Annotated in this window: 41 protein-coding genes and 1 rRNA gene (1 of these 42 running past the window's edge); 21 read left to right on the top strand and 21 right to left on the bottom strand. The window is 67.8% G+C overall.

The genetic code is table 11. The annotated features are described in order from the left end of the window. Positions 1-546 carry the start of a tetratricopeptide repeat protein gene (locus tag GBZ48_RS09135; protein ID WP_174470754.1) on the bottom strand. The gene continues 720 nt to the left of window position 1, outside the view, so the window shows 546 of its 1,266 coding nt (coding positions 1-546); the start codon lies at positions 544-546; its stop codon lies off the left edge, out of view. A gap of 146 nt (positions 547-692) precedes the next feature. Between GBZ48_RS09135 and GBZ48_RS09130 the strand changes: the two genes are divergently transcribed. From GBZ48_RS09130 to GBZ48_RS09120, 3 genes are all read left to right on the top strand, one after another. Then, positions 693-4,244 carry a tetratricopeptide repeat protein gene (locus GBZ48_RS09130; RefSeq protein WP_174470753.1) on the top strand — a complete coding sequence of 1,184 codons (3,552 nt, stop codon included), beginning with the start codon at positions 693-695 and terminating at the stop codon, positions 4,242-4,244. Next, positions 4,241-4,924, top strand: coding sequence for a tetratricopeptide repeat protein (locus GBZ48_RS09125; protein WP_174470752.1), 684 nt, complete (start codon positions 4,241-4,243; stop codon positions 4,922-4,924). The genes GBZ48_RS09130 and GBZ48_RS09125 overlap by 4 nt, the downstream gene beginning before the upstream one ends. Before the next feature lie 233 nt (positions 4,925-5,157). Further along, positions 5,158-5,337, top strand: coding sequence for a YdcH family protein (locus tag GBZ48_RS09120; protein ID WP_174470751.1), 180 nt, complete (start codon positions 5,158-5,160; stop codon positions 5,335-5,337). Between the two features lie 117 nt (positions 5,338-5,454). On the opposite strand, the gene GBZ48_RS09115 is transcribed toward GBZ48_RS09120, so the two are convergent. The 12 genes from GBZ48_RS09115 to GBZ48_RS09060 all read right to left on the bottom strand — a co-directional run bounded on the left by GBZ48_RS09115 (position 5,455) and on the right by GBZ48_RS09060 (position 22,100). Continuing rightward, positions 5,455-11,451 (bottom strand): tetratricopeptide repeat protein, encoded by a 5,997-nt coding sequence (locus GBZ48_RS09115; RefSeq protein ID WP_174470750.1) that lies wholly within the window; start codon positions 11,449-11,451, stop codon positions 5,455-5,457. After that, positions 11,448-11,894, bottom strand: a complete 447-nt coding sequence (locus tag GBZ48_RS09110) for a flagellar biosynthesis repressor FlbT (protein ID WP_174470749.1) — start codon at positions 11,892-11,894, stop codon at positions 11,448-11,450. The genes GBZ48_RS09115 and GBZ48_RS09110 overlap by 4 nt, the downstream gene beginning before the upstream one ends. Before the next feature lie 142 nt (positions 11,895-12,036). Further along, positions 12,037-13,899, bottom strand: coding sequence for a flagellin N-terminal helical domain-containing protein (locus GBZ48_RS09105; RefSeq protein WP_174470748.1), 1,863 nt, complete (start codon positions 13,897-13,899; stop codon positions 12,037-12,039). A 200-nt stretch (positions 13,900-14,099) separates the two neighbouring features. Further along, positions 14,100-15,158 (bottom strand): 3-oxoacyl-ACP synthase III family protein, encoded by a 1,059-nt coding sequence (locus GBZ48_RS09100; RefSeq protein WP_174470747.1) that lies wholly within the window; start codon positions 15,156-15,158, stop codon positions 14,100-14,102. Between the two features lie 52 nt (positions 15,159-15,210). Then, positions 15,211-15,987, bottom strand: a complete 777-nt coding sequence (locus GBZ48_RS09095; RefSeq protein WP_174470746.1) for an SDR family NAD(P)-dependent oxidoreductase — start codon at positions 15,985-15,987, stop codon at positions 15,211-15,213. After that, complete coding sequence (locus tag GBZ48_RS09090) at positions 15,984-17,162, bottom strand: AMP-binding protein (protein WP_174470745.1); 1,179 nt, start codon at positions 17,160-17,162, stop codon at positions 15,984-15,986. Before GBZ48_RS09090 ends, GBZ48_RS09095 begins: the two co-directional genes overlap by 4 nt. Beyond that, positions 17,159-17,407, bottom strand: coding sequence for an acyl carrier protein (locus tag GBZ48_RS09085; protein WP_174470744.1), 249 nt, complete (start codon positions 17,405-17,407; stop codon positions 17,159-17,161). Before GBZ48_RS09085 ends, GBZ48_RS09090 begins: the two co-directional genes overlap by 4 nt. A 7-nt stretch (positions 17,408-17,414) precedes the next feature. Then, positions 17,415-18,170, bottom strand: coding sequence for an alpha/beta fold hydrolase (locus tag GBZ48_RS09080; RefSeq protein WP_343049480.1), 756 nt, complete (start codon positions 18,168-18,170; stop codon positions 17,415-17,417). Positions 18,171-18,305: 135 nt separating this feature from the next. Then, the gene (locus tag GBZ48_RS09075; protein ID WP_098737721.1) at positions 18,306-18,539 is read right to left on the bottom strand and encodes an acyl carrier protein; all 234 of its coding nucleotides are present in this window, start codon (positions 18,537-18,539) and stop codon (positions 18,306-18,308) included. A gap of 32 nt (positions 18,540-18,571) precedes the next feature. Next, positions 18,572-19,336 (bottom strand): cytidylyltransferase domain-containing protein, encoded by a 765-nt coding sequence (locus GBZ48_RS09070; RefSeq protein ID WP_174470742.1) that lies wholly within the window; start codon positions 19,334-19,336, stop codon positions 18,572-18,574. Next, positions 19,329-20,384 (bottom strand): pseudaminic acid synthase, encoded by a 1,056-nt coding sequence (gene pseI / locus GBZ48_RS09065; RefSeq protein ID WP_174470741.1) that lies wholly within the window; start codon positions 20,382-20,384, stop codon positions 19,329-19,331. The genes GBZ48_RS09070 and pseI overlap by 8 nt, the downstream gene beginning before the upstream one ends. A gap of 117 nt (positions 20,385-20,501) precedes the next feature. Beyond that, a complete protein-coding gene (locus GBZ48_RS09060; RefSeq protein ID WP_211105690.1) occupies positions 20,502-22,100 on the bottom strand; it encodes a glycosyltransferase in 1,599 nt (532 codons plus the stop codon). 180 nt (positions 22,101-22,280) lie between these two features. Between GBZ48_RS09060 and GBZ48_RS09055 the strand changes: the two genes are divergently transcribed. Then, entirely contained in the window at positions 22,281-22,499 is a 219-nt protein-coding gene (locus GBZ48_RS09055; RefSeq protein WP_174470739.1) for a hypothetical protein, read from the top strand. Here the strand turns inward: GBZ48_RS09055 and GBZ48_RS09050 are convergent. From GBZ48_RS09050 to GBZ48_RS09035, 4 genes are all read right to left on the bottom strand, one after another. After that, positions 22,496-23,791: a pentapeptide repeat-containing protein gene (locus GBZ48_RS09050; RefSeq protein WP_174470738.1), complete on the bottom strand. Its 1,296-nt coding sequence runs from the start codon at positions 23,789-23,791 to the stop codon at positions 22,496-22,498. The two genes, GBZ48_RS09055 and GBZ48_RS09050, sit on opposite strands and share 4 nt — an antisense overlap. 62 nt (positions 23,792-23,853) lie before the next feature. Further along, the gene (locus GBZ48_RS09045) at positions 23,854-26,142 is read right to left on the bottom strand and encodes an ATP-binding response regulator (RefSeq protein WP_246307088.1); all 2,289 of its coding nucleotides are present in this window, start codon (positions 26,140-26,142) and stop codon (positions 23,854-23,856) included. 549 nt (positions 26,143-26,691) lie between these two features. Continuing rightward, a complete protein-coding gene (locus GBZ48_RS09040) occupies positions 26,692-27,036 on the bottom strand; it encodes a hypothetical protein (protein ID WP_174470736.1) in 345 nt (114 codons plus the stop codon). Between the two features lie 19 nt (positions 27,037-27,055). Next, complete coding sequence (locus GBZ48_RS09035) at positions 27,056-27,457, bottom strand: cyclic nucleotide-binding domain-containing protein (protein ID WP_109050486.1); 402 nt, start codon at positions 27,455-27,457, stop codon at positions 27,056-27,058. A 282-nt stretch (positions 27,458-27,739) separates the two neighbouring features. On the opposite strand from GBZ48_RS09035, the gene gpmA reads away from it, so the two are divergent. Continuing rightward, entirely contained in the window at positions 27,740-28,501 is a 762-nt protein-coding gene (gene gpmA, locus GBZ48_RS09030) for a 2,3-diphosphoglycerate-dependent phosphoglycerate mutase (RefSeq protein WP_174470735.1), read from the top strand. 33 nt (positions 28,502-28,534) lie between these two features. Here the strand turns inward: gpmA and GBZ48_RS09025 are convergent, their stop codons facing one another. Beyond that, the gene (locus GBZ48_RS09025) at positions 28,535-30,832 is read right to left on the bottom strand and encodes a helicase-related protein (protein WP_174470734.1); all 2,298 of its coding nucleotides are present in this window, start codon (positions 30,830-30,832) and stop codon (positions 28,535-28,537) included. A gap of 422 nt (positions 30,833-31,254) precedes the next feature. Here GBZ48_RS09025 and GBZ48_RS09020 point away from each other — a divergent pair, with 422 nt between their 5' ends. The 5 genes from GBZ48_RS09020 to GBZ48_RS09000 all read left to right on the top strand — a co-directional run bounded on the left by GBZ48_RS09020 (position 31,255) and on the right by GBZ48_RS09000 (position 39,753). Beyond that, positions 31,255-32,079 (top strand): WecB/TagA/CpsF family glycosyltransferase, encoded by an 825-nt coding sequence (locus tag GBZ48_RS09020; RefSeq protein WP_246307087.1) that lies wholly within the window; start codon positions 31,255-31,257, stop codon positions 32,077-32,079. 3 nt (positions 32,080-32,082) lie between these two features. Continuing rightward, complete coding sequence (locus GBZ48_RS09015) at positions 32,083-34,425, top strand: Wzz/FepE/Etk N-terminal domain-containing protein (RefSeq protein ID WP_174470732.1); 2,343 nt, start codon at positions 32,083-32,085, stop codon at positions 34,423-34,425. A gap of 150 nt (positions 34,426-34,575) precedes the next feature. Next, positions 34,576-35,871, top strand: a complete 1,296-nt coding sequence (locus GBZ48_RS09010) for an endo-1,4-beta-xylanase (RefSeq protein ID WP_174470731.1) — start codon at positions 34,576-34,578, stop codon at positions 35,869-35,871. Positions 35,872-36,027: 156 nt separating this feature from the next. Then, the gene (locus GBZ48_RS09005; protein ID WP_174470730.1) at positions 36,028-36,993 is read left to right on the top strand and encodes a methyltransferase domain-containing protein; all 966 of its coding nucleotides are present in this window, start codon (positions 36,028-36,030) and stop codon (positions 36,991-36,993) included. A gap of 222 nt (positions 36,994-37,215) precedes the next feature. Continuing rightward, positions 37,216-39,753, top strand: coding sequence for a cellulase family glycosylhydrolase (locus GBZ48_RS09000; RefSeq protein WP_174470729.1), 2,538 nt, complete (start codon positions 37,216-37,218; stop codon positions 39,751-39,753). A gap of 101 nt (positions 39,754-39,854) precedes the next feature. Here GBZ48_RS09000 and GBZ48_RS08995 read toward each other — a convergent pair whose 3' ends face one another. Together GBZ48_RS08995 and GBZ48_RS08990 are read right to left on the bottom strand one after the other, a co-directional pair. Further along, entirely contained in the window at positions 39,855-40,502 is a 648-nt protein-coding gene (locus GBZ48_RS08995; protein ID WP_174470728.1) for a serine acetyltransferase, read from the bottom strand. Positions 40,503-40,580: 78 nt separating this feature from the next. Further along, positions 40,581-42,059, bottom strand: a complete 1,479-nt coding sequence (locus GBZ48_RS08990) for a lipopolysaccharide biosynthesis protein (protein WP_174470727.1) — start codon at positions 42,057-42,059, stop codon at positions 40,581-40,583. A gap of 852 nt (positions 42,060-42,911) precedes the next feature. Between GBZ48_RS08990 and GBZ48_RS08985 the strand changes: the two genes are divergently transcribed. The 11 genes from GBZ48_RS08985 to GBZ48_RS08935 all read left to right on the top strand — a co-directional run bounded on the left by GBZ48_RS08985 (position 42,912) and on the right by GBZ48_RS08935 (position 57,394). Continuing rightward, complete coding sequence (locus GBZ48_RS08985; RefSeq protein ID WP_098737738.1) at positions 42,912-44,363, top strand: exopolysaccharide biosynthesis polyprenyl glycosylphosphotransferase; 1,452 nt, start codon at positions 42,912-42,914, stop codon at positions 44,361-44,363. 250 nt (positions 44,364-44,613) lie between these two features. Then, positions 44,614-45,957, top strand: a complete 1,344-nt coding sequence (locus GBZ48_RS08980) for an O-antigen ligase family protein (RefSeq protein WP_246307086.1) — start codon at positions 44,614-44,616, stop codon at positions 45,955-45,957. A 67-nt stretch (positions 45,958-46,024) separates the two neighbouring features. Further along, the gene (locus GBZ48_RS08975; RefSeq protein WP_109050495.1) at positions 46,025-47,008 is read left to right on the top strand and encodes a glycosyltransferase family 2 protein; all 984 of its coding nucleotides are present in this window, start codon (positions 46,025-46,027) and stop codon (positions 47,006-47,008) included. Positions 47,009-47,031: 23 nt separating this feature from the next. Then, positions 47,032-48,234, top strand: a complete 1,203-nt coding sequence (locus tag GBZ48_RS08970) for a glycosyltransferase family 4 protein (RefSeq protein ID WP_174470726.1) — start codon at positions 47,032-47,034, stop codon at positions 48,232-48,234. 375 nt (positions 48,235-48,609) lie between these two features. Continuing rightward, the gene (locus GBZ48_RS08965) at positions 48,610-49,779 is read left to right on the top strand and encodes a glycosyltransferase family 4 protein (protein ID WP_246307085.1); all 1,170 of its coding nucleotides are present in this window, start codon (positions 48,610-48,612) and stop codon (positions 49,777-49,779) included. Between the two features lie 114 nt (positions 49,780-49,893). Continuing rightward, complete coding sequence (locus tag GBZ48_RS08960) at positions 49,894-50,826, top strand: polysaccharide deacetylase family protein (RefSeq protein ID WP_174470725.1); 933 nt, start codon at positions 49,894-49,896, stop codon at positions 50,824-50,826. 342 nt (positions 50,827-51,168) lie between these two features. Then, entirely contained in the window at positions 51,169-51,462 is a 294-nt protein-coding gene (locus tag GBZ48_RS08955) for a phosphopantetheine-binding protein (RefSeq protein ID WP_098737743.1), read from the top strand. Between the two features lie 56 nt (positions 51,463-51,518). Then, positions 51,519-53,105: a class I adenylate-forming enzyme family protein gene (locus GBZ48_RS08950; protein WP_174470724.1), complete on the top strand. Its 1,587-nt coding sequence runs from the start codon at positions 51,519-51,521 to the stop codon at positions 53,103-53,105. 86 nt (positions 53,106-53,191) lie between these two features. Continuing rightward, positions 53,192-55,231 (top strand): asparagine synthase (glutamine-hydrolyzing), encoded by a 2,040-nt coding sequence (asnB, locus tag GBZ48_RS08945; protein WP_174470723.1) that lies wholly within the window; start codon positions 53,192-53,194, stop codon positions 55,229-55,231. A 55-nt stretch (positions 55,232-55,286) separates the two neighbouring features. Beyond that, positions 55,287-56,291: an NAD(+) synthase gene (gene nadE, locus GBZ48_RS08940; protein WP_098737746.1), complete on the top strand. Its 1,005-nt coding sequence runs from the start codon at positions 55,287-55,289 to the stop codon at positions 56,289-56,291. After that, positions 56,288-57,394 carry a GNAT family N-acetyltransferase gene (locus tag GBZ48_RS08935; protein WP_174470722.1) on the top strand — a complete coding sequence of 369 codons (1,107 nt, stop codon included), beginning with the start codon at positions 56,288-56,290 and terminating at the stop codon, positions 57,392-57,394. The genes nadE and GBZ48_RS08935 overlap by 4 nt, the downstream gene beginning before the upstream one ends. A gap of 151 nt (positions 57,395-57,545) precedes the next feature. Here the strand turns inward: GBZ48_RS08935 and GBZ48_RS08930 are convergent. Next, positions 57,546-57,671: ribosomal RNA gene (locus tag GBZ48_RS08930) — 23S ribosomal RNA — on the bottom strand; the annotation flags it as partial.

Below are 57,671 nucleotides of genomic sequence, written 5' to 3'. Positions count from 1 at the left end.
CGCGTCCTCCTCCCCACCCTGTTCGTGCAGCAGATAGAGCACGGCCCCGAGGTTATCATGGGCATCGGCCCAGTCCGGCCGAAGGGCCAAAGCCCGCCGGTAATCGACCGCCGCCCTGCCGAAGCGGCCGAGGTCGCGCAGCAGGTTGCCGCAGTTGTTCCAGGCCTCCGCATGGTCGGGGCGAAGCGCCAGCGCCTGACGGAAGGCGGCTTCCGCCTCATCCTGCCGCTCCGCCTGACGCAGGACGGAGCCGAGATTGTAGTGCGCCATCCCCTCATGCAGGCCATGGGAGACGGCGGCCCGGTAGGCGGCAGCGGCCTCGTCCAGACGGCCAAGCGCGCGCAGGGCGTTGCCGTGGTTGTTGTGGGTGCCCGCGAGGGTCGGATCGGCGGCCAGCGCCTGGGCATAGAGCGGCTCCGCCCCCGCCGCGTCGCCGGCGGCGGCCAGCACGTCCGCCTGCCGGCCGAGCTTCACCGCGGGCGCAAGGGCGGTTCCCGCCAGCCCCCTGCGCAACCCGCCCCGCAAGGACGAGCGTGACCCTGCCATCGCGTGTTCTCCCCTCTCCCGCCGGCCTTTTCTGCCGGCCTCTCCCGCCGGTCGATTCCCCGCCGATATCAATGGCATCTTTACCGTGATCCACCGATGATGGCACTCCCTTTGAGGGTGCGGGCAGTCAGGGACGGGGCCGGAACGTGGCTAAGCACACCAACATGCTGGCGCAGGCAGTGGCACACCATCAGGCCGGGCGTGCCGCCGAGGCGGAGCGCGGCTATCGCGACGTGCTGACCAAAGACCCGCGCAACGCCGACGCGATGCATCTGCTGGGGGTGCTGGCCCTGCAATCGGGCCATGCGGAAGAGGCGGTGACCCTGATCGGCAAGGCCCTGGCGCAGAGCAGGGGGGTCGCCGATTACTGGGACAATCTGGGCAGCGCGCTGTTCGCCGCCGGCCGGCCGGACGAGGCGGTGCAGGCCCACCGCAACGCCACCATCCTGGACCCGCAGGGGGCGCAGCGGCGGCACAATCTGGGCAATGCGCTGGCAGCCCTTGGCCGTCACGACGAGGCGCAGCGGGCCTTCGCCGCGGCGCTGGCGCTCAAACCGGATTATGCCAAGGCCTGGTACAATCTCGGCAACGGCCATGCCGCGCTGCACCGCTATGGCGGGGCGGTGACGGCGCTGGACCGCGCGGTGCGGCTGGCGCCGGGCATGGTGGAGGCGCACAACAATCTCGGCGACGCGCTGGCGATGGCCGGCCGGCTGGACGAGGCCATCGCACAGCACCGGCTGGTGACCCGGCACCGCCCCGACGATGCCACCGCCTTTTACAATCTTGGCGCCGTCCTGCAACAGAAGGGCGCTTTCGAGAGTGCCGAGATCGCCTATCGCCAGGCGCTGAAGCGCAACCCGCGCCACAGCGCCGCGCTGAACAATCTGGGCAGCGTCCTGAAGCGGCTTGGCCGTCCCGATCAGGCGGAGCTTTGCCACCGGCAGGCGCTGGACCTGCACCCGGAGTTCGTGGAGGCGCGCTACAATCTCGGCAACGCCTTGCAGGCGCAGGGGCGCTACGAGGAAGCGGCGGCCTGCTTCGAGGAGGCGCTGGCCCAGCAGCCCGACCTTGCCACCGCCACCTACAATCTGTCTCTGCTGGCGCTTCTTCACGGCGACATCGCGCGCGGCTGGGCCGGGTACGAGCGGCGCTTCGCCGCCGGCGAGGCGGTGCCGAACCGGCACTTCCCCATTCCGCGCTGGGGTGGAGAGGTGCTGCGCGGCAAGCGGCTGCTGATCTGGCGGGAACAGGGCGTGGGCGACGAGATGATGTTCGCCTCCTGCTATCCGGACGTCGTCGCCTGGGCGGGCGGACCGGTCACCATCGAATGCGATCCGCGTCTGGTGCCGCTGTTCCGCCGCTCCTTCCCGAAAGCCACGGTGCGAGCCGAAAGCTGCACCGGTGACGCTTTCGGCGAGCCCTTGCGGGAAAGCATCGATCCGCCCGACTGCGATCTTCAGGTTGCGGCGGGCGATCTGCCGGAACTGCTGCGCGCCAGCCTGTCCGCCTTCGAGCCGCAAGGCCCCTGGCTGGTGCCGGACCCGGCGCTGGTGGAGCGGTGGCGGGAGCGGCTGGCGGGGCTGGGGCCGGGCCTGCGGGTCGGCATCGGCTGGCGCAGCCAGCTGATGACCGTCGACCGCAAGGCCGCCTATGTGATGCTGGAGCATTGGGGACCGCTGTTCGCCGTGCCCGGACTGGTCTTCGTCAATTTGCAGTATGACGAGTGCGAGGCCGAGATTCGGGCGGCAGAGGAGCGCTTCGGTGTGACCATCCACCGCTGGGTGGACCTGAACCTGAAGGACGATTTCGATGGCGCGGCGGCGCTGACCGCCAACCTGGATCTGGTGATTTCGCCGGCGATGTCGGCGGGTGAACTGGCCGGGGGGCTGGGTGTTCCGGTCTGGCGCTTCGGCAGCCGTGACTGGACCCAACTGGGCACTGGAACCCGCCCCTGGTTCCCGACCATGCGGCTGTTCCAGCCGCGGCCGGGCGAAGCGCTGGACTCGATCATCGGAGCCATTGCCGAGGCACTGCGCGCCATGAAGCCGGAGCCCAAGCCTGCTCCCGGGGAAAAGGCGGTTCCCGAACCGGCAACGCCCGCCGATTTCGATGCGCTGCTGAACCATGCCGCCGACCTTCACCGCACCGGCCGGCCGGATGAGGCGGAAGCGGCCTACCGTGCCGCCATTGCCGCCGATCCCCGGCGCGAAGCCCCTGGATATCCCGATGCCCTGCATCTGCTAGGGTTGTTGATGCACCAGACCGGGCGGAACGACGATGCGCTCGCCCTGATCGGCGAAGCGCTGCGCATGGATCCGGCCTTTCCCCAGGCCTGGAACCATCTGGGGCTGGTGCATGAAATGGAAAAGCGCCACGCCGACTCATCCGTCGCCTTCGCCCGCGCGCTGGCCCTGCACCCGGCCTATCCGGAGGCGCTGACCCATCTGGGCCTTGTCCATCAAATCGGCGGACGGACGGCTGAGGGCATAAGGCTGCATCGCCGCGCCATCGCCATCCAGCCCGACCATATTCCAGCCCATGCCAATTTCGGCCATGCCTGCGAGCTGACCGGGCAGACGTTGGAGGCGACCGGCCATTATCGCCGTGCGCTGGCCCTGCAACCGGAGTCGGCCGAGGCCAACAACAACCTTGCCACGATGGCGACGCTGTCCAACCGGCTGGACGAGGCGAGGAGCCATCTGCGCCGCGCCCTGCGGGTCGATCCCGGCTTCGCGCTGGCGGCCTGGAACCTCGGGCTGATGGATCTCGCCGACGGGCGCATCGCCGAGGGCTGGGCCGGCTATTCGCGTCGCTTCTCCGCCCGGCAGTTGCAGCGGGCCCGCCGTATCGACCGGCCGGTCTGGATGGGCGAGGCGCTGCGGGGCCGGCGACTGCTGGTCTGGTCGGAACAGGGCGTCGGCGACGAGATTCTGTTCGCCTCCTGCTTCGACGCCTTGAACGGTCTGGATGGGCCGGTCACCGTCGAATGCGACCGGCGGCTGGTCAGCCTTTTCGCCCGCTCCTTTCCTTGGGTGGCGGTACGGGCGGAGACGGCGGACCCCGCCGGGCGGGAGACGATCGACCCGCCGGATTGCGAGCTGCAGATGCCGGCGGGGAACCTGCCCGCCCTGGTCCGCGACAGGGTGGCGCGTTATCCGGACCGTCCAGCATATCTGCGCCCCGATCCCGGCCTCGTCGCCCAGTGGCGCGACCGCCTTGCCGCCCTGCCCGGCCTGAAGGTGGGGCTGGCATGGCGCAGCCAGATCGTCACCGCGCAGCGTGCCGCCGCCTATACCGGCCTTGCCGACTGGGCGGCATTGCTCGACATGCCCGACGTCAGCGTGGTGATGCTGCAATATGGCGACTGCACCGCCGAACTGGCCCGGGTGGAGACGGCAACGCGACGGCTGCACCGGTGGGACGACCTGAACCTGAAGGATGATTTCGAAGGCGTTTCCGCCTTGATCGCCAACTTGGATCTGGTGATCTCGCCGGCCACCGCTGTCGGCGAACTGGCGGGTGCGCTGGGCACGCCGGTCTGGCGGCTCGGCACCCGCGACTGGACGCAAATCGGCACCGGGGTGCGGCCCTGGTTCCCGGCCATGCGCCTGATCCAGCCGCAGGAAGGCCAGGGGTTGGCCGACGCGGCGCGGCGGGCGGTTCATGCGCTGGCGGCGCTGGTTCAGACCGGATGAACGACAGCCATAGCCTGCTTGCCGAGGCGTTCGACCGTCACCAGTCCGGCGGCTTCGACGAGGCGGAGCGTCTTTACCGCCGCATCCTCGCCCGTGAACCAGCGGAGGCCGAAGCCCTGCACCGCTATGGCCTGCTGGTCGCGCAGCTTGGCCGGCTCGAAGAGGCCGACGGGCAGCTCGCCCACGCGCTAACCCTGGACTCGAGAGCGACCGAGGTGGCGGTCAATCGCGCGAAGATCCTGCGTGCCCTGCGCCGGCCGGAGGATGCCGCCCGCCGGTTCCGCCATGCCCTAATGTTGTCGCCAACCCTGCTGACGGCGCTGGAGGGGCTTGGCCATGCCGAACGAGAAGCCGGCCATACCGCGGGGGCGGCGGAAGCCTATGGCCGAGCGGCACGGCTCGGCACCGGTGCGGCGGTGCTGCATCAATGGGGCATCGCGCTGGACAGCCTCGGTCGGGCCGAGGCGGCGGCAGAAGCGTTGCGACGCTCCGCCCGCCTCGATCCGACGGTTCCCTCCGTCGCCGTCAGGCTCGCCTCGATCCTCGAACGGCTGGGATGCAAGGGCGAGGCTGCCGGCTGGTATCGCCAAGCGCTGGTGCTTCAGCCTGGCCGTGACGAAGTGCGCAGGGCGCTCTCCGACATCGTTGAATCGGCCGTTGGCTTGCCACAGGGGACATAACCCTTTGGTCCAAAGGGTCTGTTCGCCTCCGGATGGTGGTGCGCGAAGTGATTTCAAGATCCCACCCCTGCGACCCACTGTCATACGTCTGAACGGTTGAGGCATCTTTTCGCATGGTTTGACCGCATAAAACGCAAGATTAAGGTTGTTCGGCAGTTCGGATCGGTTAACACTGCTGTTACCGGACCGTCACATTGAGGCGGGACGCGGACTGATCACATGGAGAGCGACTCATGCACACTGAAGCTCGCCTTTCGTCTCTGCAGGAAAAGCACATGCGCCTGGACCGGGCGATCCTCGACGAGGAAAAGCGTTCATGGCCGGATGAGAGCGCAGTAAAGCGCCTCAAACTCGAAAAGCTGCACGTCAAGGAAGAGATCGATCGCCTGACGCGCCCCGACCAGATGAACTGATCCCCCCAATCACAGCAACGACCTTTGATCTTCACCCTTGAATAGGGTTTAAAGGCCGGGTTGAGGTGGACCGCCTCATCCCGGCCTTTTGGCGTCCGGATTCTCCGGAAACGGCCCTCAGCCGCCGACCCGGCGGAAGCGCTCAAGCTCCACCGCCACCTTGGGAAGGAGGTCGGCCACCCGTTCGCCGGGACCGGTCCAGAACAGCCGCATCGACGGAAACCAAGGCCGCACACCGGTGCCGAGCGCCGTCCAATCGCCCGTGCGTCCCAGTCGCCAGACCGGTACGCCGAGCGCTCCGGCCAGCTCGCCGGTGGAGGTCGCCGGGGCGATCACCAGATCCAGGGCCGACATCAGCGCCGCCGTGCCGTCGAGATCGTTGCGCAGGTCGAGGTCGGCAAAATCATGCGGCGCCCGGCCGAAAGCGGCGCGTGCCGCTGCCAGTTCCGCATCGCAGTCGCCATATTGCAGGTTGACCGGGATCAGGCCGGGCAAGGTCAGCACCGGCCGCCAATCCTCGATGCGCGTGTAATCGGGCATGCGGTCGGGATCGAGCTGGCTGCTGCGCCAGGCGATGCCGACCCGCAGGCCGTCTCCCAATCCGGACAGACATCGCCGCCAGGTCTCGATCGCCGCCGGGTCGGCGCGCAAGGCCGGTCCCACAGCGGCGAAATCCGGCAGGGAGCCGCCCAATCGGCGCGACAGCGATCCGATGGGGGCATGGGCGTCGATGTCGGACGACGGCTCGCCGGGCGTGGCGGGGGCCGGCCGCACCGTTGCCCGGGGGAAGGAACGGGCGAACAGCGGTACGAAGCGGGGATCGCATTCGACGACGACATGGCCCCCGTCATGGTCGGCCCGGGCGATCAGCTCCGGCAAACGCTGTGCAAACATCAACTCGTCGCCGATGCCCTGTTCGCGCCAGACCAGAAGGCGCTTCCCCGACAGAGGTCCGCCGTCCCAGAGAGGGGCACCGGGGCGCCGGAATGCCGCCGCCATGTCGCGCGTGTCGAAGCGGCGGTCATAGCCATCCCAGCCCCGTGCCAGTTGGCCGGCCGTCAGCTCCAGCAATCCGCTATTGAAGGCCGCCGCTGCATGGCCGGGCTCAACCGCCAGCGCGCGGGCGCACCACGGACCTGCCGCGGCGGGATCCCCCAGTTCGCGCAGCAGCCGGCCGCGGTTTGCCATTGCGTCGGCCAGGGCGGGGGCGAGCGCCAGGGCACGGCGCCCTGCCCGTTCCGCCGTATCCAGCCGGCCGAGGCGGCGCAGCGCCACCGACAGGTTGATCCACCCGGCTTCCAGACCCGGTGCCCGACGGAGCGCCTGTGCATGCGCCCGCTCGGCCTCGGCCCAGCGGCCCAGCCGGGCGAGGGCGACGCCGAGATTGTCGTGCGCCTCCGCCAGATCCGGGTCGGCCGCGACCGCCTTCCGATGGAGGTCGGCTGCGGCGGCGCTCCGCTCCAGCGCGTCGAGTGCATTGCCGAGGTTGGTCAACGCCGCCGCGCTGTCGGGCTGGATCGCCAGAGCGGTCCGGAAACTCGCCGCCGCCGGCCCCGCCAGCCCGAGCGCCAGACGGACATTCCCCAGGCTGATATGCGCCGTCGCATATTCCGGAGCCTCGGCGACCGCAGCGGCGATGCGCCCCTCCCCTCGCGCCGACGCGCCCGACTGGTGGGCGAGCAGGCCCGAGAGGTGCAAGGCCACCGGGTCGCGTGGGCGGCTTGCCAGCACCCGTTCATAGAGGGGAGCCGCCTCATCATGGGCACCGCTGCGGTGGGTGGCGACCGCAATTTCCAGAAGCCTGTCCGGGTCGGGGTCCGGATCTGCGGCGTCGGCAGTCCCGGACTCGCCACCCCCTGCCCAGTTCGCTGCCGGACTGGCCGCCCTGCCCCGCGGCGTCGCGCTGGCACGCACTGCATTCGCCATCCGGGCAATCGCGGCCTCAAGCCCTTCGCCGGGGTTCGGCTGGAACAGCCGCATGGTCGGGAACCAGGGGCGGACGCCGGTGGCAAGCTGCGTCCAGTCGCGACCGCCGAAGCGCCAGACCGGAACCCCCAGCGCACCGGCCAGTTCGCCCGCCGACATCGCCGGCGAGATCACCAGATCCAGGTTGGCGGTCAGTGCCGCCGCGCCATCGAAATCGTCCTTCAGGTTCAGATCGGCCCAACGGTGGATGGTCACGCCGAAGCGCTCCTCCGCCGCCCGAATCTCGGCCTCGCAGTCGCCATACTGCAAATTGACGAAGGTCAGGCCGGGCACGGCGAACAGCGGTCCCCAATGCTCCAGCATCACATAGGCGGCCTTGCGGTCGGCGGTCATCAGCTGGCTGCGCCAGCCGATGCCGACCCGCAGGCCCGGCCCCAGCGCCGCCAGCCGCTCCCGCCACCGCTCCACCAGTGCCGGGTCCGGCACCAGCCAGGATGATCGGGAGGGAAAGCGCTTCAGATCGGCACGGAGCAGGCGCGGCAGGCTGCCGGCGGCGATCTGGAGATCGGCGTCGCGCGGGTCGGGACTCTCCGGCCGGACGTCGGCGCCGGGGAAGGATCGCCTGAAAAGCGGCACCAGTCGGCGGTCGCATTCGATCACCAGGCGACCGGCGCGTCGCATCGCTTCCTCATAGCAGGAGGCGAACAGGATCTCGTCGCCCACCCCCTGCTCCCGCCACACCAGCAGCCGCCGCCCGGCAATGTTCTCGCCGCGCCATGCCCGCATGGTCAGTCGGCGCCGCTGATCCTGGAATTGCGGCGTGGCAAAGCGCCATTCATGGTCGGCCCAGCCGGCACGCAAGGCGCCCGTTTCCAGCAACAGAAGGGAGCGGTTGTATCGCGCCTGTGCGTGCTTGGGGTCGGCCGCCAGTGCCGCGTCGAAGGCGGCAAGTGCCTCCTCCTGCCGGCCGTGCCTTTTAAATAGATAGGCAAGGTTGCCGTGCGCATCGGCCAATGACGGCGCAAGCTCGATGGCGGTCCGGTGGCAGGTCTCCGCTTCCGCAATCCGGCCCATCGCTTCCAGCGCATTGCCGCGGTTGGTCCAGGCGACGGCAAGGCCGGGGTCGCAGCGGATCGCACGTTCCAGCAATCGCGCCGCCTCGTCGAAGCGGAGAAGCTTGTGGAGGGTACCGCCCAGATTGCTGAGGACATCGGCGGTTCCCGGCGTCAGGCTGACCGCAATGCGATGGACCCTCACCGCATCCCCGGGGGTGTCGGCCAGTTCGGCAAGGTGCCCCAGAGCGGGCGCCAGATCGGGGCGCAGGCGCAATGCGTGGATGATGGCGGACCGGGCGGTGGCCACTTGACCGGTGCGGCGGAGCAGCGCCGTCCGGTTTACCCAATGACCGACACCGTCCGGCTGTGCGGCGACGCAGGCGCGGGATGAACGGTCGGCGGCTTCGAACTGGCCCAGCCCCTGTCGGACTTCGCACAGGGCGGCATGGGCCGAGGCGTTGTGCGGGTCGGCAGCGGAGGCCCGGACCAGCAAGTCCTGCGCCTCCTCCAGCGAACCATGCCGCTTGGCCAGCACACCGCCCAGATGCAGGGCGACCGGATGGCCGGGCACCCTGTCGAGAAGTTGCCGCACCAGGGACTCCGCCAGCGCAAAGTCGCCGGTGCGGTAATGGGCGACGGCTTCGGCCATCTTCCGGTCGTCGTCGGGATCCGGCTTGGCGGGCGCAATTATGGCCGGTTGCTGGGCCGGTTGCTGCGCCTGCGGCCTGCCGGATGCCATGCGCTGCAACTCCTTCGCCATCCGGGCAATCGCTCCGTCCAGAGCTTCGCCGGGAGTAGGCTGGAACAGGCGCATCGTCGGGAACCAGGGGCGAACCCCGCTGCCCAGCTGGGTCCAGTCGCGGGCACCGAAGCGCCAGATCGGAACCCCCAGCGCACCGGCCAGTTCGCCCGCCGACATCGCCGGCGAGATCACCAGATCCAGGTTGGCGGTCAACGCCGCCGCGCCATCGAAATCGTCCTTCAGGTCCAGATCGGCCCAACGGTGGATGGTCACGCCGAAGCGCTCCTCCGCCGCCCGAAGCTCCGCTTCGCACTCGCCATACTGCAAATTGACGAAAACCAGTCCGGGCACGGCGAACAGCGGCCCCCAGTGGTCAAGCATCACATAGGCGGCCGTGCGCTCCGACGTCATCATCTGGCTGCGCCAGCCGATGCCGACCCGCAGGCCCGGCCCCAGCGCCGTCAGCCGCTTCCGCCACTGTTCCACCAGCGTCGGGTCCGGCACCAGCCAGGGCGCCTGCCCGTTGAAACCGGACAGGCTGGCGCGCAGATGACCCGGCAGGTCGCCAGCCGGGACATGGGCATCGACGTCCGGCGGCTGGATGGTTTCATCGCCCGCGCCATCGACCGACTCCGCCCTGACCGTCGCCTGAGGGAAGGAGCGCGCGAACAACGGCACCAGCCGGCGGTCGCATTCGATCACCACATGCCCGGCCTGCCCGATCAGCGACGGGTAGCAGGAGGCGAACATGATCTCATCGCCGACCCCCTGTTCCCGCCAGACGAGCAGGCGGCGCCCGGCGGGATTTTCCCCCTGCCACAGCGGGGCGGCGATCCGCCGGTTCACATAGCCCTTCGCCCAGAACCGCCGACGGTAGCCGTCCCAGCCACCGGGCAGATCGCCGCGGGAAAGCCGCAGCATGCCGCGGTTGAGATGCGCGGTGTTGAGCGACGGATTGACCGACAAGGCAAGGTCCATCCAGGGTTCGGCCGCGGTATCGTCCTGATGGCATTGCCAGAGCAGCATGCCGAGGTTGCCGGCCGCTTCCGCATGCCGGCCGTCGATCTCCAGCGCACGCCGATGCGCGGCCTCCGCCTCGCCGATGCGGCCGAGCCTTTGCAGGACCAGACCGTAACCAGTCAGCGCGGCAGGGCTGCCGGCGTCGATCGCCAGGGCTCGCCGGTACATCCGTCCCGCCCGGGAAAGGTCGTCACGGTCGAGCAGCAGACCGCCGAGATTGACAAAGGTCTCCACGCTGCGCGGGTCGGCCACCGCGGCGCTGCGATAAAGACGTTCGGCATGGTGGAGTTCGCGCCGCAGGATATGGATGCCGGCAAGATTGACCAGAGCCTTGCCATAATCGGGACGGAGCCGCAGGGCTCGCCGATACCAGCGCGCCGGCCTTTCGGAATCGGCTTCCAGGTCGTAGCGGTTTTCCAGCGACGTGCCGTGGTTGTTCACCACCATGGCATCGCCGGGACTGAGTGCCACCGCGCGGCTGAGCACCAGGGTCGCCGGGCCCAACTCTCCCAGTTCGAGCAAGGCCACGCCCAGATTGTTGCACGCCCCCTGCATCGTCGGTTCGCGGTCCAGCGCCAGACGGAACTGCACGACCGCTTCCCTCAGGCCCCGCGTGCCCTGAAGGGCGGTGCCGTAGCTGAAGTGCAACTGCGCAGTGCCGGGATGGGCCGCGACGGCCGCAGCCAGGACGCCGCAGGCCGCCTCGTGGTCACCTCGGCTGTTCAGCAGGGCGCCCAGTTCCAGCGACAGATCCTTATCGCCCGGCGCGTCTTGCAGTGCGCGGCGCAGACAGGCCTCCGCATCGGGATGGCCCAAGTTACGCAAACAGATCGCCAGGTGCCGCCATGCGGCGGAATGGGAAGGGTCGGCCTGCACCACCGCATAGAAGGCGTTGGCTGCTGGAGAAATCTGGCCCAATTCCCGTTGCAGCACGCCGTAATTGAAACGGGCCGTCAGGTTGTCCGGCCCCATGGTCAGCGCACGGGCGTAGGCCTCCGCCGCCTCATCCCGCCGGCCGAGGCGCTGAAGCACGGTGGCGCGATTGTTATAGGCCTCGACATAGCGGTCGTTCTGCCGGATTGCGACCACATAGGCGGCCAGCGCCTCCTCCAGCATGCCGAGATCGGCCAGGACGTTGCCGAGGCTGTTGTAGGCCGTGGCGAAGCCGGGCTGCACCGCCAGCGCGGCCCCCAGATTGGCCAGTGCCTCCGCGGTGCGGCCGGTCTGGTGCGCGATGATCGCCGACAGGTGCAGTGCGTCGGCATGCGCCGGATCATCGGACAGGATCCGGCGGTAAAGCACCAGCGCCTCGGCAAGGCGGCCGGCGCGATGCAGCGGTAATGCGGCGTCGAGCAGCTCGGCGACGGTCACGGCGTCCGATCGGTGCTCGGTGGGTCTTCGTCGTCGCCGGTGGCGCTATCGGCCATACCACCATCCAGCGATCCGCCATCCGCCGTCCTGAACAGCTTGCGGCAGAGCTTGAGCGCCCGATAATAATTGCGGCTTTCGACCAGACGCGCGATCTCGTCCAGCATCTTGGAAGCGTCCGGCCGCGCTTCGCGGGTTTCGTCCAATATCGAAGCGAAGCGTTGAAGATTCAGCGTCGAATCTTCCGGGAAGATGTAGACGAGCTGAATGACGAAATAGAGCTTCTTCTCGATGCAGTCGATCTGCTCTTCCTTCAGAACCTCGCGCCCGCGCAGGAAGTTGGCGGTGTTGTAGAGGAAGAACGAACCCGGACGGTCGCCGGCACCGATGACGGCACCGTTGATGATGACCTTCTCGTTGGGACGAAGCACGAACTTGAGTGGCATGAGTAGGGAACCCGGGGCTTGCGGGCCGTTGCCGTCCGGCCTTTGCCGGACCGGTCCGGCCCAAAAAAGAAACGGGCGGCGGCCTGATGCCGCCGCCCGCCGGGCGTGATCCTACCCGAACTCGCCGTCTGAACTCTACGCCTTAGAACAGGCGCAGGATCGACTGCTGCGACTGGTTGGCGAGCGAGAGGGCGATGGTGCCCAGCTGCTGCCGGGTCTGCAGCATCAGCAGGCTGGCGCCTTCCTCGTTCTGGTCGGCCAGCGTCAGCTTGCTAGCGCCTTCCGTCAGCACGTCGCTGAACTCCTTGGTGAAGTTCTCGCGGGTCGTGATGATGTTCAGGTTGGTCGACAGCGACTGCGAGGCGGAGCGGATCGTCGCCTTGGCGTTGTCGAGACCGGAGACCGCCTTGTCGATGTCGGCGCGGTCGGTCCAGTCGTTCTGCGCTTCGTCGAGCTTCAGGCCCTGACCGCTGGTGGTCAGGTTCACCGCGCTCACCGTGATCGAGTTCGTGTTCGTCTCGTTCAGCTGGACGGTGATGTCGTTCTTGGAGTTGGCGTCGGAAATCTGCTTGGTGACGATGTTGGCCGAGCAGTTGGCCGAGGCCGCCTTCTTGATCGTCTTCGCATCGACGTCCAGGTGCACGGTGCCGCTGTCGAAGGCGAAAGCCTGATCGCCGCCCGTCAGCTTGCCGTCGCCCTTGTCGTTCGTGGCGTCACGGGTGACCTGGGCGCCGTTGGAGTTGGTGACCTGGATTTGCAGGTCGACCTTCTTCTCGATGGTCGAGACGCCGTTGCCCTGGTTGTTGGCCGCTTCCAGCAGGCGGCGGTCGACCGTGAAGGACACGATGGTGCCCGACGCGAAGCTTTCCGAAATCTTCTTGGTCAGCGCGTTGGTGGCGCTGGAGGTCAGCGTGAAGTCGGTCACCGCGCCGGCCGTGGCGTTGCCGGTGAGGGTGATCGTGCCGGTTGCGGTGACGGTTGCGGTGGCGACGTCCTTGCCGACCAGGCGGCCGGTACCGGTGAGGGCCGTGCTGATCGAGGCCTTCAACTGAGCGGCCACCTGGGCCGAAGCGTTCTGGCCGACGGCGACGTCACCCTTCGTGGCGGTGTAGCTGAAGGACTGGCCTTCCACCGTGATGGTGAAGATGTCGCCTTCTTCGATGGTCCCGCCGATGTTCACCGTCGACACCTGGGCCGAACCGGTCTTGGCGGCCGTCTTCAGGGCGGTCGAGGTGGTCTGGGTGTTGTCGAAGTAGGAGATCGTGCGGCTCTCGGTGCCGTCCGTCACGATGAAGTCGCGGGAACGGCCGTTGGCGCCGCGCACCTCGATCTGGACGTCGGAGAAGCTGCCCGACGTGCCGGACATCGTGCCCGACAGCTTCAGGCCGGTGAAGCCGTGCGCATTTTCCGCGCTGGAAATGTCGGCGGTCTTGCCTTCGATCGAGCCGTCGCCCTTGACGCGGATCGAGTAGGTGTCGGCCGACTGCACGTTGGTGACGCGGGCATTGTCGACGCCAGTCATGCTGTTGACGGCGGCACGGGAGGCGCTGGTGCTCTCCATGCTCATGCCGTTGCCGGCGATCAGGTTCTTACCGCCGTAACCGCTGTCGGCGGCCAGCTTGTCGATCTGGCCGCGCAGCGTGTTGAACTGGGCGGCGAGCGACTTGCGGGTGGCGACGGAGGCGGCATCGTTGCCCAGAGCCGCATAGGCGGCGGTGGTCAGACCCTTCGCCTGGTCGACCATGGAGTCGATCGAGGTCAGGCCCTTGTCGGCGGCCTGGATGGTGCTGATCGACTGACCCATCGCGTCCTTCAGCGACGTCAGGTCGCCGGCGCGCTGGTTCAGACCCTTGGCCGAGAAGAAGGCGGTCGGGCCGTCGAGGGCGGTGTTGACCTTGTTGCCCGTCGACAGGATGTTCTGTTTCTTGTTGATCTGCTCCTGCGTGCTTTGCAGCTGCAGGAGGTTGGTCCGCATGGAAGAGGACAGGGTAACGTTGCCGGCCATGGTAGCCACTCCTTTGGAGGATCAATGTCCGGAAGCGCACTGCTTTCGAGGCGCTTGAACCGGAAGGGGACTAATTCCCCCGCCAAAGGGGTAGGCAAAAAGCGGGCCAGTTCAAATTTGCCGGGTTTCCTTGGTAATCCGTGCCGGTGGGCAGCAAACGGCTCGGCAAATTTTGCCTATCCGTCGGCAAATTCTGCCGATCAGGCGGCAGGGCTTGCCGGGGCGGCAGATTCTGCCGGGTATTTCCTGCCGGGGAGGACAACCGTTTCGCACACCGCCAGCGGCCCGGCGACGAGCGCCGCGCTGCCCCAGGACCAGCCGACGCCGAAGCCGGACAGCAAAAGCCGGCGAGGGCCTGCGGTCAGGCTGTCGGCCAGCGAAGCGGCAAGTGCCAGGGGAATTGAGGCGGAACTGGTGTTGCCGACGTCGCGCAGGGCGACGACGGTGCGGTCGGCAGCGACGCCAAGCTTCTGGCCCAGATGGCGGATCATCTGGGCATTGGCCTGATGCAGGACGAGGTGGTCGACCATGTCCGTGGTCCAGCCGGCGCCGTCGAGCGCGGCACGCACGCTTGCCGGCACTTCGCGCAGGGTGAAGGCGAAGACCTGGGTCCCGTCCATGAACAGGCGGGGCGGCCGGTCCGGATGGCGCATCGCCCCGCCGTCGGCCGCCAGATAGGGCGCGCCGGCCCCATCGCTGCCCAGGTCGAAGGCGATCGGTTCCGCCCTGTCGTCAAGTTCCAGCGCCACCGCGGCGGCCCCATCGCCGAACAGCGGGGCGACCGCCCGGTCCTCCGGATCGATCAGCCGCGAGGTGGTGTCGCCGACCAGCAGCAGCGCCCTCCGCCCGGCCGGCTTCAGCATCCCGCCGGCGACCCACAGCCCATAGACGAAGCCGGAGCAGCCATGGGTGATGTCGAGCACCGCCGCGCCCTTGCGCAGCCCGAGCCGCCGGTGCAGCAGGGACGCGGTGCCGGGCAGCGTCTGGTCGTGGGTCTGGGTCACCAGAACCAGCAGGTCGATGCTGTCGGGCTCCCACCCCAACCCGTCGAGCAGGCGGCGGGTGGCGGCCTCGGCAAGGTCGCTGGTGCATTGGCCGGGGGCAACGATCCGCCGCTCCTCGATCCCGGTGGCGGCGGCGACCTTGCGGGCGGCCTCCTCACCGAAGCGGCGGGCGAGATCCGCAACCGTTTCACGCCCGTCCGGCACGCAGCCGACGATGCCGCGCACGCTCACCCCGTCGATCCGGCTGGCGACCATCTCCGCCTTCCCCGTTTTCTTGCCCCGTTTTCCTGCAGCGTCACACGCGGCCTCAGCAGGTGATGCCGCCATCCACTGTAAGGGTCTGACCCGTGATGAAGCCACCGCCGTCGCTCAGCAGGAAACGGACCAGCGGCACCACGTCCGCCGCGGTGCCCAGCCGGCCCAGCGGGGTGCGGCGCACGATCTGGTCGCGCTGCCCGTCGGACAGGCTGCCCGACATCTCCGTGTCGAGATAGCCCGGCGCCACCGAATTGACGGTGATCGCCCGCCGCCCGACTTCCCGGGCCAGCGCCCGGGTCAGCCCGTCCAGCCCGGCCTTCGACGCCGAATAGGCGGCCAGACCGACATAGCCGCGCTGTCCGATGATGGAGGAGATGTTGACGATGCGCCCACCCTGTGCGCCCGCCCCACGAGCCACCAGCTTGGCGCGCAGGAAGGCGCGGGCGGCCTGGAGCGCCCCGGTGAGGTTGGTCTGGATCACGGCCTCGGCATCGACCTCCGGAAAGGTCGCCAGCACGCCTTCACGGGCGATGCCGGCATTGTTGACCAGCCCCCACAGCGGCGAATTGCCGCCCCAGGCGACAGCGGCGTCGAAGAAGGCGCGGACCTCCGCCCCATCGCCGATCCGGCAGGGATGCCAGGACAGGTCGGGGCCGGACAGCCGCTCCAGCGCGTCCGACGGGGCGCGGCTACAGGTGGAGACCCGGTAGCCGTCGGCCAGCAGCGCCTCCACCAGCGCGAGGCCGAGGCCACGGCTGCCACCGGTGACGATGACGTGCCGTTTGGCCAGGGAGCCGTCGTCCACGGTCGGATGGGCAGCGGTCATTGTGGTCCCTTTCGGCTCTTCTTGCCCGCAATGCTCAGCGGGATATGGTCGGCGAAGGTCAGGGCGCGCGGGCGTGCGGCGGGGAGCAGGTCGGCGGCGGCGGCGCGCAGGCCGGCGCGCAACGTTGCCTCGTCCACGCCCGGCGCCGCCACGATGGTGGCGGTCAGCAGATGGCCGGTGATCGGACTCGGCACGGCCATGACCATGGCATCGGCCACCCCGTCGACCGCCAGCAGGCGGCGTTCCACCGCTTCGGCGGAGACCTTCACACCACCGACATTGACCAACCCGTCGAGACGGCCGGCGAACAGCACCCGGTCGCCCCGGCGCTCCACCAGATCGCCGGTGGACAGCCAGCCCTCGCCGTCGGCCACTCCGGGGGCGGCGCGCGGGCTGCGCACCTCAAGCACGCCGTCGACGATGCGGAGCGCCAGCCCGTCGGGCGCGTCGTCCAGCCAAGCGGCGGGGAAGCCGGCGCGGCCGTCGGCGACGGCGAACAACGCACCGGCCTCGGTCGAGGCGTAGATATGGCGCAGCCGGGCGTGGGGGAACCGCGCCACCAGCCGGTCGAGAAGCGGCTGGTCGACCGCCTCGCCCCCCAGCGTCACCGCGGCCAGCGGCAGTTCCGCATCGCCGAGCGCCATCAGGAAGGCGCGCCAGAAACTGGGCGTGCCGCTGACATGGGTCACGGCATGACGGCGCGCCGCCTGTGCCAAGGCGGCGATGGTGCCGCCACCGCCTCCGGGCACGGCGACCAGCAGAGCCCCGGCTGCGGCGGCGGTCAGCATCACCTGAAGGCCGGCGAAGGCACCGGGATCGTAGGTCAGCAGCCAGCGCGCCCCCTCCTCCGCCGCGCCGCGCAGCCGGCCGCGCAGCCGGGCGAAGTCGTGGCGCAGGCGCTTGGGTGCGCCGGTGGTGCCGGAACTCTCCAGCGTGACGGTGAAGCCCTGTTCCGGCTGCCAGCCCTCCGGATCCGCCACGCCACGGGCCAGCAGCAGGCCCTGCCCCGCCGCTTCCGCCGCCGCCAGAGCGGCCAGCACGCGCGACGGCCGGTCGGCCTGCACGACGCCGCCCGCCGGAACCGGCAGTGCCGCGAGATCCGCCCAGACGAAGCTGTCCTCCCCTTCGATCAGGCGGAAGGCAGGATGGAGCCAGTCGGGGCGGCGGCCGGTCATGCCGGGACGGTGTAGAGCGCCGCCAGTTCGCCGACGGTGGTGAACTGGCGGAAGCCCTCGCGGAAGGGATCCTGGCCGGTCCGCTGTTCCAGCACCACCAGCAACGTCGCGAGGTCGAGGGAATCGATGGGCAGATCGCCGTCGAGGAAACGGCTGTCCGCCGTCAGGGGCGGCATTACCTCCCCCTTGTCGGCGGCGATGCGGCCGAGTTCCTCGGCGATCAGGGCGAAGATGCTGTCGGTCATGGTCTTTTCAACTCAACGGATCGGACGGCCCGGATCGAGCGGCGTCGCAGCTGTCCAGAAAGCTGCGGATGGCGGCGGTCACCGGGCTGGCGGCCTCGATATGCGGCAGGTGGCCGGCATTGTCGAACACCCGGTAGAGTGCGGCCGGCGGCAGCCAGTCGGCCGGCGGCATCGGGATGATGCGGTCTTCGCGGCCCCACAGCACCTGGATCGGCATCGGATAGGCGCTCCAGTCCACCGGCGGTCCGCCTCCGGCATGGGCGGCGAAGGACTCCGCGACGATGCGCTCCAATCCGGCGCGGCGGACCGGGTCGGCGCCCTGCGCGTGCAGCACCTCACCGAAGCGGGGAATCAGTGGCGAGGGGCCGGCGAACAGCCGTTCGGCGCAGGCACGTCCTTCCGCCACATCGGCGGGTGCCATGGCCCGCCGCAGGAACTCCAGATCGAAAGCCGTGCCCAGGCCGGCGCTCGACAGCAGGGTCAGGCTCGCCACCCGGTCGGGCGCCAGCCTCGCCAGTTCGCGCGCGACATAGCCGCCCATCGAATGGCCGACCACATGCACGCGCGGCAGTTCCAGCCCGTCGAGGAATTCGAGCAGCCACGGCGCGAAGTCGGAAACCAGGCCGCTGCCGACATCGGGCGTCGATCCGCCATGGCCCGGCAGGTCGACGGCGATGGCACGCCGCCGCGACGACAGGGCTGACAGATTGAACTGCCAGGTCAGTCGGTCGCCGGCAAAGCCATGCAGAAGCAGCACGGGCACGCCGCCGCTGCCCACCGAAAGATAAGCGGCAGGGCCGCCGGCGACGGTGGCGACACCGGCGCGCAGACGGCTTCCTTCCGAAACAGGGCCGGCCGAAACGGGGCGGGCTGAAACAGGCCGGGAAACGGGCACCGTTCAGGCCGCGACCGGCGCACCCGCCAGGGCCAGCAGGTCGCCGACCGTCTTGGCCTTGGCCAGCTTCTCGCCTTCGACCACGACGCCGGTCTTTTCGTCCACCAGCGCGATGAAGCTGATGACCGCCAGCGAATCCCAGGCCTCCAACGATTCCAGGGCCTCATCGCCGGTCAGCGTGCCGGGATCCAGTTCGAGCATCTCGTCAAGAGCGAGAAGGAATTCGTTGCGATCCATCAGTTTTTCTCCTTGGTCGAGCCGGCACCGGGTCAGTGCAGCGACTTTTGCCGGACCGAGCGGTTGATGTCCACCCAATCGGGGTGGTCACGAAGAGTTTTGCAACAATCCTGCCAGCCGAAGACGGGGTTGACCGGCAAGAGCGCCTCCAGCAGGCGGCGCACCAGTTCATAGTCGGCGGGTTCGTCCACGCACCAGCGCTGACCTTCCAGATCGCTGTCCAGCGGCAGGTCGGGCACCAGCGCCGTCCCCAGCCGGAAACGGTCGGGGCGGCGGTAGAGGTAGGGGGTGACGTGTTCCCGCTCCGCCGGATCGGTGGCGTTCGCCGCCGCCTCGTCCAGCAGACGGCGCGGAAAGATCTCGGCGTCCAGACCGCGCGGATAGCGCGTGCTGTCGATCGACAGATAGTCCAGCGGCTGGCCATCCTGAAAGGCGGCGATCAGGCGGCCGATCAGCGCCGGGTCGATCAGCGGACAGTCGGCGGTGACGCGCACCACCAGATCGGCATCGGCCAGCGCCGCCGCGCCGGCGAAGCGGCCCAGCACATCCTGCTCGTCGCCGCGGAAAACGGCGACGCCAAGTCCCTGCGCACATTCCACCACCGGGTCGTCGGCGGCATTCACCGTCGTCGCCAGCACCACCGCATCCAGGCTAGGCGTGCGGGACAGCCGCTCCAGATGATGAGCCAGCAGCGGACGGCCGGCGGCCGGCATCAGCACCTTGCCCGGCAGCCGGGTCGAGGTCATGCGCGCCTGCGAGATGGCGACGATCCTCTGCCTGCTCGGGGGCTTAGCCACGCGGCCCCTCCTCTGGAGGCGCCAGCATGTCCCAGCCCAGCGGTTCGCCCCGGCGAAGGCGGCGGACAGCGCGGCGGCCCAGCACCTCAGGCAGATGCTTGGGCGCCATCCCGAAGCCGGGGCGGATGGAACGGACATTGGCGGCGGTCAGCGGCTCCCACGCCTCCACGTCGGCAACGACATAGAGGGAACGGCGATAGTTGCGACCGCCGGCCTCGCTGGGCTTCACCCCGTGATCGACGCAGCCCATGGCGGCGGTCGCCGTGCGCACGGCGTCGGCCATCGCCCTGAACTCCGCCGGCTCCAGAGAAAAGGCGCTGTCGACACCGCCGTCGGCGCGCGACAGGGTGAAGTGCTTCTCGATCACCGCCGCACCCATCACCGCGGCGGCGACCGGCACGGCGATGCCCTGGCTGTGGTCGGACAGGCCGGCGGTTACGCCGCCGAAAGCCTCCGCCAGATGAGCGATCGTCCGGAGGTTGCAGTCTTCCGGCGGGGTGGGATAGCCGCTGACGCAATGCAACAGGGCGAGCGGGACATCGCCCGCCGCGGCCACTGCCTCTTCGATCTCGCCCAGCGTGGCAAGGCCGGTGGAGATGATCAGCGGCTTGCCGGACCGTGCGGCACGGCGGATCAGGGGAAGGTCGATCACCTCGAAGGAGGCGATCTTGAAGGCCGGGGCGTCAAGATCCTCCAGCAACTCGATGGCGGTCTCGTCGAAGGGAGAGCTGAAGATGGTCAGCCCGAGCGACCGCGCCCGCTCGAACAGGGGGGCGTGCCAGTCCCACGGGGTGTGCGCCTCGCGGTAGAGGTCATGCAGGGTGCGTCCGTTCCAGAGCCCGCCCTCCAGCCGGAAGCCGGGACCGTCATGGGCGATGGTGATGGTGTCGGCGGTGTAGGTCTGCAGCTTGACCGCGTCGGCCCCCGCCTCCTTCGCCGCATCCACCAGCGCCAGGGCACGGCCGAGGTCGCCATTGTGGTTCCCCGACATCTCCGCGATCAGGTAGGGCGGATGCCCCTGCCCAATCGGGCGCCCCGCGATGGACATCGGCGGTCGGCTGGGGAGGCGGCCGTTGGCATGGCCTGGAGCGGCATTCGACACGGGCAGGTTTTCCAATCGGATCGGTCTGACGGACCCAGTCTTTCACGAAATCATGAAGGAAGGTTAATTTCCGGCGGCCGGTCCGCCGCGCAGCAGGGTCCGCGCCTCCTCTCCGTAGGCGAGCAGCCGTTCGACGCAGCGGGTGCGGTCGCCGATCTCGACGAAGCGCGCCTTGGCCGCAAGTCTGGCCTCGGCGAGGGTCTTGGCATCGGTGGCGAGCGTCACGGCACGCGCCAGATAGGCATCGCGGTCGGACACGCAGAACGCCGGGCCGGCATTGCTGGCGACATCGCCCGAGCCATAGCTGATCACCGGCACCCCCTCCGCCAGCGCATAGGAGGCGCCGCCGCCACCGCCCTGGCGCGGCGGGTTGAGGAAGACGTGGCAGCGGGCATAGAAGGCGCGGATGTCGGGGACATGGCCGAGGCATCGCATGCGGTCCCGATTGCGCAGGGATGCAAGGCGGCCCGGCAGTTCCTTCACCTCCCCGGCGAAGACCAGAGCGCTGTCCGGGCAGCGCTCCAGGATTTCGTCGTACAGATCCAAAATCTCCGCCCCCACCTCCAGATCCAGGCGGGTGCCGACCACCGCGAAGAGGAAAGTGTCGTCCGGGAAGCCGGTTTCGACGCGCTTGCCGTCGGACGGCGGCGGCGTGAAGCCGAAGGTGAAGGGGCGGAAACGGCGGGCGAACGGCGCCCGGTAGAGGGCCGGGATGGAGCGGGTGTGGTCGTTCTCCTCGTACCCCAGCACGATGTGGGCGAGCGAGATGGTGATGCTGGAGGTGGTGGGGATGGCCACCACCGGGCGGGTATCGGCCTCCGCGAAGAGGTCGGCGACGATGTTGGACCCGCCGAAGGCGACGATGAGGTCCGGATCGTAGCCGTCGATGGCCTCGACGATGACGCGCAGCTTGTCCTGGCTGAAGGCCGGCTCGGTGAAGGAGGCGACCTTCACCTGCCGGCCGAACATCTTCAATGCATAGACGCCTTCCAGATCGGCCGTGACCTCCGCCACCATCGGCGGGATGAAGACATTCTCGACCCTGGCGGGCATGCCGTTGACGTTGATGATGGCGACGTCCAGCCCGAAATCGTCCTGCATGCGGGCGGCGAAGTCGAAACAGTCGCGGGTCGGCTGGTGTCCCTGGTTGGTGAACTGGTTGGTCACCACCGCGACGCGGCGGATCGGCCCGTCGCGAAAGGCCGCCCGCGCCGGTGTCAGCCCCCAGCGCCGCGCGATCTGCCTGACCATCGCCGTGTAATAGCGGAACAGGTCGCAGGCGACGAAGGTCGCCATCTTCTCGCCGCTGGCGGTTCCCAGGAACAGCTGCCGCGAGATGCACCAGTGGGTGTAGTGCAGCGCCGCCGGATCGGCGCTGTCGCCGCCCAGGATCAGGTAATGAAGGATGCGCTCCAGATGATAGAGATCGCCGGTCAGATGGAACAGCACGGAACGCAATCGGATCGTGTCGTTCACCGGCACGTCGCGCTCAAGCCGTTCGGCAAGCTCCATCCGGCCGTCGAACTCGATGGTCCGCCGGATCTCGTCGCAGAGCGCGGTGAAGCGGTTGAGCTTGCCGGCGTCGATTTGCCGGTCGGTGAGAAAGACCGTCAGGGCGGCGGCGGCCGCGGTCACGCGGTCGGATGGAACCGTTCCCGGCATTGTCTTGACCCTTCCACTCCAGACAGCCTTCCCGTGTGTACCGCCGCCACCGCAAGCCGTGCAAGCAGGCACTGCCTTCGGCAATCCATGGGCGATGTGTGCAGCGCGGCAGAAGCCGTTGCGCAAGGCGGCGGATTGCGACACACTCCGAATAACCACATTTTTAAAAGGGGATCTGACATGGCTGGCTTCGACTCCACCACCGGTGCCGCCGGCGTCGTGACCGGGCTGATCGAAAAGGCCGCTGCCGAACTGGACGCGATGTCCGATGCCGCGGGCGAGATCGCGCCTGAAGTCGGCGACCTCACCGGCATGCTGGTGGAGGCGCAACGCATCGCCGACCGGGCCGCCTTGGAACTGCGCCGGCTGACCCAGAAGCTGTCGCGGACGGCCGCCTAAGTCTTCAGCCCGGCGACGCCGTCCAGGATCACCCCCTCGTTCAAGGCGCGGCGTTCCAGCTTGGCGCCGAACAGCTTGGCACCGGTCAGATCGGTCCTGGCGAGGTCGCAGCCGCGCAGGTTGGCGAAGGACAGGTCGGCATTGCCGAGATTGACCGACCGCAGGCAGGCGCCGCTGAGATCGGCATAACGCAGCTTCGCGCCCGACAGGTCGGCCGGGCGGGACCGCTGCTCGTCGAACACCAGGGGGCGCAGGTTGACGTTGCGCAGGTCGGCATTGTTCAGCTTGGCGTTGCGCAGGCTGATGCCGCGCAGGTCGCCGTCCGTCAGCTTGGCGCCGCGCAGGTCGGCGCGGTCCAGCACCGCGGCCTGCAGTTGCACGCCGGAGAGGTCCAGGCCGTAGAGCGTCGCCCCGGCCGCGCGCAGCATGGTCAGGCACATGTGGGCCAGCGACGGCGCATGGCGCAGATCGAAACCGGACAGGTCGAGCATCGCGCCCTGCGCCCCGCTCGACCCCACCCAGGTCATGTGGTCGCTCAGGAGGTCTTCCAGCGACCGTCCCAATTCCGCCACCACACGGCCGACCGGCTTGTCGGTCAGCGCCTCTTCCACGTCGGCGTCGGTGAGGTCGGCCATCACCATGGTGGCGCCGGTCAGCACCGCGCCGCGCAGGCAGGCGCCGCGCAGATCGGCGCCGGACAGGTCGGCTCCTTCCAGGTTGGAGCCGGTGAAATTGGCGCCGCGCATGGTCGCCCGCACCAGCTTGCACCCGCGCATCACCGCATCCGAGAAGTCGGTGTGTACTGCCATGATGCCCGACATCCGGGCGTTGGTCAGGTTGGCCCCGGACAGGTCGGCACCGTCGGCGTCCGCCGGGCTGGACTCGATCTGCACCATGTGCAGATGGCCGGAGCGGTCCTTCTCGGCCAGGGAGCCGTCGCGCAGATCCGCCTCGAACAGGTTGGCGCCGACCAGGATGGCGCCACGCAGACAGGCGCCGCGCAGGTCGGCCTTGATCAGGCTGGCCCCGTCGAAATTGGCCTGCCGGAGGTCGGCGACGAAGAAGGAGGCGCAGTCGAGCCGTGCACCGGACAGGTCGGCGCCGCGCAGGCTGGCACCGACGAAATCGGCATGGGCCAGATCGCGTCCCGACAGGTCGAGGCCCGACAGATCGCAGAATGAGAGGTTGGCACGCGCGCCGCCGACACGGGCATTGCGGAACATCTCGTGTTTCCGCACCGCCTGATCGAGCTGCGCCTGATCGAGGCGCCTGAGCGTGCGATTCTGCACCATGGTCCCGTGAACTCCCTTTCCCGGCGCCAGTGTGCGGCAGGCCAACTTCAGAAAGGGTTAATTCATGCCGCTGACTCGTTCTCCATGGCCGGTTCCCCACCGTCGGCCGGACGGCCTCCCAGCCGCTCCGACAGGATGGAGGCGATGACTCCGCGCAACTCCTCCGGCGACACCGGCTTGTGCAGAAGCCGGCAGCCGGTGGCGACCGCCTCGCGGATGCGTTCCGGCGCGGTGTCGCCGGTCAGGATCAGGCCGGGCACCGGACGGCCCAGCCGCTCCCCCACCTTCGCCACCATCTGCACGCCGGTCAGCCGGCCCGGCAGGCGGAAATCGCTGACAATGAGGTCGGGAACGGGCGTGTCGGGCACGGAGCCGGCCTTTGGGGAGCCGGCCTTGGTGGGGCTGGCTTGGAGCTTGGCCCCGCCGATCAGCGCCAGGGCATTCTCGCCCTCATCCGCAACGACAACGCGATAGTCCCAGCTTTCCAGCAGCAGCCGCACGGCATCGCGCTGGATCGGGTCATCCTCCACCACCAGGATCAACCGGTCGCCGGCCACCACCGGATCGGCGTCCTGCACCGGCGCCGCGGTCGAAACCCGTTCGGTTCCGACCACCGGCACGCTGACCGCGAAGACCGAACCGCGGCCCTGATGTGACCGGACCTCCACCGCATGGCCCAGGAGTGCCGCCTTTCGACGCACCTTGGCGAGGCCGAGGCCGAGGCCCTGGCGGCGGTCGCGCTCCGGATTGCCGAGCTGGACGAAATCCTCGAAGATGTTGTCGAGCTGTTCGGGCGGGATGCCAGTCCCGGTGTCCCACACCTCTATGCGCAGCCACCGGCCCTGACGACTGCCCTGATGGCGGCAGCCGATGGTGACGCGGCCCTCGTCGGTGAAGCGGATGGCGTTGCGCACCAGATCGCCCAACATGCGGGTCAGCAGCGTGCGGTCGGTCCGGATCACCATCCGGGTTGGCATTGCGCGCAGGACCAGCCCCTTTTCCGCCGCCATGCCGCGGAATTCGGCCAGCAGATCCTCGAACACCGCCGACACCGGCACGTCGGCCAGCTGCGGTCGCACAACGCCGGCATCCAGCGTCGCCACCTCCAGCAGGGCATGCAGAAGCTTCTCGCCGGCGTCCAGCGCCTCACCCATCTTCTCGGCGATTGCATGGTCACGGGTGTTGGCGAGGCGTTCCATCAGAATATGATGAAAAAGCCGCAAGGCTTGGAAAGGCTGGCGCAAATCATGATTGGCGGCCGACAGGAAACGGCCCTTCGCCTGATTGGCCCGCTCCTTTTCCTCCAGCGCGCGGCTCAGCTTCACGTTGAGGGCGCTGAGCGCTGCGGTGCGCTCCTCCACCCGCTGCTCCAGCTGGACATTGGCCTGTTCGAGCTGGGCGTTCGCCTCCGTCAGAGCCTGACGGGCCAGCGCCTCCCGTTGCAGGCTGGCGGCGCCGAGCAGGGAGAGGCCTGCCAGTGCGGCGACGCCGGCAACCACTACGATAAGACCGCGCTCCATCCGGACATACCAGGGATCCAGCACGTTGGCGCGCGGGATCGTCACCACCGACAGGATCGGCAGGCCGGCCATCCGCTTCAATCCGAGAATCGAGGGCTTGCCGTTCACCACCCATTTCGCATCGACCCGGATGGTACCGGCTTCGAGCCGTGGCAGCGGGCCTAGCGACGGGGGGCCCGTGCCGGCGAGGCGGGCGCCGTCGGGGCGGTACAGACCGACCGAGCGAGCGCTCGCGTCGAAGGGTTTCAGCACCGGATCCAGGGCCGCCAGCGGCACGGCCACCAGGACCGCACCATCGAAAACGCCCGCCGCAGTGTGGATGCGGCGGGCGAGAAGAATGGCCGGCTGCCCCGCCACATGCCCGAAGGCCGGCAGGATCCGATGCTCCTCCTCCGGCGATAAGGGGCGGACCAGAAGCGACAGGCCGTCGCTGGTTTCCGGCTCGGCGAAGGCGACGGTGGGACCGTACAGCGCCGTCCCGTCGGCACTGAGCAGCGTGACGCGGCCGTTGCGCTCCACCGCCATCGCCTCGGGCAGTGTGCGCTGTCCCCAGGAGGCCAGGCCACGTCCGTCCATCCGGCCAGCGAGCTGTTCCAGCAAGCCGACGCTGGCGTCCAGCACGCCGCGCGCATGGCTGTCGAGCAGGATGGCCGCTTCCCGTGCGTCCTTCTCGGCCCGGTCGAGCGTGTCACGATAGTCGAGCGCAGTGACGGTGGCCCAGGAGGCCGTTCCCAGCAGCGCCAGCATCGCGCACAAGAAGGCGACCAGCATCCGTGGAGAGGCGGCGAGACGGCCGCGGCCGGCGGCTAACGACAGGGAAGGCGGAGGCATCTGTGGCGATGACATCGGCCCGGTCACACGGGCATTGGCTGGATCAGCGGCAGACGATGCCGAAGCTCCTTCCAAAGCGGCGACTGGTGGGTGACGGTCATCGGCGGAAAATCCTGGGCGGTGGCGGAACTGGGCGGGTGACAGGAGAGCGGCCGGGTCGCCAGCGACTGGGATGCCAATCGAGACAAGCGAAGCAGCCAAGAGTAAGTTTCAACTTTTCCGAATGTTCGAATGACAAATCAACCCGCAGTTCCCCGTTCGGTTGACGGTTCGGAACTAAAGCTTAGCCCCATTAGCCAGAGGAACAATATCACAGGAAGAAATCCCATGCGATCAGTCTTGGCGACTATGACCAATATCGTAATCACCTGCCCATTGGGTCAATGGCTGGGTGCGCGAAACCGTGGAATATCCGGCACAATTGCGGGATTGTTCACTACTTTAGATAAAGTGCGCCAACGCTCCTGCCGGTTGCAGTACGGGAGCCGAAACGCAAATGGGCCGCACGCGCGGGAAGCGCGGCGGCGTCGCAAGGATGGGACGATCAAATCAGGGAGGGGGTGCGGACGTCTGCGTCTCGCCACGCACGATGAGGATCAGGCCGTCATCGGCCGCCTCGATCTCCTTGCCGGCATCGCGGGGGATCGGGACCTTCTGGCGTCGGCAGAACAGCAGAAGCAGCGCCAGCGTCTTGCTGGGGGTGAAGACCACCTCCCGCGATCTGGAGGCGCCGCTTTGCTGGATTTGGACCGACAGACCGCCATCGGAGGTTGGCGTCACCGTGGTGACGACGCCCAGCGGCAGATCCGTCTGGTTCGGAGCCTTCTGGTACCAGGCGAGGGCTTTCTTCAGGGCGGAATTGGTGAAGAACAGTTCACGTGTCTCGACGATCATTCCATCCCTGACCAAACACTCACGCCCGGCCGCCCTCCAGTCCCGGATTGAGCCGGAACGTGATCGCGCGCCCCAGTTTGGATTCCCGCAGAAGGATCTGCTTGGTTTCCAGCAGCTTGATGGCCCGGTTCACATTGGGCCGCTGCATGCCCAGCGCATCAGCCAGCTCGGACTGGAGCACCGGAACGGAGCGATCGAAATGGAGCCTCCGGCTCAGATAGGTGAACACACGAAGCGCCTCCAGAGTGATCTCGCGGTCGGTCGAAACGGCTCTGGAGATGACGTCATGATGATGCAGCATCGTGGCCTCGGTACGCAAGGTTGTCAGGTTGCTGGGGCGATAATCGGAATGGTTCGGCGTTGCGCCCCGCAGGCCCGCGGTGCCGGATGAAGTCTGCGATTCCGTGTTCGGTTGCGTCATCGGCCCTTCCCTTCCGCTGTGGCCGGCCAGGCCGGCGTGTTCGAATGAGGTGACCGTACCGGAGGATTATTGTTCGCGTATGTCGCCACGATTTCGCGACTGACATAATTGGTGTCTGTGGAAGCAATCATGAAATCGGATTGAAACCGCGGACGTGCCCGCCACCGGCCAATGACCACCCGGTGCTGCGCCGTTTTGTCGCGGGAACCGGCTCAGTTACAGCCCTGTTTCAACTCTCATGTGCCCGGCGATGGAGTGCCGGAGTTGGAAGGGAGACCCGCCATGCACCGACTGATCCTGCTGCGCCATGGCCAGAGCGTGTGGAATGCGGAAGACCGCTTCACCGGCTGGACCGACGTCGGCCTGACCGACCGCGGCATCGCCGAGACCCACAAGGCTGCCGAGTTGCTGAAGGCAGCCGGCATCGATGTGGACATCGCCTTCACCTCGGTGCTGAGCCGGGCAATCGAGACGCTGCACCTCGTCCTGCGCGACATGGACCGCTTGTGGCTGCCGGTGCACAAGCACTGGCGCCTGAACGAGCGGCATTACGGCGCGCTGCAAGGGCTGAACAAGGCGGAGACGGCGGAGCGCCATGGGGCCGAGCAGGTGTTCCAGTGGCGGCGAAGCTGGGACGTGCCGCCTCCAGCCATCGAACCGGACGACCCGCGGTCGGCCGTCACCGACCGCCGCTACGCCGGGCTCGCCAAGGCGAACCTGCCGCGCGGCGAGAGCCTGAAGGACACCACCGAACGCGTCATCCCCTTCTGGCGCGACGAGATCGCGCCGGCGCTGCGGCTGGGAGCCCGGGTGCTGGTCTCCGCCCATGGCAACAGCCTGCGCGGGCTGGTCAAGCACCTGGACAATGTCAACGAACAGGACATCCCGCTGTTCGAGATCCCGACCAGCCGCCCGCTGGTCTATGAGCTGGGAGCCGACCTGATACCGCTCCGCCGCTATTTCCTGGGAGAGAACGGCACGGTCGAGGAAATCAGCTGGCCGAAGCGCGAGGAGGCCGACAAGGACAGCAGCGCGGCGGCATAAGCCCCCTCCCGCTCGAAAGGGGGCTTCCAGCGCTTACGGTGTTGCGCTTCGCCGCTTCGGGCCTCTACCGGTACGGGGGCCGGTGCGGGGAGCGCCCCGGCCGGGGTCACGACCCGCATCGCGGCCGCCGTCGTTCCCAACCGGGTGGTGGAAATGGTGCTGATGCGCCGGCTTCTCGCCATTGCCCCGCTCCGGCGGACCCCGCCGGCCGCCGCGGCGCTCCTCGACACGGCTGCTGTAACAGTTGTCGCAGACGCGGAAGCGGTGGTTGGCCTTCAGCCGCGTGCCGCAGACCGGGCAGGCGCGGGCGAGCGAGCGCTCGGCGAGCGTCCGCTCGATGAAGGCGTTCAGGTGCGCCCGGCGCTCCTGGCACAGATCCATTTCGGGATAAGCGTCCGGGAAGCGGTAAGCGAGCCAGGCGTAGGCGGTCAGTTCCTTCACCGCGCGCTCGGCCTTCTCCAGCTCCACGTCGGTGCCGACGCTGTGCCGGAAGCGCTCGGCGGCATCGGGGGCGGCGTTGGGGATCCCCCTGCCCTGATTGACCGCCCAACCGCCGAGAAGGCGCAGGTTGTTCTGGTCGCGGGTATCGATGGGGCAGCGGGCCAGCATGTCGCGCTGGGCCAGCGGCAGCCTGGCGCGGTCCACCGCGGTTGCCGCCTGGATGCGCTGCTCCAGGTCGGTCATGCGGAAGGTCTGGTTGGCGCGCAGCAGTTCCTGCCCGGCGGTGCGCAGCACCTTGGCGAGGCTGTCGGTGTCCAGCTCCCGCGCGATGGCCTCGACATGGCTGAGGTTGGGCGAAATCCACGAGCGCGGATCTTCCGGCGGCACCGGCGGCGAGGTCAGCGCCCGGCGCACCGGGTTGATGCTCTCGCCGTCCAGCACGGCGACACGGCCTTCCTCGCGCAGGCCGAAGCGGCCGGCCCGGCCGCCGATCTGCCGGATCTCCGAGGCGGTCAGCTCGCGTTCCTCCCGCCCGTCATATTTGCGGGTGGTAGACAGCACGACGCGGGCGACCGGCAGGTTCAGCCCCATGCCGATGGCGTCGGTCGCCACCAGCACGTCGGCGGTGCCCTCGCGGAAACGGCGCGCCTCGGCCCGGCGGACCTCCGGCGACAGGGCGCCGTAGATCACCGCGACATTGTGGTTGCGGCCCAGCAGGTCGTGGCGCAACGCCATGACGTCCTTGCGCGAGAAGGCGATCAGCGCGTCGCCGGCCTTCACCTCCTCCAGCTTCACCCGCTCCTCCTGAACGCGCAGCGGCGACTTGCGGGTGAATTCGACGACCTCCAGCTCCTCGCCCATGGCGTCGGCCAGCCGCTTGACGTAGGGGATGGCGTCGGCGGAGCCGGTCATCAGGATTTCCGGGGCAGCAACGCCGGCAACCGCCTGGGTCCAGGCCCAGCCGCGGTCGGGGTCGCCGATCATCTGGATCTCGTCGATGACGCAGGCGCCCCAGACTTTGCTGGTGTTCACCATTTCGATGGTGGAGGAGGTGAAGGCGGCGCCCGGCCGCACGTCGCGCTCCTCGCCGGTGACGAGGCTGCACGGCCGGCCGCGCGTCTCCAGCGCCTCCTGCCCTTCCAGCGCCAGCAGGCGCAGCGGGGCGAGATAGCAGCCGCTCTCCGCCTCGGCCAGCCGGTCCATCGCCGCGTGGGTCTTGCCCGAGTTGGTGGGACCGACGAACAGCCGCAGCTTGCGGATCATCGCGCGGGCGGTGGCGAAGCTGTCGAGATAGACGCCCATGCCGGACGCGTTCTCCAGCCGCTCCCGCCGGACCTTCAGGCCGGCACGGGCGGCGGCGGTGGAGAAGGCTTCCTCCATCGCGTCGAGCAGGGTCTGCAAACGCGGGATCCGGCCGCCGAAGCCGACGACGCGGCCCAGTTCGTCGGCGAGGCCCTTGGGCCGCCAGGATTCGCCGAAGCCGGCCGCCCGCTGGGCCATCGACGCGACCCAGCCGTCGACGCGGTCCTTCGCCTTGGCGATGGCGGGCGAGGACAGGCAGGCGCCCTTGACCCGCTTGCCCAGCGCCTTGGCCTGCGGCCGGCCGAACCCCTCCTCGATGGTCAGCAGGCCCCACAGGTCGGCCTCGATGTCCGGAAGGGGTCCAAGCGCCACCTTGAAGCGCAGCTTCAGTTTGCGGTCGGTGCCGGGAATCTGGACGACATGGTTGACCGCGACCGTCCAGCGCGCCGGGGTGCTGTCGGCATCCACCTCGATCCCGTCGCCGCGCACCACGGCGGCCACCGCGCGCAGGGCGTCGCGGCGGTCGAACTCGTCAGCGGTGCCAGGGGTACGGCCGGAACGGGCGTTGTCGGAAGTGTCGTCGGTCATGATCGTCTTTTCTTGAGATTGCCCCGGCGATGCAAACGCTTCGGCCGGTCATATCGGCCGGGCGGCCGGTCCGGCAAGGCCGTCAGGCTCTGCCCTCAGACAACAGCCATAGAGCGCCAGGGTCTCTCTTTATGGCCGGGGTCTCACTTTATGGGTCTGACCGGTCGATTCGGCAAGCCGAATCCCCCGATCGGAGCAAGCCCGGGCTAATTCGAATCCGTCGCCGTTTCGCCGATCTCGCCCGTGCGAAAAGGGGGGAGGCACGGCCACATAGAGCCACGCAGGTTTGGTGGTCCGACCCCAACGGGTTAGCCGCCGCCGCCCGGCGGACAGGCCCGGCACCGGGTCAAGCCGGACCGGCCGCCAGATCGGTCGTGTAACGTTCAATGCTTTGTTCCGATTCATTCTTTTGGGAGATGCGCATGCCGAATCCTCGTGAGGTCCTGGAACTGATCGAGCGCATGCGGTGCATTTCGAACGACGGCGAGCGCCGGGCCCTGATCGAACGGCTGGGCGCGGCCGACCGTCCGACGGTGCTGTCCTTCCTGAACGCGCACGGGCTGAACGTCTGCATGACGTCGGACGCGGCACTGGCCGCCTTCGGCGCGTCGGACGTGCTGCTGCGCGACGGGATCGGGTTGCAGGCGGTTCTGCCGGTGCTGGGCATGCCGGCCGGCCTGAACATGAACGGCACCGATTTCATCCCGCTGCTGCTGAAGACCCTCAGCCCCCGCAAGGTCGCGATCTACGGCACGGCCACCCCGTGGCTGGACCGCGCCCGCGTTGCGCTGGAGACGGCGACGCCGCACCGCTACGCCGACCTTCAGCACGGCTTCCACCCGGTGGAGCATTACATCGCCCAGGCGCGGGCCAACCGCCCCGACGTGATCCTGCTCGCCATGGGCATGCCCAAGCAGGAACAGGTCGCCGCGGAGCTGAAGCGCGCGCTGGATCATCCGGTGCTGATCGTCAACGGCGGCGCCATCGTCGATTTCCTGGCGGGCCGCTTCAAGCGCGCTCCCGAGGCCGTCCAGCGCTCCGGCCTGGAATGGGCCTTCCGTCTGGCGCAGGAGCCCCGCCGCCTGTTCCGCCGCTATTGCATCGGTGCCTTCGGCTTTGCCTGGAGCACCCTTCGCCTTCGCCGTGCCGCATCCCTCCGAACCCGCGGGACGGGCGCCGCAGCGCCCGCTTCCACCCGGATCTCTCCGTCACCGATCCGGCGGTCGCCTATCCAGAAGGAGCTTTGAGACGTGGAAAACCTTCCCCAGATCAACAACGGAGGCCACGGCGGCCCGCCGGCTCCGGCGTGGCCCACCCAGGTCGGCCACCATGTGCCGCGTGAGTTCGACGGCCCCGCTCCGGCGATGGGCCCCGACTTCCGCTTCATCCTGCGGGTGCTGGCGGCGCACAAGACGCTGATCATCCTCATCGTGCTGGCGCTGACCGCCCTGTCAGCCTTCGCCGTCTCGCTGATGAAGGACAAGTACACCTCCGAAGCCCTTCTGCTGGTCGACAACCGGCAGGTCCGCGTCGTCCGCGCGGAAGACCAGGCGCTGAACTCGATCACGCCGGAAGACGGCGCGATCCTCAGCGAGATCGAAATCCTGAAGTCGACCGCCGTGCTGTCCCAGGCCGTCACCGACCTGAAGCTGGCGACCAACCAGGAATACAACCCGCCGGTCCAGGCCGACGAGACGAAGCCCTTCGTCGAGCGCGCCACCGCCTGGACGCGCGAGCAGGCCCATGCCGTGTTCGGTCCGGAACTGCCGGGCGTCGTCCAGGCCGTCCTGGCCCATGGCGACAATATGACCAAGGACACCCACCTGCGCGAGACCCGTGCCGCCGACAGCATCGACGGCGTGCTCGACCGCGTCCGCCGCAACCTCGAGGTCGGCGTCGTCGGCCGGTCGCGCGTGATCCAGGTCCGCTACACCGCCGGCGACCCTGAGATCGCCCAGAAGGTGGTCGACACCGTCGTCCGCCGATACATGGAAACCCGCCAGCAGATGGACCGCGACCTGTCCACCAGCGCCGTCGCTTGGCTGGAAGACCGCATCGCCACCCTGCGCAAGGAAGTCGCCGCCGCCGACACCAAGGTCGACGCCGTCCGCTTCAAGGCCGGTCTGGTCAAGAACGGCACCAACGGCCTGATGGCCACCACCGAGCTTGAGCAGGCCCGCCTGCGTCTGGCCGAAGCCACCGCCAACCGCGCCCGCGCCGTCGCCCAGGCCCAGACGCTGGAACGCAGCGCCGGCAACGGCGGCAGCCTCGCCTCGCCCGTTGTCGCCCAGCTGCGCGCCACCGTCGCCTCGATCTCCACCGAGCTGGCCCAGCTGTCGCGCCAGTACGGTCCGAAGCACCCGCGCATCCAGGAACTCCAGGCCCGCCTGAACGAAGCGAACTCCTCGCTGCAGCAGGAAGTCCGCCACGAGATCGGCGGCGTCCGCGAGGCGGCCAACGTCGCCATCGAGCAGGAAAACGCCCTGAAGGCGATGATCGCCAAGCTGGAAACCGGCTATCAGACCATGGCCGAGGAAGCGGTGCCGCTGCGCACGCTGGAGGCCGAGGCCCAGGCCAAGCGCCAGCTGCTCGACAGCCTGCTCGGCCGTCTGGAAGAAGTGCAGGCCCAGCAGGACAACCGCGCCTTCCCGACCGCCGTCAAGCTGGTCTCGGCGCCGCAGGTTCCGCATGAGCCATCGGGTCCGTTCCGCATCCTGATGCTGCTGGCCGGCTTCGTCGCCTCGCTCGCCGTCGCCATCTTCATCGTCTTCGGCATCGAGCTGTTCCAGCGCCGCATCCGCACCCCGGAAACCGTCCGCCGCATCCTGGGCGTGGGCACGGTCCACATCGTCCCGCACCACTCCACCCGCGGCACCCGCGGCCGTCTCGACCAGATCTTCCAGAACCATCCGTTCTCGCTGTTCTCTGAATCGATGCGCGCCCTGTTCCGCAACCACCTGTCGGATCTGGGTCCGGTCGGCTCCATCGCCGTCACCTCGGCCCGCCCGCAGGACGGCAAGACCTCGATGAGCCTCGCCGTCGCCCAGGTCGCGGCCCAGGCCGGCCGCCGCGTGGTGGTGGTCGACACCGACTTCCGCCGGTCGCGCATCGACGGCCTGTTCAACCTGTCGGCCAAGAAGGGCCTGTCGGACTGGGTTTCCGGCACCGCCACCCTGGACGAGATCGTCCACACCAGCGAGGATGCGCCCTATGCGATGATCCCCGCCGGCCGTCTGATGCCGGAGACGCTGGACCGCTTCAACGTCGATGGCCTGATCCACCTGATGGCCGGCCTGTCGCCGCACTTCGATCTGGTGGTGTTCGACACCGCCCCGGCACTGGCCGTGTCGGATGCCCGCATCGTCTGCGGCGCCGCCTCCAAGGTGCTGTTCGTCAGCCGCTGGGGCCACACCACGGCCAGCGACCTGCAGGCGGTCGCCGACCTCGGTCCGATCGACCACAGCAAGTTCGTGGCCGTGATGACCGACGTGAACCTGAAGAAGGCGGCGTCGCGCGGGTACCAGGGTCCCTACAACAGCTACATGGCGACCCGGAAGTACTACGGCGACACCACCCTGCGGACCGCCCCGTAACGCGGGAAGCCGGGGTGACCTGAAGCTCCTTCGACGCAGAGGCCCTTTCCTTCCGGACGCTGCGGCGCCCGGAGGGAGGGGCCTCTCCATGACCGGAACCGGTACCTCCCTTTGCAACCGGCCCCTGCGACAGGAAGAGAGCCCCTCCTCATGATCGAGAGTCCGAAGCCCGGTTTCCCCAAGTGGCGGGCGAACCAATGGCACCCGACACGGCGCGACCTGCTGTGGACCGCCGCCGCCGGCGCGGTGCTGGCGAGTTGCCGCGGCGCCAGCGGCCCGACATCGGCGGAAGCCGCCGCCACCCAGCCGCAGGCGGCGGAGCCGGCGGTGACGCTGCGCGAGGCCTGCCGTGCGCTGGGCATCCGCCATGGTGCCGCGCGCGACCATTTCATCGATCCGGAAGACCCGATGCTCGACCGGCTGATGGCGCGCGAATGCGACGTCGTCACCCCGGAGAATGGCGGTAAATGGGGCGTCTTCCAGCACACCGAGGGCAATTACGACTGGCGCCGCTTCGACGCCGCGGTCGAACTGGCGCGCAGCATCGGCGCCACGCCCAACTGGCACACCATCATCTGGCAGCATATGGGCATGCCGCCCTACATGAAGCTTCCCGCCGGCAGGCAGGCGGAACTGGGCATCTCGGAAAGCGCCTATTTCTCGCCGGACGGCACGCTGAGCGCGGACAATGTCTGGCCCCGCTTCACCGGCGTGGTGGAGGCGGTGCGGCAGCGCTACGGCGACGTTTTCTACCGCATCGACGTGGCCAACGAGGTCTTCTTCTGGGAGACGGTGGAGAGCCACCCGAAGGAACAGGACCGCTACGGCTTCCGCCGCGGCATGTGGTGGGTGGCGGCCGGCGGGGCGGAGAAGGGGCCGGAATGGCTCGATCCCTTCTTCCACCATGTGCACAAGGCCTTCCCCAAGGCGAAGCTGGTGCTGAACGAGTTCGGCATCGAGATCGACGAGGGCTGGCAGCAGCGCAAGCGCGCCTATCTGCTCGACTGGCTGACCGGGGCGGTGAAGCGCGGCGTGCCGATCCAAGGCATCGGGCTGCAAAGCCACCTGATCGGCGGCAAGCCCTATGACAGCGCCGGCATGCGCAAATTCCTGCGTGCGGTCGACAAGCTGGGCCTGTCCGTCCATCTGACGGAGATGGACGTGGACGAGACCCGCCTGCCCCGCTCCTGGTCGCGTGCGGAAAAGGACCGGGCGATGGCCCAGCTGGCCCGGCAGTATCTGGCCGACATGCTGGACAATGCACGTGTGGAGGAGCTGTGCTGGTGGCACCTGCGCTCCGACCTGAATTTCATCGCGCGGGAGCATCCGGACCTGGGTGCCCACCCCTCCCCCTATGACGAGGACTCCCGGCCGCTGCCGCTCTACACGGCGGTGGTGGAGACGCTGCGGGAGAAGGCACGCACCGGCAAGGCGCGGTCGGGCTGACAGCCCGCGTGTGACGTACCGCGGGGGTAAGCCGTTGGTGCCGTCCACCCCCTGCGATAGGCCCGCGCACTTTCTCGTTCGCGCGCGCGCGTCCGGTGCCGCTCCCGATTAGAGTCCCTGAATGCGTCCTGTACCCATCTGATGGAGAGGTCGATCGTGCAGAACACAGCCGACACATTGCCGATGGATCGCCTGCCCGCCGATCGCACGGCGGACGACGCGCTCGTCGAGCGCTACCGGCGGAAGTTCCACCTCTCGCCCACCTACCCGCTGACGGCCGAGATGGTGCAGCGCCACTGGGACCTGGAGCGGCGGCTCGCCCGCGAACTGCTGGACAGCAAGCCGGACGAGCGCTGGGACGTGTTCGAGCAGGCCTATACGACGCTCTACACCAGCTGTCCGTGGCTGAACGAGGCGGAGGACGATGCGCACACCCGCAACGACGACCTCGACTTCCGCCATTTTCTGACTCTGCTGGGCGGGCCGCAGGACGTCTACGAGGTGGGATCGGGCAAGGCCCGGCTTCTGCGCTACCTCGCCCGCCACGGCTACCGCTGCGTCGCCACCGAGGTGACGCGCGAGCGCGGTGCGACCTGGATCGAGCAGGATTCCAACGTCACCTGGAAGAACAGCGACGGCATCCACCTCGCCCGTTTCGAGGCGGCCGACCGTTATGACAGCGTGATCTCCACCCATGTCGTGGAGCACATGCATCCGGAAGACGTGCTCACCCACATGGAGAATGTCCGCACCATCCTGAAGCCGGGCGGCAAGTACGTCCTCAGCATGCCGCACAAATACGCCGGTCCGGCAGACCTGTCGGAGGTGTTCGGCCTGAACGAGCCGATCTGCATGCACCTGCGCGAATATGGCTGGGGCGAGACGGAAGCCATGCTGCGTCAGGCCGGCTTCGGCCGCGTGGAAGCCGTCTACATCCTGCCGATGGCGGTGCGCCGCCGGATGAACCTGCACTTCGCCAGCCGCGCCTATCTTGGCTATGCGAAGCTGGTTGAGGCATTTTTGGGACGGCTGCCGTTAACCCTTAATCGCAAGCTCGGAAGGGCTGGTCAGCTCTATCTGTTCCGGCCCGAGGTGTTCGTGGTGGCCCATAAGCCCAAGTGATGCCCATTTGAGCGCTACGAAAAAGCGCTAAATCAAAGACTTACAGACAGACCGAACCCCTTTGTTGCTGCAATGCATCGACAAAGGGGTTTTTCGTGTCTCTTTCTTTTCACAAGTGATAGTGGCATTAGAGCCGCATTTCGCTAAAATTTGAAATACCTCGTTAACCTTTTCCGGCCAGATTGGGTTTCAGCGAAATTCACGGAAAAGAGGATACTTCCAATGGCAACCAGCCCCGTCGATACGACCTTCGTCGTCAATGCCTCGGGTGTGACTGCCGGAGGAGTCTGGCCGCATTTCAAGTTCCTCGTCGATGGCGTTGCCGTCGGCCAGGCGACGGTCAATTCCACCAGCGCCGGCCGGTACAGCTTCACCACCAAGGTGGCCCCCGACGCCGCGCACAAGGTCCAGATCGTTTATGACAACGACTGGCTGTCGACCGACAAGGCCGGCATGTACCGCGACCTGATCGTCAAGTCGATCGAAGTCAACGGCAAGACCATCGCTTCCAACAGCTCGACGGTCTCCTACGCCGCTGAAGGTCAGGGCACGCTGTCCGGCCGCGAAATGCTGTCCTGGAGCGGCTCGCTCGATTTCAACATGTCCAAGGACATGTTCGCCAGCTCCACCGGGACCCCGACCACTCCGACCACCCCCACGACGCCGACCACGCCGACGACCCCGACCACCGGCGGCACGCCGATCGTCGTGAATGCATACGGCAATGCGGCCGGCGGCGTGAACGCCCACTTCAAGGTTCTGGTCGACGGCAAGACGATCGGTGAAGGCACGGCCGGCACCGCCGCCAAGGACTTCACCTTCAAAGCGGATGTCAGCGCCGACGTCGCCCACAAAGTCCAGATCCAGTACGACAACGACGCTGTGGTCAACGGTGTCGACCGCAACCTGTACGTCAACAAGATCACCATCGGCGGCCACGCCGTGAACCCGACCGACAGCATCGTGTCGATCGACAAGGGCGCCCTGGACGGCAAGGACGTCGTCGCCGGCCAGCAGGCCATGTGGTGGAACGGCACCATGGAGGTGAAGGCCGACAAGTCCTGGTTCGCCGGCAGCACCACCACCCCGACCAACCCGTCCAACCCCACCACGCCGACCCAGCCGAGCCTGTCGGTCAGCGACGTGACGGTGACGGAGCCGACCGGCACCAAGACCGCCGGCGGCATCCAGGGCTTCCTGCACACCCAGGGCAACCAGATCGTCGACGAGGCCGGCAACACCGTCCGCCTGACCGGCGTGAACTGGTTCGGCGGCGAGGGCTACAACTACGTGCCCGCCGGCCTGTGGGCCGACAGCTACCAGGGCCACCTGGAGAAGATGAAGTCGGTCGGCTTCAACACCATCCGCATGACCATGTCGGACGAGATGTTCGACAGCACCGCCGTGACCAACGGCATCGACTATTCGAAGAACCCGGATCTGGCCGGCCTGACCCGCCTGCAGGTCTATGACAAGGTCATCGACTACGCCGGCAAGCTCGGCATGAAGGTGATCCTCGACCACCACCGCAACGACGGCGGCGCCGGCACCAACGAACACGGGCTGTGGTACACCGACAAGCACCCGGAATCGACGGTGATCAACAACTGGAAGATGCTGGCCCAGCATTATGCCGGCAACGAGACCGTCATCGGCGCCGACCTGCACAACGAGCCGAGCGTCAGCGCCACCTGGGGCGGCAGCGCCGCCACCGACTGGGCGTCGGCTGCCGAGCGCATCGGCAACGCCATCCAGACGGTGAACAAGGACTGGCTGTTGTTCGTCGAAGGCACCGAATGGAGCAGCACGCTGGCCGGTGCGCAGTCGCGCCCGATCCACTTCGACACCCCCAACAAGCTGGTCTACTCGCCGCACGCCTACGGCCAGAGCGTCGGGCAGTTCAGCTGGCTGAACGACCCGAACTACCCCAACAACCTGCCGGCCCAGTACGACAAGATGTGGGGGTACCTGTACAAGAACGACACCGCGCCGATCATGCTGGGCGAATGGGGCGGCCAGTTCACCAGCTCCGCCGAGCAGACCTGGGCCAAGACCATGGCCAAGTACCTGAACGGCGACTGGAACCTGGACGGCAAGAGCGACATCGCGGCCGGCGACAAGGGGATGAGCTGGACCTTCTGGGCCTGGACGCCGGAATCGGGTGACGTCGGCGGCATTCTGATGGACGACTACAAGACCATCAACCCGACCAAGGCCGCCATCGTGAAGGGCGCCATGGAAGGCGCGGTGTTCGATACCCCGACCACCACCGCCAACACGGCCAACGCCACCTTCACGGTCAAGCTGTCGGCGGCCTCCAGCAGCGCGGTCACGGTGGATTACTCCACGGTGGATGGCACCGCCAAGGCCGGCTCCGACTACACCGCCACCAGCGGCAAGCTGACCTTCGCCGCCGGCGAAACCAGCAAGACCGTGACGGTCAAGGTGCTGAGCGACAGCGTGACGGAAGGCAATGAGACCTTCGGCCTGAAGATCTCCAACGCCACCGCCGCGACCATCGCCGACGCCACCGGCACCGGCACGATCGTCGATGCTTCGGCCGCCAAGGCCGCCGCCGCTTCGCTCAGCTCGGCTGACCTGCTGGCCCACACGATGAGCGCCGCCAACGATACGCCCACCGCGACCACCGCCGAACTGGCGACGACGCAGCAGCTTGCCAGCCATGACGTGTTCGGTGTCACCTTCGACACCTATCACGACCTGCACACGACCGACACCAGCCTGGCGCACGCCGCCTGACCTGTACGGTTCGTCTGACCGGGTAAGTACTTGACGAAAAAGGGTCCGACAGTAATGCTGCCGGACCCTTTTTCCGGCTTCCGGGGCTGGACCTGACGGAATCAGCCTGGAACCGGCGAGGTGGCGGTGCCGGGCATCATGGCCGACACGCCACCGACCGGCGCCGGATGCGGGATGTCGGGGATGGTGACCTCGGCCACCGCCTTGCCGGGGTTGCCGGCGACCACGCTACGGCGCGGCATCGGCTTGGTGACGACGGAGGAGGCGGCGACGATGCACTCGTCGCCGATGCTGACGCCGATCACCACCGCGTGCGGTCCGACCCAGACGCCGTCGCCCAACTCCGGGTAATGGGTGACGCGGCCGGTGGGAAGGAGATCGTCCTTCTGGCCCAGGGTCACGCCGTGGAACAGGGTGACGTTGGCACCGATCCGGGCACTGGCGTTCACCACCAGTCCCCAGCCGTGCAGGATGCGCAGTCCCGGTCCGACCTGGGTTTCCCAGGGGAGATCCATGGCGGCGGAGTGTTGGGTCCAGCGATGCAGCAGCCGGCAGGCGGCGAGCAGCGGCTTGCGCAGCGGGCCGCCCATCCGGTTCAGCGCCTGACAGCTGCGCAGGGTGAAGGTCACCCGGAACATCCGGTTGCCCGCCAGCAGCTTCAGCACCGCCCCGAGGCCGGAGCCCCCGCCGTAACGGGTGGCGTCCGCCGCAACCGTCTGCCGAAATGTGTAGTGCGGAGCGTCCTGCATCGCGGTGTCATCCTCTCCGATCAAGCATTGTCACGCCGGCTGTCGGGCTGGCCGTCAGAACGGCTCTCAGGCCGACTCTCAAGCCGTCTGCGGCCGGCGACGAAATCGGGCCGTCATGCGGAACAGCATGGCGCGGTCGGCCTTGCCGAAACTCGGCCCGAACAGGGCGGCGACGGCGAACAGCATGGTCAGCCCGACCTTGGCGGCGGCGAAGGTCGGGTTCACCTCGAACCCGAACAGGGCGAGGCCGACCAGATAGGCGATGGCGGCCGGTGCCAGGATGCCCGTCACCCGCAGGGTGCTGAGCGGCGGCTCGTTCGGGCTGAGACGGCGGCACAATACTTCCGTGGCAACCAGCATCACCAGTTCGCGGCCCAGAACGCCGATGGCGCCGCCCATCAGGCCGAGCGGCCCCAGCGTCACCGCCATGATCAGCGTGCCGATCGCCAGGCCGCCCAGCGAGATCGCCGGCAGGACGCCGACCTTCTTGGTCTTCACCAGCCCGACCTCGGCATGCATGCGCACGCCGTGGACGACATAGGCCAGCACAAGCAGCGGCATGCAGGGCAGAACCGTCTCGTACTCGGCAGACGCGATCAGCCACAGCACCTCCGGCGCGGTCAGCGCCATGCCGAGCGCCGCCGCCGACAGCAGCACGACGAACAGGTAGAAGACGAATTCCGACTGGTCGCGCCCGGCCGTGCTATCCTGCGCCTCGATCCGGCTGACCGACCAGATCTGCAGGAAGGAGGCGGTCAGGAACATGTAGAGCATGGTGGCAAGCCGCAGGCCGAAGGACAGCACGCCGACCGCCGCGACGCCCATCAGCAGGTTGACCAGATAGCGCATGGCGAACTGGTTGCCCATGTCCAGCATGGTCTGAGGCATGAAGGGCAGGCCCAGCACCGTCACCCGCTTCAGGATGCCGAAGGAGAAGCCGACGCCGTTCGCCGCCAGGATCGCCACCGTCAGCGCGATGCCCAGCCCGACGAAGGTGATGGCGTTGGCCAGGAAGATGCCGGTCACACCCAGATCCATCACCAGCAGGAAGCTGAGGTTGAGGCCGATCAGCCCCACCGCCTTGCCGACCGAGATCAGCAGGCAGGTGCCCGACCGCTTGTGGACCCGGTAATAGGCGAGCGCCAGTTCGAACACGGCGCTGAAGGCGATGCCGGCAAAGGCGAAGGCGATGATCGGCCCCTGGTCGGTGCCGCCGAACAGCAGATCGCTGGCGCCCCAGCCGGCCGGCAGGGCCACCGCCAGCAGAGCCAGCGAGGCGGCCCACAGACCGATCATCGTGGTGCTGACCACGCGGGACCGGCTGCGGTCGTCGGGATGTTCGAAATAGACGACGGTGAAGGCGTTGATCATGCCGATCATCAGCATGACCGCAACGATGTCGCCGACGACGCTGATCAGGGCATAGACGCCGAACTCCGCCGGTGACAGGACCTTCGCATAGAGCGGCAGCAGAAGCAGTCCCGCAGCGCGGTTGACCACGTTCGCCACCATGAACATCCAGCCATGTTTGATGATCGTACCAGCTTCGACAGCCATCCGGTTTCCTTCGCCCCCTGTAATCCGCTTCTTCTTCCGGTCTCGCCTGCTGGGGAGAGCATCGGGTCCGCCCTGTCGCATGGATCCATGTCGCATGGACCAGTTCTGAAGGGCGTGCCGCACGGGCGCAGATAAGGAAAAAGAACGCGCCAAATCTTGGCGGAGGTCGGGACAGCGTCAATTCGGCCTTGAAGAGACCGGAACACTCTTCGGTGCTAGTCAGCACGGCTTCGGTCAGAGATCCTGGACGTTCCGAGTATGCTTTCCGGCGAGTTCGCACGCTGCCTCTTGCGCCCCGCAACAGGCAAGGGTGCGTTCGCGCCACGCCCCCGCTCGGAATTGCTCAGACGCTCCCTTCGGTCGATCCGGGTGGCGGCCCCACCCCGCAAGTTCGGCGATCGTCCCCGTTCGCGCTGCCGCTTTTCGCCCGGTCGGGGGAGGTTTCCGCAGCATATACCCAAAAATTGCGGGGATCGCAGGTGCCGCCGGGGGTGCGGCACCACCTTGCCGTTAACCCGAAACGCTATCCCCGCTGGGGACCGCATCCGAAAGTATCCCCATTAATATTCGGCCCCCCGCACCCTTCGAAACACCGGTGGTATCGCGGACGCGAAATCAACGTCCGTATGCACTGTTGCTGGCCGAGCTTCCTCATCCTAATTCGTCCTCAACGAACAGCGGATCGGCCCACCAAAATCATGAAAGAGTGTTCTTTACATAAATGCGCCTCTGCCGATGCGGGGGTGCAGCAAAGTAAAGACCGGCCGAATCCCAAGAGACGCTGATGACGAGCGACCATCCGCACGAATGGCCGTGCGGTGGCTGGCATTCCCTTCAACCACGGGACCTGCGATGAGCAAACTGGACCCAGAAGTGGTCATCGATCTGACCTCGGCGAAAAAGGCGACGATCCCCACGATCGCCCCCGGGCTGCTGCTTGCACTCTCGGATGGATTGGTCCTCGCCCTGGTGGGGTGGACGCTCAACCATTTCCTCGGTGCCGATGCGCTGACCGAGCCGATGGAAGCCGCAGCCTGGCAGCGGTCGCTGGTGACCGGTCTGATGCTGGTGCCTCTGGTGAAGTCGGTGTTCGGCATCTATACGCTCGGACGCTTCGACTACATGGAACGCACGAGACGGACTTTTCAGGCGGCATTTCTGTGCTGCGCCGTGCTGGCGGTGCCGTTCATCGTGATGGAAGGCTTCCGCTCCTTCTTCGTGGAAGCGCTGTCGATCGCGCTGCTGGGCTTCGCGGTCACCTACGTCGCCGACCTGCTGCTGATCCAGGGTCTGCTGTCCAGCGCGCTGGACTGGCGCACGCCGGTGATGATCGTCGGCGCTGGCCCGCAGGGTGCCGCCATCGCCGAGAAGCTGCAGCGCCTTCCCTGGCTCGGCATGCGGCCGGTCGGCTTCGTCGATGACGACGACAGCCTGTGGCAGACCCGCGTCGCCGGCCTGCCGGTGATGGGTCCGGTGGAGCTGCTGGCGAAGTCGCCCGCCGTCGCCGGCCAGGCAAGTGCCGCCATCGTCGCCGACATGGGCCGGCACGGCAACGACCTGACCGGCCTGGTCCGCACCCTGCCCTTCCGTCAAGTCTACTGCGTGCTGGGCGAAGGCAACGTCAGCGCCGTCGACGCGACGTACCACAACCTGCACGGTTCGCTGGCCCTGCGCGTCAGCGTCCGTCCGCCGACCGGCTACCTGCGCATCCGCCGCGCCATGGACATCGTCCTGTCGGCGATCCTGCTGGTCCTGGTGGCGCCGCTGATGCTGGGTCTCGCCGTCGCCATCCGGCTGGACAGCCCCGGCCCGGTCATGTTCCGCCAGAAGCGCTGGGCCGGCGGCAAGCAGACCTTCGACCTGCTGAAGTTCCGCTCCATGCATGTCGATGCGGAAGAGCAGCTGCAGCATCTGCTGGCGAACGACCCGGTCGCCCGCGAAGAGTACATGACCTACCACAAGCTGACGGTCGACCCGCGCATCACCCCGCTCGGCCGCTTCCTGCGCAAGACCTCGCTCGACGAGCTGCCGCAGCTGTGGAACATCCTGATGGGCGACATGAGCCTGATCGGCCCGCGCGCCTACATGCCGAAGGAACTGCCGGAGGTAGGTGACTCCGCCGCGGTGATCGGCACCGTCCGTCCGGGCCTGACCGGCTACTGGCAGGTGTCGGGGCGCCACCGCACCACCTTCCAGGAGCGTGTCGCGATGGACGTCTTCTATGTCCGTAACTGCGGCCTGCTGTTCGACTTCTTCATCCTCTGCAAGACCGCCGTGATGGTCCTGAAGGGCGACGGGTCGTAACCGGCCCTCTCCCCGAACCGGATGCCAGCCGGACCCCCGCGCCACCCGCGCGGGGGTCTTTTTATTGGAATCCTTAGGGTCCATTCCCTTTTTCGGGCGGCAAAGGGAGGGGGTGACGCGAAAGCGGCTACCCCTTTCGGGCCCAGCCTCCTTCGGTCTAATGCCACCGCCCGGCTACGAGATGAGGGGTGGCATCCGCATCTTCAGTGCTGCACAGCCGAACACGGTACGGCAGCCTAAGGGAAAGCCGATGAAAATCCTGGATTTTCTGGAAAAAACCATCGCCGTCATCGGCATCATCGCCTTCGGAGGCTCGGTGCTTCCGCTGATGCTGACCGGCGGCGACCCGCTGGCGGGCGATCTGGAATCGGCCGGCGTCACCATCCTGTATGGCGGCCTTTATGTTCTGGTGCTGGCTGCCATCGCACTGCGGCCGGCCATCGCCTTCCAGATACCCTTCGCCAGCCCGGCGCTGACGGCCATGATCGCCTTCGCCTTCCTGACCGCGCTGTGGTCGCTGTTCCCGGACATCACACTGCGCCGGTCGATCGCCTTCATGTTCACGACGGTGTTCGGCATCTGGCTCGCTTTGCGCTTCCGCTTCCCGGAGATCATGCGGCTGCTGGTGGTCGGGCTGTCGTTCCTGATGTTCGTCTCCTTCTTCATGATCTTCGCGATGCCGACCATCGGTCTGGACAGCGCGCAGCATGTCGGCGCCTGGAAGGGCGTGTTCTTCCAGAAGAACGTGACCGGCCGCATGATGGTCTGGCTGGTTCTGGCGCTGGTCTGGCTGGACTGGCAGAAGGAAATGGGCCGCTGGCTCACCCGGCCGCTGATCCTGCTGGCGATGCTGTTGATCGTGATGAGCCGATCCGGCACCGGCCTTGTGACCTCGGTCCTGGTGTCGGTTGCTCTGCTGTCGACCACCATGCTGCGCGGCAGCATCCGCAACTTCGCGCCCACCATGGCGCTGCTGCTGGCCCTGCTGGTGATCATGGTCACCGCCGGCGCCACCTTCTGGTACGACGTGCTCTACGCGCTGGGCCGTGATCCGACTTTGACCGGCCGCACCGTGCTGTGGGAACACATCGTCCACTCGGTCAGCGAGCGGCCGCTCCAGGGCTACGGCTATGCCGCCTACTGGTCCGGCTTCAACGGACCGGGCTCCAGCTTCACCCGCGACTGGGGCATCACCTCGGCCCACAGCGGCTGGCTGGAGCTGACGCTCGACCTCGGCCTCGTCGGTGTCGCGCTGGTGGTGGCGGTGCTGGGCCGCATGCTGTTCCAGGGCTTCTTCGCCGCCCGCTACGGCAACAGCCGGCCCGAGGCCGCCTGGGCCTTCGCCGTCGGCTGCGCCCTGCTGGCGGTTTCGGTGTCCGAGAGCGTGTTCGCCGAACGCCATTCGATGAACTGGGTGATCGCCACCATAGCCGTCGTCCGACTGATCCAGCAGAGCCGCTGGCAGCGTCTGCTGAACGACCGGGCGGCCGAAGAGCACCGACTGCGCCGGAACGCCGCCGGCGTCCCGTCCCCCGCTTACGCCGGGCGGACCGCCTATGCCGGCCCCTATCCCGGCCCGCTCTCCAGGCAGTAGCGGCAGGGCGCTCCAGTCCTTTCTCCTCTGCCACCATTCCCATTTCCCTTCGACCGAAGGCAGACCCATGAGCCCGAAGAACGAGCCGGCAAGCAGCAACCGCCCGGCAAACAGCGAACAGGCGACCAACAATCAGGTTACGGTCGTGATCCCCACCCGCAACCGCCCGGACATGGTGATGCGGGCGGTGCGCAGCGCGCTCGACCAGACCTATCGCGACCTTGACGTCATCGTGGTGATCGACGGGCCGGATCCGGCCACGGCCTCGCATCTGGCGACACTGGCCGATCCGCGGCTGACCGTGATGGAACTTGAGACGAACCACGGCGCCGCTGAAGCCCGCAATATCGGCGTGCGCGCCGCACGGGGCGACTGGATCGCCTTCCTTGACGACGACGACCATTGGATGCCGGAGAAGGTGGAGTTGCAGATGGCGGGCCGCCCGGCCGGCATCCGCTTCCCCATCGTCAGCTGCCGCTGCCAGGTGGTGACCGCCCGCGGCACCTTCGCCTGGCCCCGGCGTCTCGCCACCCCGGCCGACGCCATCGGCGACTACCTGTTCGTCCGCCGCGGCCTGTTCAAGGGCGAGACCTTCGCCCCGACCACCACGCTGCTGGCACCCAAGGCGCTGCTGCTGCGCAACCCGGTCCCCAAATCCCGCTTCGACGACTGGGAATGGCTGATCACCTGCGGTCGGATCGACGGGGTGGCGCTGATCCACATCCCCGACGTGATGGCCGTCCATTACACCGAGGAAAACAACCGCGTCACCCTGTCGACCTGCCACAACATCAACCAGGCGCTGGAATGGGCCGAGTCGATGCGCGACCACCTGTCGCCGCGCGCCTATGCCAGCCTGCTGTTGCAGGCGACCGGCGGCGAGCAGGCGGCCCGCACCGCCGGCACGCGCTGGCGGATCCTGAATTCGGCGCTGCGCGATGGCCAGCCGACGCCGATGGCTCTCGCCACCTTCACCATGCATTCGCTGATGCCGGTCGGCCTGCGCCGCCGCCTGCGGCAGGCCTTGTTCTCCGCGTCCGACGCTGCCTGAGCACGAAAAGGACCCCGACGCCCATGGACAGCACCAACGACATCCGCACCCCCACCGGCCAACCGGATGCGCCCACCCGGACCGTCGTCGTGTTCGCGACGCCGGGCGCACTCGACGGCGGTGGCGGCATCGGCCGCATGACGGGCTATGTGGTCGACCAGTTCGACAGGTCGGGCACGACCCGCTCCATCATCCTCGATACCCGCGGTACCGGTAGCGTTCTGCTGTCACCTTTATATCTCGGCGTAACCCTGGCAAAACTGGGCTGGATCCTGGCCCGCCGCCGGGCCTCCGTCGTGCACATCAACGTGTCGGAGCGTGCGAGCTTCCTGCGCAAGGCGGCGGTCCAGCTGGTGTCGGGGCTGATGTCCTGCCCGACCGTCGTCCACCTGCACGGCGCCTCCTTCGTCGAGTTCTTCGAAGGCGGCATGTTCGCCCGCGGCATCAGCCGCTGGCTGTTCAACCGCTGCGGCCGGGTGGTGGTGCTGGGCGACAACTGGCGCGACTTCCTGGTCCAGTCGGTCCGCACCGATCCCCGCAAGATCCGGGTGCTCTACAACGCCGTGCCGGATGTCGGCGCTGACCTCGGCACGCCGAAACCGCCGGAGCCGGGCGCCGTCCTGTCCCTGCTGGTGCTCGCCAACCTCTCCGAGCGCAAGGGCATCGGCACGCTGCTGCGCGCCTGTGCGCTGCTGAAGGAGCGCGGCCAACCCTTCCGGGTGACCATCGGCGGCGGCGGCGATGTCGACGGCTACCGCGCCATGGCCGCCGAACTGGGGGTCGCGGAGGAATGCCGATTCCTGGGCTGGATCGGCCGGGAGGAAGCGCATGCGCACATCCGGTCGCACGACATGCTGCTGCTGCCCTCGACCCATGAAGGGCTGCCCATGGTGATCCTGGAGGCGCTGTCGGCGCAGTTGCCGGTCATCACCACGCCGGTGGGATCGATCCCGGAGGTGCTGACCGACGGCGAAACCGCCCGGATCATCCCGGTGAACGACCCCGGCGCCCTGGCCGATGCCGTCATCGAGGTCGGACAAGATCCGGACCTCTATCGCCGGCTCGCGGAGAACGGGCGCCGCCTGTTCCTGAAACAGTTCGTCATCGACGCCTACGCCAAATCGCTTCTGGCGATTTATCAGGAGCTGGACCGCGGCGCCGTCGAGCTTTCCGGAGACTTGGACAAGCTGGCCGGATCGGCCGCCACCGCCTCCAAACGGCGGTAGGCCATGGTCACGCAAATGTCGATGATCGGATTAGAAAACAATCAATGCGGGCATAGCCGAAAGGGAGATGCACATGCACAGGTTGGGTAACCATACCGGCAGGCCAACCCGTTCGGTCGCTCCACAGCGTGCGGATGCTGCATCGCGTAAACTTGCACGTGAACGCCGCCCGGCCTCCGGCTGCGGCGCGTTCCAAAGGGCGGCAGCCCATCGGCCGCACCGCGACGCACCTGTCACGGCCTGATCGTCGGGCCGGCAAGGAACAGAGGCCGAAAACATAACAAGCCCGCCGCAGCCGTCGAAAGACGGACGTCATACGGTAAAAGCCGGGGCGCAACGCAGGAAAGGCGGGCCGGGAAAGGATCAGGAGCGGACATGATCTATATCGTCTCCCCCGGCGGCACCCAGGAGAAAGGCGGAATGGGCCGTGTGGTCGACAACTTCACGACCGATTTCCGGCAGAATTGTCCGGACGTGAAGTTCGAGGTGATCGACAGCTACGGCCCCGGCAAATTCCACCTGATGCCCCTCTATTTCGCGCGGGCGACCGCGCGGCTTGCCGGTTGCTTTGCCGCCGGCAAGGCCGATCTCGTCCACATCCATATGGCGGAATACGGCAGTGTCCTGCGCAAGGGCATCCTGATCGCGATGGCACGCACCTTCGGTGTGCCGGTGATCCTGCATCTGCATGGCGGTCGCTTCCCCAAGCAGTTCAAGGACGCTGGTCCGGTGATGCGCTGGGCGATCCGCCGCATGATGGCGATGACCAGCGAGATCGTCGTGCTGGGCGAGTTCTGGCGCGACTGGGTGGCCGAGGCCTTCGGGCCCGAGGCGCGCCAGCGCACCACCCTGCTGCACAACGCCGTGCCGGGTCCGGCATCGCCGCCGGTGCGCGACGATGCGGAAGAGGACTTCGCCGGCCCGGTCCGCCTGCTGTTCCTCGGCCGGCTGATCAAGCTGAAAGGCATCGACGTCCTGCTGAACGCGCTGGCGTCCCCCACCTGCCGCGACCGCAACTGGCAGGTCACCATCGCCGGGGACGGCGATCTGGAAACCTACCGCAGCCTCGCGACGGAACTGGGCATCGCTGACCGCGTGCGCTTCACCGGCTGGCTGGATCAGGCCGGCTGCCGGCGCGAACTGGCCGGCGCCCATGTGCTGGTGCAGCCGTCGATGTTCGAAGGCCTGCCGATGTCCGTTCTGGAGGCGATGGCGGAGGGACTGAGCATCGTCGCCACCCCGGTCGGCAGCGTCCCGGACGCCATCGCCGACGGGGAGACCGGACTGCTCGTTCCGCCGGGCGATGTGGCGGCGCTGGCCGATGCGCTGGCGCGGGTGATCGACGACCGCACCCTGCGCCGCAACCTCAGCGCCGGTGCCCGCGCGCGTTGGGAGCGCCAGTTCGACGTCGCCGTGTTCCGCGAACGGCTGCTGGAGATCTACCGCCGCAACGCACGCGGCAGCCTGAGCACGTCGCCCGCCGTTCCCGCCGGACCGGTTCCGGCCGCCGGACCGGCAGGCCATTCGAAGAGCACCACCGGCTGACCCGAGAAGCGGCAGGCCTCTCCCGGTTCAGGCAGGGGTTCAGGCAGATCGAGCCCAGGCTCAGACCTTGGCCCAGGCCCGAACCGGGAGCATCGACATGAAGGAAGGGGCACCATGAAAAACGCCATTGCCAATCTGGTGCGCTGGTCGGGATTCGGTGCGATGCAGCGGTTCCTGAAGGCGCGGAACGCGGTCACCATCGTCGTCTACCACGATCCGGCCCCGGAGGTGCTGCGCGAGCATCTGCGCTGGTACGCCAAGCATTACGGCTTCACCACGCTCGATGCCGTCGCCACCGCGATGGAGACCGGCCGCTGGGACAAGCTGCCGGATTATCCGCTGGTCATCACCTTCGACGACGGGCACCGGAACAACACGGCGCTGGCGCCTTTGTTCCGCGAATTCGACCTGCGTCCGACAATCTACCTGTGCAGCCAGATCGTTGGCACCGCCCGTCCCTACTGGTGGAAGACCGCCGCCGCCGACAGCATCGGGGTGGAGCGACTGAAGCGCGTGCCCGACCCGGAACGCCGCCGCCTGCTGGCCGAGGCCGGCAACGATCCCGACAAGGATGGCGACGACCGGCAGGCGATGACCTGGGACGAGATCGCGCGGATGACCGATGTGGCCGATTACGGCGCCCACACCCGCACCCATCCGATCCTTCTGCAATGCGACGACGACCGCTGCTCCGACGAGATCGCCCTGTGCCGTGCCGAGCTGGAGGAGGCGCTGGGCCGGTCCTGCCGCCATTTCGCCTTCCCCAACGGCGATTTCAGCGACCGCGAGGTGGAGGAAATCCGGCGTGCCGGCTACCGCACGGCCCGCACCATCGACCCCGGCTTCAACGACGCCTCCAGCGATCCCTTGCGGTTGAAGGCCTTCCCGGTGTCCGACGATGCCACCGTGGAGTGGCTGAGCGTCCAGTTGACCGGCATCCCGGCCTGGCTGCGCAAGCGCAAGGCCGCGAACACCGGCGATTCGGCCAATGGGGCAACGCCCGAATGGACAGGTTCGATGGTAAAACCCAAGTCGGCAGGCGTATGACCGCAAGCGCCGGCGCCAAGACGAACGTCAAGCGTCCCGCGACAAGCTCTATTACGGGACAACAGAGTGGCTAACCACAGACTTCAATCCACTCCTATCCTTTGAGCCCTCGCAAACCACCGCGAGCATCACAATAAAATTGCATATCAGGCGGATGCGAGAACAAGGAGCCGGAACACAGCGGGACACATGACAGGGGGTAGCCGGACCTACTCCCAACAGCGTCCCGGCCGAACACCCGGCTCCCCGTTCAGACCGACCGGCTTCCCGACCGAACCCCCGTTACGACACCCCCTTTACGACAACCCAAGTCGACCGAACCCAGCAGGAGTTTTCAGAGACATGCGGACCGCCACCCTGACCGACACGACCCTGACCGCTCCCGCCCTGCCGGAAATCCGCGCCTTCATCGTGGAGAATTTCCTGCTCGGCAAGGACTCCGGCTTCGACAACAGCGAATCCCTGTTGGAATCGGGGATCATCGACAGCACCGGCATCATGCACGTCGTCGCCTTCCTGGAAGAGCGCTTCGGCATTGCCGTGGATGACGACGACATGGTCGCCGACAACCTGGAATCGGTGGACCGCATCGCCGCCTTCGTCGGCCGCAAGCAGGAACTGCGCAACGCCGCCTGATCCCAAGGGCAGCGGGAATGCGAGCGGCCAAAAGACGGGCGAAGAAGGACATCACCATGGCCCATCTGGTTCACCAGTTCCTCAGCGAGACGGCCAAGCGGGATCCCTCCCGCACCGCGCTGATTGCCGGGGATGCCCGCCGCAGCTTCGCCGAGCTGGACCGTGAAAGCGACGCCGTCGCCTGCGCGCTCCAGTCGGCGGGGATTGCCCGCGGCGACCGCGTCGCGGTGATGCTGGAGAACTCCATCGAATATGTCGCCGGCCTGTTCGGCACGCTGAAGGCCGGCGGCGTGTTCGTGCCCGTCAACCCCTCCACCAAGGCCGACAAGCTGACCTATCTGCTGGCCGACGCCGGCATCCGGGTCCTGCTTGCCCCGGCCGCTCTGGCTCGGCAGATCCTGCCGGCGCTGGAGACGGTGGAGACGCCGCCGACGGTGCTTTGGGTGGGCGCCGGCCTGCCCGACGGTGCCACCGGCCTGCTCTATGCCGACGCGCTGGCCGCACAGCACCGGCAGCCGGCCGAGCCGGGCCTGATCGACCAGGACCTGGCGGCCATCATGTACACGTCCGGCACCACCGGCCGGCCGAAGGGCGTGATGCTCACCCACGCCAACTACGTCAACACCAGCTGGGCGATCTCCACCTATCTCGGGAACACCCCCGACGACGTGGTGATGTGCGTCCTGCCGCTGACCTTCGGCTATGGCCTGTCCCAGGTACTGACCGGCGCCCGCGTCGGCTTCACCCTGGTGCTGGAGCGCTCCTTCGCCTTCCCGATGGAAACACTGAAGCGGATGGTGCGGCACCGCGTCACCGGCCTGCCCGGCGTCCCGACCGTCTTCTCCACCCTGCTGGGGCTGGAAGCGGTGAAGACCGCCGATCTCGGCTCGCTTCGCTACCTGACCAACGCCGCCGCCCCGCTGCCGGCCGCCCATCTCCACCGGCTGCGCGAACGCTTCCCCCAGGCCGTCTTCCATTCAATGTACGGCATGACCGAGTGCTGCACGCGGATCAGCACGCTCGATCCTGCCGAACTGGACCTGAAGCCGGCTTCGGTCGGACGCGCCATCCCCAACTGCGAAGCCTTCGTCGCCGACGAGGAGGGCAGCCGCCTTCCTCCCGGCCAGGTCGGCGAACTGGTGGTACGAGGGGCCAATGTGATGCGCGGCTATTGGAACCGGCCGGAGGAGACCGCCCGCCGCCTGCGCCGCGGCCCGCAGGGTGAGACCCTGCTGTTCACGGGCGACCTGTTCACCCAGGACGCCGAGGGGCACCTCTACTTCGTCAGCCGCAAGGACGACGTCTTCAAGTGCCGTGGCGAGAAGGTCAGCCCCAAGGAAGTGGAAAACGCGCTGTACGAGCTGGAAGGTGTGCTGGAAGCCTGCGTGATCGGCGTTCCCGACGATGCCGACGGGTTGGCGGTCAAGGCCTTCCTCGTCGCCCGTGACGGTGCGACCCTGTCGGAAGCGGCGATCCGCCAGCATTGCCGCGGCCGGCTGGAAAGCCACCTCGTGCCGAAATTCATCGAGTTCCGCGACAGCCTGCCGAAGACCGACTCCGGCAAAATCCGGCGGGCGGAACTGGTGGAGGAAATCGGCACGCCGGCATGTCCGGCGGCGGCATCCGTCCGCTCCCCCGCATAGCGGGGAAGGGGCAGGACGGGAGCGGAACGCTTCCCATACAGAGAACCACCACAAACACTACCCACCCCAGGACAGAGAGCACGCTCATGTGTGGTGTCGCCGGAGTTCTCGCAGGATCGCGTGCCGAACCGGCCGGTCTGGACGAGCTGAAGCGCATGATCGCCATGCTGGGCCATCGCGGCCCGGACGGTTACGGTTTCTATCGTGACGACCGGATCGGGCTTGCCCATGCGCGTCTCAGCATCGTCGGTCTGGCCGGCGGTTTCCAGCCGATCCACAACGAAGACCGTACCTTGTGGATCAGCTTCAACGGCGAGATCTTCAACCATGTCGAACTGCGTCAGGAGCTGGAGGCGCGCGGCCACTGCTTCTACACCCAGACCGACACCGAGGTGATCGTCCACGCATTCGAGGAATACGGCCCCGCCACCTGGGCCAAGCTGAATGGCCAGTTCGCCATCTGCCTGTGGGACACCACGCGGCGCGAGCTGTGGCTGGTCCGCGACCGGCTCGGCATCCTGCCGCTGTTCTACGCCCGCCGCGGCGACCATCTGGTGTTCGCGTCGGAAGCCAAGTCGCTGTTCGGCGGCGGCCGGGTAGATCCGGCCTTCGATCCGGTCCGCCTCGCCCAGGTCTTCACCCACTGGAGCACCGCGCCGCACGGCAGCGTCTTCGCTGGGGTGGAGAGCGTGCCGGCCGCCACCGCGATCCGCGTCGACTCCGCGCTGGCGCTGCATGTCGACCGCTATTGGCAGCCCGATTTCGCGACCGATCCGTCGCTGGCCAAGCTGTCGCTGGACGATGCCGCCGACCGGCTGGAGGAGAAGCTGCTCGACGCCATCCGGCTGCGGCTGCGCGCCGACGTGCCGGTCGGCGTCTATATCAGCGGCGGGCTCGACAGCTCGGTGATCGCGGCGCTGGCCCGCAAACTCGACACCACCCACATGCACAGCTTCGGCGTCCGCTTCACCGACGCCGGCTTCGACGAGACGCCGCAGCAGCGGCTGGTCGCCGGCCATGTCGGGACCGAGCATCACGACATCCTCTGCAGCCCGCAGGACATCCAGGCCGCCCTGCCCGACGTCATCCGCCATGGCGAAACGCCGCTGGTCCGCACCGCCCCTGCCCCGTTGTTCCTGCTGTCGCGTCTGGTGCGCGAGAGCGGCATCCGCGTGGTGCTGTCCGGCGAGGGTGCCGACGAGTGGCTGGCCGGCTACGACATCTTCAAGGAAGACAAGGTCCGCCGCTTCTGGGCGCGTCAGCCCGACAGCAAGGCGCGGCCGAAGCTGCTGGGCCGCGTCCATCCCTTCGCCGCCGTCAACGGCCAGAAGGACAGCCCGCTGTGGCAGGCCTTCTTCAAGCGCGGGATGATGGAGACGGACGAGACCTTCTACGCCCACCGCACCCGCTGGCGGAACACCGCCTGGTCGCAGCGCCTGCTGTCCGCCGACGTCCAGGCCACCGCCGACGATGCCGCCTTCGAGGCGCATGTGGCGGCCCACCTGCCGGATGGCTGGTCGCGCTGGTCGCCGCTGGCACGCAGCCAGTGGGCGGAGATCGCCACCTTCATGACCCCCTACCTGCTGTCGGCCCAGGGCGACCGCGTCGCCATGGCGAACAGCATCGAAGTCCGCTACCCCTTCCTCGATCCGGCGGTGGACGACCTGTGCGCCGCCCTGCCGGACCGGGTGAAGATGCTGGGCCTGCGCGACAAGCTGGCGCTGCGCCGGTTGGCCGCCCGCCATCTGCCGGCCGAGATCTTCCAGCGGCCGAAGCGGCCCTACCGGGCGCCGATGACCACGGCCCTGTTCGGCGACGGCGCCCCGGACTATGTCCGCGACCTGCTGTCGCCGGAAGCCCTCGCCCGCTACGGCCTTACCGACGCCGCGGCCGTCTCGGCCCTGGCCGACAAGGCCCATCGCCAGAACGGCCGCATGGCCGGCGAGCGGGAGGAGATGGCGCTGGTCGGTACGCTGACCCTGCAGATGCTTGCCCACTACGTCCAGGACGAACTGCCCCAGAGCATCCGCGACCAGCGGGCCACCCTGGACCGCGCCGAAATTCACGTGCTGGAGGATCTGGGCGACGACACCCGGATCGCCGCACCTCAGCCCACCGCGGCCTGATCGCCGCGCCCTTTTTTGACAGACGATGCATCAACCCCCATTGGGAACCGTGACCATGCTGAACGCCCTCACCTCGTTCGACTCCAAGGCCCTCGATCTGGATTGCGCGGCCGCGGCTCGCGAGATCGAAGACGCCATCCAACGCATCGTCGCCCATGATCTGCGCCGCCAGGGCATCGTCCTCGGCGTCTCCGGCGGCATCGACAGCTCGGTCTGCGCCACGCTCGCCGTCCGCGCCCTCGGTCCGGAGCGCGTGCTGTGCATCCTGATGCCGGAAAAGGAAAACTCGCCGAAGAGCACCCGCCTCGGCACCCTGCTCTGCGAGCATCTCGGCGTCACCCCGGTGATGGAGAACATCACCGGCCCGCTGGAGGCGCTCGGTTGCTACGAACGGCGCGACAACGCCATCCGCCGGCTGTTCCCGGAATTCGGTCCGGGCTGGAAGCAGAAGATCGGCTTGGCCGGCAACCTGCTGGACGCCGACCGCGTCAACTACTTCACCCTGACCGTCGAATCGCCGGACGGCGAGCGCCAGACCAGCCGCATGCCGGTGGACGTCTATCTCGACGTCGTCGCCGCCACCAACCTGAAGCAGCGCATGCGCAAGACGGTCGAATACACCCATGCCGACCGCCTGAACTACGCCGTGCTCGGCACGCCGAACCGGTTGGAATATGAGCTGGGCTTCTTTGTGCGCGGCGGCGACGGTCTGGCCGATCTCAAGCCGATCGCCCATCTCTACAAGTCGCAGGTCTACCAGATGGCCGCCTATCTCGGCCTGCCGGCGGAAATCCAGGCGCAATCGCCCAGCACCGACACCTACACGCTGCCGCAGTCGCAGGAGGAATTCTACTACGCCCTGCCCTACGACAAGCTGGATCTGGCGCTCTGCGCCTATGGTCGCGGCGCCAGCGAGGAGGAAGCCGCAGAGGCGCTGAACCTGACCGTCCAGCAGGTCCACCGCGTCTACAAGGACATCACCGCCAAGCGCCGCACCTCCGCCCGCATCCTGCGCGATGCCCATCTGGTGCAGCCGGTGTCCGTCGGGGATGAGGCATGAGCGTCATCGACTGGAAGCAACGTGGCGTCGCCCGGTACGAACCGGGCGACCACGCCTCCCTGGAGGCATTCCAGCGCGCGCATTTCGGGGCCGAAGCAATCCAGCTGTGCCCTGACCATTTCCACTGGTTGTTCGAAGAGCCGCCGGAGCGGGAGCATGAGGGACCGCAGCTCTGGCTGTGCAAGCGCAACGGGGCGGTGGTCGGCCAGCAGGGCGGTATTCCCTTCGCCCTCAAGGTGGGCGAGCGCAACCGCCGGGCCTCCTGGGCGATCGACCTGATGGTCGCACCGGAATGGCGCCTGCGTGGCGTCGGCCCTGCGCTGTCGGAGACCCATTCCGCAGCCAGCGACCTTTCCGTGTCGCTGTCAATGACGGAGGCCGCCTATAAATCCTACAAGCGTGGCGGCTGGCTCGACCTCGGCAACGTGCCCACATATCTGCGGGTGATCGATCCGCTGCGCTGCCTGCGCGTCAGCCCTTATGGCGGCGGGCTGGCCAAGCTGGTCGCCAGGGTGGGCAAGCCGGCGCTGGCGTCGGCCTCGATGGGCTACGGACTCTCGGCCAAGCTGCTCGGCGCCCGGCTGGTGGAGATCGATCGATTCGACTACCGTGTCGACGACCTTTGGGAGGCGGCGTCGCCGCAGCATTCGGTGATCGCCCGGCGTGACTGGGCCTTCCTGAACTGGCGCTTCGACCTGTCCCCGCAGGCCGACCGCTTCCGCCGCTTCTACGTCATGCGCGGCGAGACCGTTCTGGCCTATGTCGTGCTGCGGGTCGACCACTGGAAGGGTGAACCGGTCGGCGTGGTCTGCGATTATCTGGCCCGGCCGGGCTGGCTGATGGCGGCCTTCTCGCTGATGACCGAACTGGCGCGCCGGGAGGGTATGGTTGCGCTGATGTGCCGGACGCTGAACGCCCAGGCGGCGCGGCCGCTGTCGATGATGGGCTTCCTCTGTCTGAAGAACGGCCTGCGCACGCCGACCCGCATGATGGTACGGCCCGCTCTCGACCAGCCGGAGCTGGCCGGCACGGTGGGCGATCCGAAGAACTGGTTCGTCACAATTGCCGACAGCGACATGGGCTTCAAGGGGTTGGGTGAGTAAACGAAGAGCCCGAATTCCAAACGCGAAAAGGCCGCCTTCCCACAAGGGAGGCGGCCTTTTCGCTGATCGCGATAAAATCGAGTTTCAAGTGACGGGATGCGTCTTCAGATCGTCCATGAAGCGGCTTGCCGCTGTGCATGGCGCCCGGTGAGAGATCAAGCCGATCGAGCGATTAGTAAGGCTTAGCTTCAGGCGTTGCCGCCCGTCCACATGCCTCCTATCGACGTGATGGTCTGTCACGGCTCTCAAGGGAGCTCTGGTTTAGAGGTGGGTTTCC

The organism is Azospirillum melinis, assembly GCF_013340935.1.
In the GTDB taxonomy this organism is placed as follows: domain Bacteria; phylum Pseudomonadota; class Alphaproteobacteria; order Azospirillales; family Azospirillaceae; genus Azospirillum; species Azospirillum melinis.
Note: the sequence above shows the minus strand (reverse complement) of the source record. Positions and strands in the feature narration are given on the sequence as shown.

What these genes read in the sequence shown, in the direction of transcription:
- GBZ48_RS09125 (WP_174470752.1), top strand. Translation starts at nt 4,241, where the DNA reads ATGAACGACAGCCATAGCCTGCTTGCCGAGGCGTTCGACCGTCACCAG.
- GBZ48_RS09120 (WP_174470751.1), top strand. Translation starts at nt 5,158, where the DNA reads ATGCACACTGAAGCTCGCCTTTCGTCTCTGCAGGAAAAGCACATGCGC.
- GBZ48_RS09110 (WP_174470749.1), bottom strand. Translation starts at nt 11,894, where the DNA reads ATGCCACTCAAGTTCGTGCTTCGTCCCAACGAGAAGGTCATCATCAAC.
- GBZ48_RS09105 (WP_174470748.1), bottom strand. Translation starts at nt 13,899, where the DNA reads ATGGCCGGCAACGTTACCCTGTCCTCTTCCATGCGGACCAACCTCCTG.
- GBZ48_RS09100 (WP_174470747.1), bottom strand. Translation starts at nt 15,158, where the DNA reads ATGGTCGCCAGCCGGATCGACGGGGTGAGCGTGCGCGGCATCGTCGGC.
- GBZ48_RS09095 (WP_174470746.1), bottom strand. Translation starts at nt 15,987, where the DNA reads ATGACCGCTGCCCATCCGACCGTGGACGACGGCTCCCTGGCCAAACGG.
- GBZ48_RS09090 (WP_174470745.1), bottom strand. Translation starts at nt 17,162, where the DNA reads ATGACCGGCCGCCGCCCCGACTGGCTCCATCCTGCCTTCCGCCTGATC.
- GBZ48_RS09085 (WP_174470744.1), bottom strand. Translation starts at nt 17,407, where the DNA reads ATGACCGACAGCATCTTCGCCCTGATCGCCGAGGAACTCGGCCGCATC.
- GBZ48_RS09075 (WP_098737721.1), bottom strand. Translation starts at nt 18,539, where the DNA reads ATGGATCGCAACGAATTCCTTCTCGCTCTTGACGAGATGCTCGAACTG.
- pseI (WP_174470741.1), bottom strand. Translation starts at nt 20,384, where the DNA reads ATGTCCATCGCGGGGCGCCCGATTGGGCAGGGGCATCCGCCCTACCTG.
- GBZ48_RS09060 (WP_211105690.1), bottom strand. Translation starts at nt 22,100, where the DNA reads ATGCCGGGAACGGTTCCATCCGACCGCGTGACCGCGGCCGCCGCCGCC.
- GBZ48_RS09055 (WP_174470739.1), top strand. Translation starts at nt 22,281, where the DNA reads ATGGCTGGCTTCGACTCCACCACCGGTGCCGCCGGCGTCGTGACCGGG.
- GBZ48_RS09050 (WP_174470738.1), bottom strand. Translation starts at nt 23,791, where the DNA reads ATGGTGCAGAATCGCACGCTCAGGCGCCTCGATCAGGCGCAGCTCGAT.
- GBZ48_RS09045 (WP_246307088.1), bottom strand. Translation starts at nt 26,142, where the DNA reads ATGCCTCCGCCTTCCCTGTCGTTAGCCGCCGGCCGCGGCCGTCTCGCC.
- GBZ48_RS09040 (WP_174470736.1), bottom strand. Translation starts at nt 27,036, where the DNA reads ATGATCGTCGAGACACGTGAACTGTTCTTCACCAATTCCGCCCTGAAG.
- GBZ48_RS09035 (WP_109050486.1), bottom strand. Translation starts at nt 27,457, where the DNA reads ATGACGCAACCGAACACGGAATCGCAGACTTCATCCGGCACCGCGGGC.
- gpmA (WP_174470735.1), top strand. Translation starts at nt 27,740, where the DNA reads ATGCACCGACTGATCCTGCTGCGCCATGGCCAGAGCGTGTGGAATGCG.
- GBZ48_RS09025 (WP_174470734.1), bottom strand. Translation starts at nt 30,832, where the DNA reads ATGACCGACGACACTTCCGACAACGCCCGTTCCGGCCGTACCCCTGGC.
- GBZ48_RS09020 (WP_246307087.1), top strand. Translation starts at nt 31,255, where the DNA reads ATGCCGAATCCTCGTGAGGTCCTGGAACTGATCGAGCGCATGCGGTGC.
- GBZ48_RS09010 (WP_174470731.1), top strand. Translation starts at nt 34,576, where the DNA reads ATGATCGAGAGTCCGAAGCCCGGTTTCCCCAAGTGGCGGGCGAACCAA.
- GBZ48_RS09000 (WP_174470729.1), top strand. Translation starts at nt 37,216, where the DNA reads ATGGCAACCAGCCCCGTCGATACGACCTTCGTCGTCAATGCCTCGGGT.
- GBZ48_RS08995 (WP_174470728.1), bottom strand. Translation starts at nt 40,502, where the DNA reads ATGCAGGACGCTCCGCACTACACATTTCGGCAGACGGTTGCGGCGGAC.
- GBZ48_RS08990 (WP_174470727.1), bottom strand. Translation starts at nt 42,059, where the DNA reads ATGGCTGTCGAAGCTGGTACGATCATCAAACATGGCTGGATGTTCATG.
- GBZ48_RS08985 (WP_098737738.1), top strand. Translation starts at nt 42,912, where the DNA reads ATGAGCAAACTGGACCCAGAAGTGGTCATCGATCTGACCTCGGCGAAA.
- GBZ48_RS08980 (WP_246307086.1), top strand. Translation starts at nt 44,614, where the DNA reads ATGAAAATCCTGGATTTTCTGGAAAAAACCATCGCCGTCATCGGCATC.
- GBZ48_RS08975 (WP_109050495.1), top strand. Translation starts at nt 46,025, where the DNA reads ATGAGCCCGAAGAACGAGCCGGCAAGCAGCAACCGCCCGGCAAACAGC.
- GBZ48_RS08970 (WP_174470726.1), top strand. Translation starts at nt 47,032, where the DNA reads ATGGACAGCACCAACGACATCCGCACCCCCACCGGCCAACCGGATGCG.
- GBZ48_RS08965 (WP_246307085.1), top strand. Translation starts at nt 48,610, where the DNA reads ATGATCTATATCGTCTCCCCCGGCGGCACCCAGGAGAAAGGCGGAATG.
- GBZ48_RS08960 (WP_174470725.1), top strand. Translation starts at nt 49,894, where the DNA reads ATGAAAAACGCCATTGCCAATCTGGTGCGCTGGTCGGGATTCGGTGCG.
- GBZ48_RS08955 (WP_098737743.1), top strand. Translation starts at nt 51,169, where the DNA reads ATGCGGACCGCCACCCTGACCGACACGACCCTGACCGCTCCCGCCCTG.
- GBZ48_RS08950 (WP_174470724.1), top strand. Translation starts at nt 51,519, where the DNA reads ATGGCCCATCTGGTTCACCAGTTCCTCAGCGAGACGGCCAAGCGGGAT.
- asnB (WP_174470723.1), top strand. Translation starts at nt 53,192, where the DNA reads ATGTGTGGTGTCGCCGGAGTTCTCGCAGGATCGCGTGCCGAACCGGCC.
- nadE (WP_098737746.1), top strand. Translation starts at nt 55,287, where the DNA reads ATGCTGAACGCCCTCACCTCGTTCGACTCCAAGGCCCTCGATCTGGAT.
- GBZ48_RS08935 (WP_174470722.1), top strand. Translation starts at nt 56,288, where the DNA reads ATGAGCGTCATCGACTGGAAGCAACGTGGCGTCGCCCGGTACGAACCG.